The 55,744-nt window shown below is 64.6% G+C and carries 56 protein-coding genes and 1 tRNA gene (1 of these 57 cut by a window edge); 22 read left to right on the forward strand and 35 right to left on the reverse strand.

Going from position 1 to position 55,744, the window contains the following annotated elements; genetic code table 11:
- Positions 1-695: FAD-binding protein (locus AC628_RS21970; protein ID WP_143201738.1), on the forward strand; the 695-nt coding region annotated here is incomplete at its 5' end.
- Positions 692-1,546, forward strand: coding sequence for a carboxylating nicotinate-nucleotide diphosphorylase (gene nadC, locus AC628_RS21975; RefSeq protein ID WP_074128833.1), 855 nt, complete (start codon positions 692-694; stop codon positions 1,544-1,546). The genes AC628_RS21970 and nadC, both read left to right, overlap by 4 nt.
- 21 nt (positions 1,547-1,567) lie before the next feature.
- Here the strand turns inward: nadC and AC628_RS21980 are convergent, their stop codons facing one another.
- Positions 1,568-2,653, reverse strand: coding sequence for a COX15/CtaA family protein (locus tag AC628_RS21980; protein ID WP_074128834.1), 1,086 nt, complete (start codon positions 2,651-2,653; stop codon positions 1,568-1,570).
- Positions 2,654-2,851: 198 nt separating this feature from the next.
- On the opposite strand from AC628_RS21980, the gene AC628_RS21985 reads away from it, so the two are divergent.
- Positions 2,852-3,061, forward strand: a complete 210-nt coding sequence (locus AC628_RS21985) for a DUF2842 domain-containing protein (RefSeq protein ID WP_074128835.1) — start codon at positions 2,852-2,854, stop codon at positions 3,059-3,061.
- An 82-nt stretch (positions 3,062-3,143) separates the two neighbouring features.
- Here AC628_RS21985 and AC628_RS21990 read toward each other — a convergent pair whose 3' ends face one another.
- Complete coding sequence (locus AC628_RS21990) at positions 3,144-4,208, reverse strand: polysaccharide deacetylase family protein (RefSeq protein ID WP_074128836.1); 1,065 nt, start codon at positions 4,206-4,208, stop codon at positions 3,144-3,146.
- 153 nt (positions 4,209-4,361) lie between these two features.
- On the opposite strand from AC628_RS21990, the gene AC628_RS21995 reads away from it, so the two are divergent.
- Positions 4,362-5,555, forward strand: a complete 1,194-nt coding sequence (locus AC628_RS21995; RefSeq protein WP_074128837.1) for a GNAT family N-acetyltransferase — start codon at positions 4,362-4,364, stop codon at positions 5,553-5,555.
- Positions 5,556-5,573: 18 nt separating this feature from the next.
- Here AC628_RS21995 and AC628_RS22000 read toward each other — a convergent pair whose 3' ends face one another.
- Positions 5,574-6,512 carry a LysR family transcriptional regulator gene (locus AC628_RS22000; protein WP_074128838.1) on the reverse strand — a complete coding sequence of 313 codons (939 nt, stop codon included), beginning with the start codon at positions 6,510-6,512 and terminating at the stop codon, positions 5,574-5,576.
- A 334-nt stretch (positions 6,513-6,846) separates the two neighbouring features.
- On the opposite strand from AC628_RS22000, the gene AC628_RS22005 reads away from it, so the two are divergent.
- On the forward strand, positions 6,847-8,184 hold the full coding sequence (locus tag AC628_RS22005) for an MFS transporter (RefSeq protein WP_074128839.1): 1,338 nt from the start codon (positions 6,847-6,849) through the stop codon (positions 8,182-8,184).
- A gap of 45 nt (positions 8,185-8,229) precedes the next feature.
- Here the strand turns inward: AC628_RS22005 and AC628_RS22010 are convergent, their stop codons facing one another.
- Positions 8,230-9,189, reverse strand: a complete 960-nt coding sequence (locus AC628_RS22010) for a LysR family transcriptional regulator (protein ID WP_074128840.1) — start codon at positions 9,187-9,189, stop codon at positions 8,230-8,232.
- Positions 9,190-9,328: 139 nt separating this feature from the next.
- On the opposite strand from AC628_RS22010, the gene AC628_RS22015 reads away from it, so the two are divergent.
- Positions 9,329-10,309, forward strand: coding sequence for a Bug family tripartite tricarboxylate transporter substrate binding protein (locus AC628_RS22015; protein ID WP_074128943.1), 981 nt, complete (start codon positions 9,329-9,331; stop codon positions 10,307-10,309).
- A gap of 9 nt (positions 10,310-10,318) precedes the next feature.
- Here AC628_RS22015 and AC628_RS22020 read toward each other — a convergent pair whose 3' ends face one another.
- A complete protein-coding gene (locus AC628_RS22020) occupies positions 10,319-12,646 on the reverse strand; it encodes a GumC family protein (protein WP_074128944.1) in 2,328 nt (775 codons plus the stop codon).
- A gap of 175 nt (positions 12,647-12,821) precedes the next feature.
- Here AC628_RS22020 and AC628_RS22025 point away from each other — a divergent pair, with 175 nt between their 5' ends.
- The 4 genes from AC628_RS22025 to AC628_RS22040 all read left to right on the forward strand — a co-directional run bounded on the left by AC628_RS22025 (position 12,822) and on the right by AC628_RS22040 (position 17,650).
- The gene (locus AC628_RS22025) at positions 12,822-13,448 is read left to right on the forward strand and encodes a polysaccharide biosynthesis/export family protein (RefSeq protein ID WP_074128841.1); all 627 of its coding nucleotides are present in this window, start codon (positions 12,822-12,824) and stop codon (positions 13,446-13,448) included.
- Between the two features lie 3 nt (positions 13,449-13,451).
- Complete coding sequence (locus tag AC628_RS22030) at positions 13,452-14,591, forward strand: glycosyltransferase family 4 protein (RefSeq protein ID WP_074128842.1); 1,140 nt, start codon at positions 13,452-13,454, stop codon at positions 14,589-14,591.
- 115 nt (positions 14,592-14,706) lie between these two features.
- Positions 14,707-16,248, forward strand: coding sequence for an undecaprenyl-phosphate glucose phosphotransferase (locus tag AC628_RS22035; RefSeq protein WP_074128843.1), 1,542 nt, complete (start codon positions 14,707-14,709; stop codon positions 16,246-16,248).
- A 133-nt stretch (positions 16,249-16,381) separates the two neighbouring features.
- Entirely contained in the window at positions 16,382-17,650 is a 1,269-nt protein-coding gene (locus AC628_RS22040) for an O-antigen ligase family protein (protein ID WP_074128844.1), read from the forward strand.
- On the opposite strand, the gene AC628_RS22045 is transcribed toward AC628_RS22040, so the two are convergent.
- Complete coding sequence (locus AC628_RS22045; RefSeq protein WP_210190243.1) at positions 17,622-18,116, reverse strand: MarR family winged helix-turn-helix transcriptional regulator; 495 nt, start codon at positions 18,114-18,116, stop codon at positions 17,622-17,624. The two genes, AC628_RS22040 and AC628_RS22045, sit on opposite strands and share 29 nt — an antisense overlap.
- 123 nt (positions 18,117-18,239) lie before the next feature.
- Here AC628_RS22045 and AC628_RS22050 point away from each other — a divergent pair, with 123 nt between their 5' ends.
- On the forward strand, positions 18,240-19,439 hold the full coding sequence (locus AC628_RS22050) for an FAD-dependent oxidoreductase (protein WP_074128946.1): 1,200 nt from the start codon (positions 18,240-18,242) through the stop codon (positions 19,437-19,439).
- A gap of 130 nt (positions 19,440-19,569) precedes the next feature.
- Here AC628_RS22050 and AC628_RS22055 read toward each other — a convergent pair whose 3' ends face one another.
- The 3 genes from AC628_RS22055 to AC628_RS22065 all read right to left on the reverse strand — a co-directional run bounded on the left by AC628_RS22055 (position 19,570) and on the right by AC628_RS22065 (position 22,503).
- Positions 19,570-20,745, reverse strand: a complete 1,176-nt coding sequence (locus AC628_RS22055) for a saccharopine dehydrogenase family protein (RefSeq protein ID WP_074128845.1) — start codon at positions 20,743-20,745, stop codon at positions 19,570-19,572.
- A 93-nt stretch (positions 20,746-20,838) separates the two neighbouring features.
- The gene (locus AC628_RS22060) at positions 20,839-21,621 is read right to left on the reverse strand and encodes a DUF169 domain-containing protein (protein WP_074128846.1); all 783 of its coding nucleotides are present in this window, start codon (positions 21,619-21,621) and stop codon (positions 20,839-20,841) included.
- Between the two features lie 87 nt (positions 21,622-21,708).
- Entirely contained in the window at positions 21,709-22,503 is a 795-nt protein-coding gene (locus tag AC628_RS22065) for a YdcF family protein (RefSeq protein WP_083633082.1), read from the reverse strand.
- Between the two features lie 66 nt (positions 22,504-22,569).
- Between AC628_RS22065 and AC628_RS22070 the strand changes: the two genes are divergently transcribed.
- From AC628_RS22070 to AC628_RS22085, 4 genes are all read left to right on the forward strand, one after another.
- The gene (locus tag AC628_RS22070; RefSeq protein ID WP_074128847.1) at positions 22,570-23,511 is read left to right on the forward strand and encodes an acetamidase/formamidase family protein; all 942 of its coding nucleotides are present in this window, start codon (positions 22,570-22,572) and stop codon (positions 23,509-23,511) included.
- An 88-nt stretch (positions 23,512-23,599) separates the two neighbouring features.
- Complete coding sequence (locus tag AC628_RS22075; RefSeq protein ID WP_245321270.1) at positions 23,600-25,426, forward strand: AMP-binding protein; 1,827 nt, start codon at positions 23,600-23,602, stop codon at positions 25,424-25,426.
- A gap of 164 nt (positions 25,427-25,590) precedes the next feature.
- Complete coding sequence (locus tag AC628_RS22080) at positions 25,591-25,791, forward strand: hypothetical protein (protein WP_016844973.1); 201 nt, start codon at positions 25,591-25,593, stop codon at positions 25,789-25,791.
- 103 nt (positions 25,792-25,894) lie between these two features.
- Entirely contained in the window at positions 25,895-26,362 is a 468-nt protein-coding gene (locus tag AC628_RS22085; RefSeq protein ID WP_074128849.1) for a GcrA family cell cycle regulator, read from the forward strand.
- A 149-nt stretch (positions 26,363-26,511) separates the two neighbouring features.
- Here the strand turns inward: AC628_RS22085 and AC628_RS22090 are convergent, their stop codons facing one another.
- The 3 genes from AC628_RS22090 to AC628_RS22100 all read right to left on the reverse strand — a co-directional run bounded on the left by AC628_RS22090 (position 26,512) and on the right by AC628_RS22100 (position 29,984).
- Positions 26,512-27,474 (reverse strand): SDR family oxidoreductase, encoded by a 963-nt coding sequence (locus tag AC628_RS22090; protein WP_074128850.1) that lies wholly within the window; start codon positions 27,472-27,474, stop codon positions 26,512-26,514.
- A gap of 351 nt (positions 27,475-27,825) precedes the next feature.
- Positions 27,826-28,005, reverse strand: a complete 180-nt coding sequence (locus tag AC628_RS45430) for a hypothetical protein (protein WP_074128948.1) — start codon at positions 28,003-28,005, stop codon at positions 27,826-27,828.
- A gap of 443 nt (positions 28,006-28,448) precedes the next feature.
- On the reverse strand, positions 28,449-29,984 hold the full coding sequence (locus tag AC628_RS22100; protein WP_074128851.1) for a porin: 1,536 nt from the start codon (positions 29,982-29,984) through the stop codon (positions 28,449-28,451).
- A 452-nt stretch (positions 29,985-30,436) separates the two neighbouring features.
- On the opposite strand from AC628_RS22100, the gene AC628_RS22105 reads away from it, so the two are divergent.
- On the forward strand, positions 30,437-30,949 hold the full coding sequence (locus AC628_RS22105; RefSeq protein ID WP_074128852.1) for a MarR family winged helix-turn-helix transcriptional regulator: 513 nt from the start codon (positions 30,437-30,439) through the stop codon (positions 30,947-30,949).
- Positions 30,950-31,018: 69 nt separating this feature from the next.
- On the opposite strand, the gene AC628_RS22110 is transcribed toward AC628_RS22105, so the two are convergent.
- From AC628_RS22110 to AC628_RS22145, 7 genes are all read right to left on the reverse strand, one after another.
- Positions 31,019-31,096, reverse strand: a tRNA-Pro gene (locus tag AC628_RS22110).
- A 99-nt stretch (positions 31,097-31,195) separates the two neighbouring features.
- Positions 31,196-31,789, reverse strand: coding sequence for a MerR family transcriptional regulator (locus AC628_RS22115; RefSeq protein WP_074128853.1), 594 nt, complete (start codon positions 31,787-31,789; stop codon positions 31,196-31,198).
- Between the two features lie 128 nt (positions 31,790-31,917).
- The gene (locus AC628_RS22120; RefSeq protein ID WP_035631661.1) at positions 31,918-32,253 is read right to left on the reverse strand and encodes an integration host factor subunit alpha; all 336 of its coding nucleotides are present in this window, start codon (positions 32,251-32,253) and stop codon (positions 31,918-31,920) included.
- A gap of 130 nt (positions 32,254-32,383) precedes the next feature.
- Positions 32,384-33,361, reverse strand: a complete 978-nt coding sequence (locus AC628_RS22125) for a beta-ketoacyl-ACP synthase III (RefSeq protein WP_074128854.1) — start codon at positions 33,359-33,361, stop codon at positions 32,384-32,386.
- Positions 33,358-34,419 (reverse strand): phosphate acyltransferase PlsX, encoded by a 1,062-nt coding sequence (gene plsX / locus AC628_RS22130; protein ID WP_074128855.1) that lies wholly within the window; start codon positions 34,417-34,419, stop codon positions 33,358-33,360. The genes AC628_RS22125 and plsX overlap by 4 nt, the downstream gene beginning before the upstream one ends.
- Before the next feature lie 309 nt (positions 34,420-34,728).
- A complete protein-coding gene (locus AC628_RS22140) occupies positions 34,729-35,316 on the reverse strand; it encodes a YceD family protein (protein ID WP_074128857.1) in 588 nt (195 codons plus the stop codon).
- A complete protein-coding gene (locus AC628_RS22145; RefSeq protein ID WP_074128858.1) occupies positions 35,313-35,864 on the reverse strand; it encodes a ubiquinol-cytochrome C chaperone family protein in 552 nt (183 codons plus the stop codon). Before AC628_RS22145 ends, AC628_RS22140 begins: the two co-directional genes overlap by 4 nt.
- A 137-nt stretch (positions 35,865-36,001) precedes the next feature.
- On the opposite strand from AC628_RS22145, the gene AC628_RS22150 reads away from it, so the two are divergent.
- On the forward strand, positions 36,002-36,481 hold the full coding sequence (locus tag AC628_RS22150; protein ID WP_074128859.1) for an outer membrane protein assembly factor BamE: 480 nt from the start codon (positions 36,002-36,004) through the stop codon (positions 36,479-36,481).
- Between the two features lie 94 nt (positions 36,482-36,575).
- On the forward strand, positions 36,576-37,583 hold the full coding sequence (locus AC628_RS22155; RefSeq protein WP_074128860.1) for a Bug family tripartite tricarboxylate transporter substrate binding protein: 1,008 nt from the start codon (positions 36,576-36,578) through the stop codon (positions 37,581-37,583).
- A gap of 173 nt (positions 37,584-37,756) precedes the next feature.
- Here AC628_RS22155 and AC628_RS44135 read toward each other — a convergent pair whose 3' ends face one another.
- The 5 genes from AC628_RS44135 to ribH all read right to left on the reverse strand — a co-directional run bounded on the left by AC628_RS44135 (position 37,757) and on the right by ribH (position 42,656).
- A complete protein-coding gene (locus AC628_RS44135) occupies positions 37,757-37,912 on the reverse strand; it encodes a hypothetical protein (RefSeq protein ID WP_167351864.1) in 156 nt (51 codons plus the stop codon).
- Between the two features lie 260 nt (positions 37,913-38,172).
- On the reverse strand, positions 38,173-40,293 hold the full coding sequence (locus AC628_RS22160; protein ID WP_074128861.1) for a sodium-translocating pyrophosphatase: 2,121 nt from the start codon (positions 40,291-40,293) through the stop codon (positions 38,173-38,175).
- 223 nt (positions 40,294-40,516) lie between these two features.
- A complete protein-coding gene (thiL, locus tag AC628_RS22165) occupies positions 40,517-41,518 on the reverse strand; it encodes a thiamine-phosphate kinase (RefSeq protein ID WP_074128862.1) in 1,002 nt (333 codons plus the stop codon).
- 149 nt (positions 41,519-41,667) lie between these two features.
- Complete coding sequence (gene nusB, locus AC628_RS22170; RefSeq protein ID WP_074128863.1) at positions 41,668-42,162, reverse strand: transcription antitermination factor NusB; 495 nt, start codon at positions 42,160-42,162, stop codon at positions 41,668-41,670.
- Positions 42,163-42,164: 2 nt separating this feature from the next.
- Positions 42,165-42,656 carry a 6,7-dimethyl-8-ribityllumazine synthase gene (gene ribH / locus AC628_RS22175; protein ID WP_074128864.1) on the reverse strand — a complete coding sequence of 164 codons (492 nt, stop codon included), beginning with the start codon at positions 42,654-42,656 and terminating at the stop codon, positions 42,165-42,167.
- Between the two features lie 30 nt (positions 42,657-42,686).
- Between ribH and AC628_RS43070 the strand changes: the two genes are divergently transcribed.
- The gene (locus tag AC628_RS43070) at positions 42,687-42,902 is read left to right on the forward strand and encodes a hypothetical protein (RefSeq protein WP_143201743.1); all 216 of its coding nucleotides are present in this window, start codon (positions 42,687-42,689) and stop codon (positions 42,900-42,902) included.
- Here AC628_RS43070 and AC628_RS22180 read toward each other — a convergent pair.
- The 6 genes from AC628_RS22180 to AC628_RS22205 form a co-directional block, all read right to left on the reverse strand.
- The gene (locus AC628_RS22180) at positions 42,872-43,480 is read right to left on the reverse strand and encodes a riboflavin synthase (protein ID WP_074128865.1); all 609 of its coding nucleotides are present in this window, start codon (positions 43,478-43,480) and stop codon (positions 42,872-42,874) included. The genes AC628_RS43070 and AC628_RS22180 overlap by 31 nt on opposite strands.
- Positions 43,480-44,628: a bifunctional diaminohydroxyphosphoribosylaminopyrimidine deaminase/5-amino-6-(5-phosphoribosylamino)uracil reductase RibD gene (gene ribD, locus AC628_RS22185; protein ID WP_074128866.1), complete on the reverse strand. Its 1,149-nt coding sequence runs from the start codon at positions 44,626-44,628 to the stop codon at positions 43,480-43,482. Before ribD ends, AC628_RS22180 begins: the two co-directional genes overlap by 1 nt.
- The gene (gene nrdR / locus AC628_RS22190) at positions 44,625-45,107 is read right to left on the reverse strand and encodes a transcriptional regulator NrdR (protein ID WP_016844999.1); all 483 of its coding nucleotides are present in this window, start codon (positions 45,105-45,107) and stop codon (positions 44,625-44,627) included. Before nrdR ends, ribD begins: the two co-directional genes overlap by 4 nt.
- 19 nt (positions 45,108-45,126) lie before the next feature.
- The gene (gene glyA / locus AC628_RS22195) at positions 45,127-46,425 is read right to left on the reverse strand and encodes a serine hydroxymethyltransferase (RefSeq protein ID WP_074128867.1); all 1,299 of its coding nucleotides are present in this window, start codon (positions 46,423-46,425) and stop codon (positions 45,127-45,129) included.
- Positions 46,426-46,624: 199 nt separating this feature from the next.
- Positions 46,625-47,626, reverse strand: a complete 1,002-nt coding sequence (locus tag AC628_RS22200; RefSeq protein ID WP_074128868.1) for an NADP-dependent oxidoreductase — start codon at positions 47,624-47,626, stop codon at positions 46,625-46,627.
- Positions 47,627-47,684: 58 nt separating this feature from the next.
- Positions 47,685-48,500, reverse strand: a complete 816-nt coding sequence (locus tag AC628_RS22205; protein ID WP_074128869.1) for an oxidoreductase — start codon at positions 48,498-48,500, stop codon at positions 47,685-47,687.
- Positions 48,501-48,589: 89 nt separating this feature from the next.
- Between AC628_RS22205 and AC628_RS22210 the strand changes: the two genes are divergently transcribed.
- Both AC628_RS22210 and AC628_RS22215 read left to right on the forward strand, forming a co-directional pair.
- Positions 48,590-49,021 carry a winged helix-turn-helix transcriptional regulator gene (locus tag AC628_RS22210; RefSeq protein ID WP_074128870.1) on the forward strand — a complete coding sequence of 144 codons (432 nt, stop codon included), beginning with the start codon at positions 48,590-48,592 and terminating at the stop codon, positions 49,019-49,021.
- 319 nt (positions 49,022-49,340) lie between these two features.
- Positions 49,341-51,620 carry a TonB-dependent siderophore receptor gene (locus AC628_RS22215; RefSeq protein ID WP_074128871.1) on the forward strand — a complete coding sequence of 760 codons (2,280 nt, stop codon included), beginning with the start codon at positions 49,341-49,343 and terminating at the stop codon, positions 51,618-51,620.
- A gap of 219 nt (positions 51,621-51,839) precedes the next feature.
- Here AC628_RS22215 and AC628_RS22220 read toward each other — a convergent pair whose 3' ends face one another.
- From AC628_RS22220 to AC628_RS22240, 5 genes are all read right to left on the reverse strand, one after another.
- Complete coding sequence (locus AC628_RS22220; RefSeq protein ID WP_074128872.1) at positions 51,840-52,136, reverse strand: hypothetical protein; 297 nt, start codon at positions 52,134-52,136, stop codon at positions 51,840-51,842.
- 487 nt (positions 52,137-52,623) lie between these two features.
- Positions 52,624-52,845: a hypothetical protein gene (locus tag AC628_RS22225; RefSeq protein ID WP_021078384.1), complete on the reverse strand. Its 222-nt coding sequence runs from the start codon at positions 52,843-52,845 to the stop codon at positions 52,624-52,626.
- 20 nt (positions 52,846-52,865) lie between these two features.
- The gene (locus AC628_RS22230; protein WP_050422594.1) at positions 52,866-53,096 is read right to left on the reverse strand and encodes a hypothetical protein; all 231 of its coding nucleotides are present in this window, start codon (positions 53,094-53,096) and stop codon (positions 52,866-52,868) included.
- A gap of 202 nt (positions 53,097-53,298) precedes the next feature.
- A complete protein-coding gene (gene ldtR / locus AC628_RS22235; RefSeq protein WP_028333857.1) occupies positions 53,299-53,817 on the reverse strand; it encodes a transcriptional regulator LdtR in 519 nt (172 codons plus the stop codon).
- A 663-nt stretch (positions 53,818-54,480) separates the two neighbouring features.
- On the reverse strand, positions 54,481-54,942 hold the full coding sequence (locus AC628_RS22240) for a DUF6163 family protein (RefSeq protein WP_050422596.1): 462 nt from the start codon (positions 54,940-54,942) through the stop codon (positions 54,481-54,483).
- 196 nt (positions 54,943-55,138) lie between these two features.
- On the opposite strand from AC628_RS22240, the gene hemB reads away from it, so the two are divergent.
- Positions 55,139-55,744 carry the 5' portion of a porphobilinogen synthase gene (gene hemB, locus AC628_RS22245; protein ID WP_074128873.1) on the forward strand. 459 nt of this gene lie beyond the right edge of the window, so only the first 606 of its 1,065 coding nucleotides appear in the window; it begins with the start codon at positions 55,139-55,141; the stop codon falls past the right edge of the window.

The following is a 55,744-nucleotide window of genomic DNA, read 5'->3' on the forward strand; positions in this document are numbered from 1 at the left end:
GGCGCCACCGCGCCGCCGGGCACCGCACCTTCCTCGACGCGCGCCAGCATCCGGGCGCGGATTTCGCCGAGCGCTATCCGGTGATCTCTGCGTTCTGCAAGATGGCCGGCATCGATCCCGCCCATGATCCGATCCCGATCCGGCCGGCAGTCCACTACCACATGGGCGGTATCGCGGTTGACGGCTTTGGCCGCAGCACGGTGCAGGGCCTGTGGGCCTGCGGCGAGGCCGCGCGCACCGGCCTACACGGCGCCAACCGGCTCGCCAGCAACTCGCTGATGGAAGCGATCGTCTGCGCGCGCTGGGTCGCCGAGAGCATCGAGGGCGTCAGCGCAGGCCCGCGGACTATGCTGCGCGACGACGCGATGCCGCCAGCCTCCGATCCGTCCGTCGTGCGCCCGATCCTCACGCAGGGGCTCGGCGTGCTGCGCGACCGCGACGGCATCGCACGCGCGATCCGCAGCCTCTATCCGCTCGCGCGCAACCACGGCGCAGCGTCCGACCCGGCGCTGGTCGGATTGATGATCGCGGTCGCGGCAATCAGGCGCGAGGAAAGCCGCGGCGGCCATTTCCGCACGGATTTCCCGCACACCACCCTGTCGGCGGCGCCGTCTTCCCTCACCCGTGCCGAGGCGCTCGCCGCCGCGCGCGACATCGTCGAAACCAGCATCCCAGCCAGGAGTGCCCGCTCATGACCACCCTCAATCCCCTGTTGCCGCTGCTATATGAGCCGATCGTGCAGACCGCCTTGCGCGAGGATATCGGCCGCGCTGGAGACATTACGGCGGATGCGATCGTCCCGGCCAGCCAGCAGGCGCGGCTGGTGATGCGGGCGCGGCAGCCCGGCGTGATCGCCGGACTCGACGTCGCGCGGACGGCCTTCCAGACGGTGTCGCCTTCCGTCACGTTGCGCGCCGAACGGCCCGACGGCAGCGTGGTCGAGCCCGACCAGGTCATCGCGATCATCGACGGCCCCGCCCGCAGCCTGCTCACCGCGGAACGCACTGCGCTGAATTTCCTCTGCCATCTGAGCGGCGTCGCCACCGCGACCGCCACGCTGGTCAAAGCCGTCGCCGGCACGCGCGCGCAGATCGTCTGCACCCGCAAGACCACGCCGGGACTGCGGGCGCTGGAGAAATATGCGGTGCGCGCCGGCGGCGGCGGCAATCACCGCTTCGGGCTCGATGACGCCGTGCTGATCAAGGACAACCACATCGCGCTCGCCGGCGGCATCCGCACCGCGATCGAGCGCGCCAAGGCCAATGCCGGTCATCTCGTCAAGATCGAGGTCGAGGTCGACACGCTGTCGCAGCTCGAAGAGGCGCTGGCGCTCGGCGCCGACGCGGTGCTGCTCGACAACATGACGACTGAGCAGCTCACCCAGGCGGTGGGCATGGCGCGCGGCAAGGCGATCACCGAGGCCTCCGGCCGCATCACGGCTGCGACCGCCGCGGCGATTGCCGCCACCGGCGTCGACCTGATCTCGGCCGGCTGGATCACCCACAGCTCGGCCGCGCTCGATATCGGGCTCGACTACCTGTCCTGATCGATCAAAGGGGTTGATGAATCAACCGGACTGGCCGACCACAACGAGGGTCGGCTGCTCCTGCTCAGTCCGCCGCGCCGCGAAGCGCTCGGCCTGCAGCACCGCGAGCGTCAGCACGACGATCGCCACCGCCTGGTGCGTCAGCGCCAGATCGATCGGCACCTGATGCAGCAGCGTCAGGATGCCGAGCGTCGCCTGCAGCGTGATCGCCGCGACCAGCCACCAGGCGCCGGCAATCACGCCGCCGCCGGCGCGCGAGCGCACGGCATCGATCGCATGCGCGATCGCGAGCGCAAACAGCAGGTACGCGGTCATGCGATGCTCGAACTGCACCGTCAGCGTGTTATCGAACAGGTTGCGCCACCACGGCGTCTCGAACCAGAGCCGGTCACCCGACGGGATCAAGCCGCCGTCGATCTCGGGCCAGGTGTTGTAGACCCTGCCCGCGCGCAGACCCGCGACCAGCGCGCCGAAATAGAGCTGCACGAAGGTGAGCACGAGCAGCACCGCGCTGGTGACCTTCAGCCTGAGCGGCGCGATCACCATTGGGCGGTCCGTCAGCCGCCGCAGCGTCCAGACGATCGCCGCGAAGATCAGGAGCGCCAGCACCAGATGCGTCGCCAGCCGATACTGCGACACCTCGACACGCGCCGAGAGGCCGGACGCCACCATCCACCAACCGACGCCGCCCTGCAGCGCGCCGAGGCCGAAAATCACCCACAGCCGCCGGCCGAGCTCACCGCTCACCGCGCCGCGCCACAGGAAATACAGGAACGGCAGCAGATAGGCGGCGCCGATCACCCGGCCGAGCAGCCGGTGGCTCCACTCCCACCAGAAGATCGTCTTGAACTCGGCGAGCGTCATCCCGGCGTTGAGCTCGCGATATTGCGGAATCCTCTGGTAGCCCTCGAAGGCCTGGGTCCACTGTGCCTCGGTCAGCGGCGGCAGCGCGCCGGTCACCGGCTTCCATTCGACGATCGACAGGCCGGACTCGGTGAGCCGTGTGGCTCCGCCGACCAGCACCATCAGCGCGATCAGACCGGCGACCGCGATCAGCCATACCCTGACGGCGCGGAGCTGCGATGTCTTTGCGGAAATACCGGCCATTTCGCCCTGACTTGATTGGATTTTCGAGCCCCTTATAGTCCGGCGCGCCCGCGGCGCAAGCGCCGCCTGGAGCCTCGTTTCGATCGATTCGAAACGAAGCTCCGGAATCTTGTTTTGACGCGTTTTCTTTACGCGAAGCGGTGTCCATCACAGGCTTCACTGGAAAACGCTCTGGATCACGAGTTACACATACAAGTCATGGCCATACGCACCCGCAAACTGCTCGGAACCATCTTCCTGCTCATCCTGGTCGTGGTGTGGTCGCTGCTCGGCATGACGGTCGCCCAGACGCCGTGGCTTGCCAATTCCGGCCTGCTGCAGGCGATCTTCTACGTCGTCGCCGGCCTCGGCTGGGTGCTGCCGGCGATGCCGATCGTCGCCTGGATGTCGCGGCCCGACCGCGTCTAGAGCATCATCCGGAAAAGTGCGAAGCGGTTTTCCGAAAGATTTTGCTCCGACAGAAAAACCTAAAGCGCGATCTCATCGCGCTTTAGGTCCCGCCTTGGTCGCGCGCATGGCGCGTCGGCCGGACCGGCGCGAACATCACGCCCGACAGCAGCACCCGCATGATCCGCAGCGAGCGCACCCGGCCGTCCCACGCGATCCGCGGCAGCGCATAGAGGTTGGTGCGTCCCTGTGCCTCGACAATGCCGGAGATGGTCGTCACCGCGCTGGCAAAACCAGCCTCCTCCGCCATCACGACATGCCGACGCGCGAACGCGTCGCGGTCGCCGAAGGGATAGGCGAAATGCCTGACTGGCCGCCGCAGCGCGCTCTCGGCCACCGCCTTTCCCATCGCCATCTCGCGCTGCGCGTCGGCATCCCTGAGGCTCGACAGGACGGAATAGTTCACCGTGGCGCTGCCGAACGTCACGTTCGGATCCGCGGCAAGCTTCGCCAGATCCTGCCAATCGAGCGACGCGCTGCGTGACAATTGCGCAGCGTCGGCCGAATAGCGCCGCGCGAGATCGTTCACCGCATAGGACAGATCAGGCGGCGACAGCTTGCGCAGCCAGCCGGACAGGAAATCGAACAGCTCATATTTGTCCGACAGGGCCGAGACCACGAAATGCCGTTCCCGGCCGTCGATGACAAGGCTGATGCGGCCCTCGCGCGCGATGATGTCCTCGAGCACCAGCCACCACGCCGCGCCCACGCCGTCCGGAAAAGCGGTCGGCAGATAGAGCGTGAACGGGACGCGATGCCTGGCGAGCACGGGATAGGCATGCGTGACGATGTCCTTGCTGGCACCGTCGAAGCTCAGGCAGGCAAAGCGGCGCCGCTCCGGCATGGTCACCGCGCGGCGGCAAGCCTCGTCGATCCCGACGATGTCGTACTTCCAGCGCTTCAGCCCGCGGATCGTGCGATCAAGGAAGGCCGGCGTGATCTCCTGGGATTTCAGCGGTTGGAACCGGCCACGCTGGGTGGGACGGACGCGCGCGAAGCGCAGGATCACTCCGGCGCCGCCGGCCTCGCGTTCCCGCAACCTGAAGGCACCACTGAAATAGGCGAGTTCGGCCCGAGCCCGCCGCAAAATCCGATTGTCCGGCGCCAAGATCCCGCTACCCGTCCTTGCCCGTCCGGCGGTTCGCACACGCCGCCAAGCACATCCCGAGGCATTGTTATTACTCTTTGTTGACATTTCCCTGCGAAGGTCGGCCGCAGCCGAGACCTGTAAATTAATACCTTAAAAAATTTGGGCTCCGAGATGACCATGGCGGCGGCAATTGAAGGCCAGACGGCGGGCGCGCGAGCATGGCCGAACGCAATCCGCGTCGCCGGCGTCGACATCTTTCACGACCTTACTGCGGCCGAGGCGACCTGGCGCAGTCTCGAGACCCCGCAACACAGCTACACGCCCTATCAGCGCTTCGACTTCCTTGCCTCCTGGCAACGCCAGGTCGGCGAGCGCGAAGGCCTGCGGCCCTTCATCGTCGTGGCCCATGACAGCGAACGCCGTCCGTTGCTGCTGTTGCCGCTCGCCGTCGAGCAGCGCCTGGGCGCCAATTGCGCAAGCTTCATGGGCGGCAAGCATGCGACCTTCAACATGGCGCTGTACGACCGCGACTTCGCCGCCAACGCGACTGAAGCCGACATCACGGTCCTGATCGGCTCGATCGCCGAGCGGTCCCGCGTCGACGCGCTCATGCTGTGTCAGCAGCCGCTGCGCTGGCAGGACCAGCCCAATCCGATGGTGTTGCTGCCGCATCAGGCTTCGGTGAACGACTGCCCGCTGCTGGTCATCGAGCCCGGTGCGGCACCCGCGTCGCTGGTCAGCAATTCGTTCCGCCGCCGCCTCAAGGGCAAGGAGCGCAAGCTGCAGGCGCTGCCGGGCTACCGCTATCATGTCGCTGACAACAGCGCCGACGTCTGCCGCCTGCTCGACTGGTTCTTCCGCGTCAAGCCGCAGCGCATGGCCGAGCAGAAGCTGCCCAACGTGTTCGCCGAGCCGGGCGTCGAGCAGTTCATCCGCACCGCCTGCCTCGCGCCGCGCGCCGACGGCAAGGGCTATGCAATCGACATCCACGCGCTGGAGTGCGACGATGAAGTGATCGCGATCTTCGCCGGCGTGTCCGACGGTCACCGCTTCTCGATGATGTTCAACACCTACACGATGTCGGCCAATTCCAAGTTCAGCCCCGGCCTGATCCTGATGCGCGACATCATCGATCGCCATGCCGGCCTGAACTATCGCGCCTTCGACCTCGGCATCGGCTCGGACGAATACAAGCGGCTGTTCTGCAAGGACGACGAAGCGATCGTCGACAGCTTCATTCCGCTCAGCCTGCGCGGCAAGCCGGCGGCCACCGCGCTGTCGGCCATCAGCCGCGCCAAGCGCGCCGTGAAGCAAAATCCCGCGCTGCTCGAGATCGCGCAGAACCTGCGGAGCATGTTCCGCTGAGCACGACCGCGGGCGACGCTACGCGGACGAGCCATCCGGCGCCGCGCGGCCGCTCGCGACGCCAAGCCGCATCATCGCATCGAACACCAGCGTCGCGGCGGGCGATAACGCCCGCTTGCGCAGCTTGATCAGCCCGTAGCTCTCGAGCATCAGTTGGTCGCGGATGCGAAGCATCTTGAAGCGCTGCGGATCGAGCAGATCGAAGATCAAGAGCGGCACCGGCACGATCGCATCGATGCCCGCCGCAATTCCGATCGACGCGAAGAACGACTCGGTGTTGATGATGCGCTGGGGCGGCGCGATGCCCCGGCTGTAGAACAGCCGCTCCAGCCCCTGGCGCATGAAGGATTCCCGCGGCTGGACGATCCATTGCAGGTCGACCGTGTCTTCGAGATTGACGCTGTCGAGGCCGGCCAGCGGATGCTCGGCGCGAACCAGCAAGCCGGCCTGCTCGGCGCCGATCTCGTGATAGTCGAACTGTCCGGGATCGACGCCGGCCGGAATTCGCGCCACGACGAAGTCGAGCTCAAGCGCCAGAAGCCGCGCAACGAGCGGTGGACTGGTGCTGACGTCGAGCGAAATGTTCACCCGGTGCAGTTTCTCGCCAAGGTACTGCATGACGTCGACGACGAGGTCGATGCTGGGCTTGGCGACCGTCCCGACCGACACTGTGCCGAGCTCGCCGGACCGGTAGCCGGCGAACTCATTGGTGACCCGGTCAAGGTCCGCGAGCACGCTCCGGCCGCCACGGATCAGAATCGAGCCATAGGCGGTCGGCTCGACGCCGCGCGCCGTCCGCTCGAACAGCGGAACCCGCGCCACCGCCTCGATCTCGGCCAGCATCTTCGATGCCGCCGACTGGGTAATATTCAGCCGCTCGGCCGCCAGTTGCAGCTTGCGCTCGCTGTCGAGCGCCACCAGCAGGCGCAACTGGCGCAATTTCAGGTTATTGATCACGGCCCGCTACCATCCTGCCCGGCCAGAGCCTGTTCCGTTCCGACTACTCGGAACGGGGCTCTAGATACTGTTTTGACGCGTTTTTCTTAAGCGAACCGGTTTCCACTTCGCTGAAAAACGCTCTGGGTTCCCGCGCTTATACCGCGGTGCATCATGACAGTTTCGCCGTGGCTCCATTCCCAAATGCCATTAGTCACGCGGCCGTTGATTACACAACAATGAATGCAAGGATTGCAAGGCAACTTGCAAGGGCAAGGCAACGGACCGCTGCGGGTGCACCAGATGCTACCCCGGGCAGCGCAGTCAGCGTTTGCCGAATCGAAAACAGAAAGGGATGGGAACGATGAGCGACGATGTCGAGAAGCGCGCGGTTGGAAAGATGATGCGACGGCTGATTCCGTTCCTCATCCTGTGTTACTTCGTGGCCTATCTCGATCGCGTCAATGTCGGCTTCGCCAAGCTGCACATGAACACGGCGCTCGGCCTCAGCGAAGCAGCCTACGGGCTCGGCGCCGGCCTGTTCTTCGTCGGCTACTTCTTCTTCGAAGTCCCCTCCAACATCCTGCTGGAGCGGTTCGGCGCGCGGCGCTGGATCGCCCGCATCATGATCAGCTGGGGCATCGTCTCGGCGGCATTCGCGTTCATCCCGCAGATGTCGGCGGCGAGCGGCCTCTCGAGCGAGTGGATTTTCTACTTCCTGCGCCTCTTGCTCGGCGCCTGCGAGGCCGGCTTCTTCCCCGGCATCATCTTCTATCTGACGCTCTGGTTCCCGACGATCTATCGGGCCCGCGTCATCAGCCTGTTCATGCTGGCGATCCCGATCTCGAGCATCATCGGGGCACCGATCTCGGGCCTGTTGCTCAACCTGTCGGGCGCAGGCTTGACCGGGTGGCAATGGCTGTTCATCTGCGAAGCGCTGCCGTCGGTCCTGGTCGGCTTCGCTGTGCTGGCCATGCTGCCCGACTTCCCGCGTCAGGCGAGCTGGTTGCAGCCCGACGAGATCAAATGGGTGCAGACCACCCTCGAGATCGAGCGGCAGAAGAAGGAAGCCGTGGAGCACATCTCGGTCATGCAGTCGCTCACCGATTCGCGCGTCCTCGCCTGCGCCCTGGTCTATTTCTGCCTCAACGCGGCCAGCTACGGCGTCGCGTTCTTCCTGCCCACCATCATCAAGGCGTTTGGCGTCACCGACACCCAGACCGGCCTGATCGCCGCCCTGCCCTTCGTGTTCGGCGCGGTCGGCATGGTGCTGCTCGGCCGCCATTCCGACAAGACCGGCGAGCGGCGCTACCACGTAGCCGGCGCGCTGGTGCTCGCAGCCGTCGGCATCGGCCTCGCCGGGCTGGTCTCCAGTCCGGTGCTGATCGTCGGCCTGCTCTGCCTCGCGCAGATCGGGGTTTCGGCGGTGCCGCCGATGTTCTGGCCGATGCCGGCCAGCATCCTGAACGGCGCCTCGGCCGCAGCAGGCATCGCCGCGATCAACTCGCTCGGCAATCTCTCGGGCTTCGCCGGCCCGTTCGCGATGGGCTATTTGAAGGACCTGACCGGCGGCTTCACGGCAGGCCTGCTGCTGCTCGCGGTCGTCGGCTTGATCGGCGCGCTGGTCACGATCCGGCTGCGGATCGATCCGGTGCTGGAGCGCGCCGCGCGCGATCCGGTGCTGGCGCACTGAAGGTCACGCAGCTGCGCAGCAGGCAATGCGCTCGGCTACCCGTCATTATTTTCGGGCGCCGGGCCAGCCTGCAGTCGCTTTGGCCACCTCGCGGATGCAGGCGATGAATATCTCCGCAGTTGGCCCCAATGTACGTCCCTTCAAGGTGACGATCGCAGCCGAGACCGCGGCCGTTGGCGGCAGCTGAACCGGAAGGACCTTCAACCCGAGATCAGCGCCGGCGCACCACGCGACGGAGCCCGGCAGCAGGCTGACGAAGCGGCCGGTCGCGGCCATCCGGCAGCACAAGTGAAGCGACAGCGTCGTAATCGGCGCTGTTGGGGCCTGAATTCCGCCGCCGCTGAACATTTCCGCCACCGCGGAGCCCGGAAAGGTGTCCGGCGGAGGCAACACCCAGCGCTCTCGCGCAAGGTCAATCAGCTCGAGCCTGGATGCGCGCGCCCACTTGCTTCGCTTTCCTGCGACCACGACGCGCGGATCATTCAACAGAGGCTCGACCGCCAGATCCGGCTCGTTAAACGGTGTCGGCGTCCATCCGAGCAACAGATCGATGTTGCGCTCGCGCAGTTCGCGGTAACGGAGGTCGCTGAGAACGGTCTGCGCGACATTGATGCGGATTCCGGGATGCTGCTGCGTGAAACGATCGATCGCCACCGGAAGCAGGCCCGCTGCAATGCTTTCCGAACTGCCGATGTGCAACTCACCGACGGTCGGATCGGCAAGAAACTCGAGTTCGTGCAAGCCTTGGGTAAGCTCGTCGAAAATCGACACTCCGCGCCTGACCAGAGCGTGACCGTAAGCCGTTAGTTCGATGCCGTTGCGGCCACGGTCGAAGAGCCGAAGTCCAAGCGAGTGCTCCATATCGGCGACTGCCCGGGACACGGCGGGCTGTGACATTGCGAGCTCCGCTGCGGCTCTCGCCATGCTGCCGCGCTGCGCGATGACGAGCAGGATGTGCAGATCGCGCAGCTTGATCCGGCGTCGGGCACGCTCGATGTCCTGCATCTGCCAGCCTTACCAAAACGGTTATGGACGCCTCAGAGACTAGCATTGGACGTTCATTCCCGCCTCACGCATCCTCCGCGTGCGATGACGCAGATCGTCGCGCCCCACATGGCGCGCCATGTCGAGTAAGGAGGCACTCATGTTGACCCGTCGCGATGTACTGACCGCATCAGCTACCGGCATCGCGCTGGTGGCCGCGACTCCGGCCCGGCCGGTCGCCGCACAGCCGCGACTGAAGACCGCCCATATCCTGACCGGATACACACCCGGATTGCCAGACGCCGTGGCAAGGCTCGTTGCCGGACAGATGAAGGACTATGCCGACTCCATCATCGTTGAGACCCGGCCCGGCGCAAGCGGCCGCATCGCAGTCGAGGCGCTGAGGGGTGCTGAGGCCGACGGATCGGTCATGCTGCTCGCGCCGCTCGGGTTCATCGCGCTGTTTCCGCATATCTACAAGACGCTTGCCTATGCGCCGCAAGACTTCACGCCGGTATCGACCGTCGGCTCGTTTCCTACCTTGCTGGCGGTGGGGCCGAAAGTACCGAAGGGCGTCCGGAGCCTCGCCGACTTCATCGGCTGGTGCCGGGCCAACCCAACACAGGCGACCTACGGCACGCCGGGTGTCGGCACCACATTGCATTTCATTGGCGCAACGCTCGGACGGACCGCGGGCTTTGACTACGTTCACGTGCCCTATCAGGGCAGAGGCGCGGTCCAGGATCTCCTGAAGGGAGAGATCGCGTCGGCAGTGATGCCGCTCGACAGCCTGCTGGGCCAGGTCCAGGCCGGACAGCTTCGCGCTCTGGCGACCACCGGCCCGACCCGCCTTGGCGCCCTGCCGGACGTACCGACCGTGGCGCAGGCTGGCTACCCCTCGCTTCAGGACCTGACCTGGTTCGGCATCTTCCTGCCGGCGAAGACGCCTCCGGCCATCGTCGCACAACTCAATAATGCGATTCAGACGTCACTACGCACCGACGAGGTCAAGTCCGGCATGGCCAAATTGTCGGTCGATGTCGACGCAATCGCGATGAGCGACTTTGCACGACTGCTCGCCTCGGAATCCGAGCGCTGGAAGGGGATCGTGCAGGCGACCGGATTTACCCCGACAGGTTGATGGTGACCGTCAGGCCGCCACCACCCGCGGGCCCCTCGCGACCGTTTCCGACGGCGCGCAGGGCTTGCTCAGCATCGTCACTTCGGAGAAGCCGACGGCCCTCAGCTGATCGACCATCTGATGGCGGGCATCCCGCGCCATTCCGGCGTCTGGCACGACGACGGCCTGCGCCTTTGCGGTCAGCAGCTCGGCCGGCAGGTCGACGGCCGAGCCGGCGTCGAGCAGCACGTGATCGTAGACCCGGAGCAGCGCATCGATCGCAAGCGCCAGCCGCGGCGATTGCAGATGGCTGCGATCGAAGCCCGGGCGTCCGGCGCTGACGATCTGCACGCGCGACTGCCGATCCTTGGTGATGATCTGCGCGAACGTCGCCTCACCCTGCATCAGCTCGGCCAGCCCGGGCGCGGTAGGATCGACGGTCGCCGCCGTCAGCACCGGCGAGGATGCGACGAGATCGACCACCACGACCTTGGCCTGGCGTGCCATCAGACGGGCCAGCGTCAGCGCGGTCCACGTGACGCTCTCGCCAGTGGCCGGGCCGAGCACTGTGACCTTGTGGGCGGCGGGACCGGCCGCGACGAGACGCCCCGCCAGCGCATCGATCTCGTCGACCGTTTGGGCGGGCGCAGGCTGCGGCTCGCTGATGACGGGCTCGTAGGCCATTGCGGGCTCCGGCGACAATTCAGGCTCCGGCGACAGGCTGGGAGCGAGCGGCGATGCGAGTTCGGGTTCAGGCGACAGCCTCGGCGCCGGCTCGTCCATAGCTCCGGTCTCCATGACCGGTTCGCGGCGCCTGATCACCGCGGCGGCCGGCGCGAAGGCGCGGCCCACCGCGCCCGGCGCAGAGATGCGTAGCAATTCGCCGGTGATGATGATGCCGGACGACAGCAACAGCGTCGCCAGCGTCGCGATCAGCACGATCGGCAGCTTCTTCGGATAGGCTGGCGTATTGGAGACCGTGGCGCGCGAGATGATGCGGCCGTCGGTCGGCGCCGCCTCGATGTTCTCGCGGGCGGTCGCCTCGCGATATTTGGCGAGATAGGCTTCCAGCAGATCGCGCTGCGCCTTGGCTTCACGCTCCAGCCCGCGCAACTGCACGTCCTGGCTGTTGCTCGACGAGGCCTGCTTCTTCGACTGGTCGAGGCTCGCCTGCAGTGCCTGGACGCGGCCATCGGCGACGCGGGCGTCGTTGTCCAGCGAGCGCGAGACCTTGCCGGCTTCCTCGCGCAATTGCCGGTCGAGATCGGAGATCTGCGCCTTCAATTCCTTGATGCGCGGGTGGTTGTCGAGCAAGGTCGAGGACTGCTCGGCGAGCTGGGCGCGCAGCGTGCCGCGCTGCTCGGCGAGCCTGCGGATCAGCTCCGAATTGAGCACTTCCGAAGCCTCGATCGGCTTGCCACCCTGAAGCATCTCGCGGATCAGGCGCGCCTTGGTCTCGGCATCCGCCTTCAGCGCGCGGGCGTTGTTGAGCTGCGTGTTCAGCTCGCCCATCTGCTGGTTGGACAGCGGGATGTTGTTGGTGCCGACGAACAGGCTCGACTTGGAGCGGAATTCCTCGACCCGCGAATCCGCATCTGCGACCTTGCCGCGCAGTTTGTCGATTTCGCCGAGCAGCCAGGTGCTCGCGGATTTGGCCTGGTCCTGCCGCGCCCCTTGTTGCAACACGAGATAGCCGTCTGCAATCGAGTTGGTGACGCGCGCCGCAAGCTCGGGATCCTCCGACTGGAATTCGATCACCATGACGCGCGACTTGTCGACCGCATAGGCCTGGAAGCGCTCGTAATAGGAATCGAGCACCCGCTCTTCCGGCGTCAGGCTGAACGGGTCACGGCCGATGCCGAACAGCGCCAGCAGCGACTTCAGCGGGGAGAAGCCGCGCAGCACCGGATCGAACTCCGGACGCTCGGCGAGCTTGTTCTTCTTGATGATGTCGCGCGCGAGATCGCGCGACAGCAACAGTTGCACCTGGCTCGTCACGGCCTCGGCATCGAGCGAGGTGCGCTCCAGATCGCGCTCGCCGTTCGGGCGCAGGAAGGCATTCTCGCGATTGTCGATCAGGATTCGCGCTTCCGACTTGTAGCGCGGCGTCACGACGTTGACGGCAGCGAGCGACAGCGCAAACACCAGCACGGTCGGCACGACGATCCAGCTTCGTTTGCGCGCCAGCGCGCGCCCGAGCACATGGAGATCGAGATCGGTTGCCGGCGCCGGTTCGTCAGGAGCAGACATCGGCAAAGCCGGCTTCGCAACGGCCCCGTCGGCGACGGGCGCAGACTTCGGCAGCGCCCGCTGCACGGCGGCCTTTTCCTCGCCTCTACGCCAGAATGCAAAACGCATAACGAACTCCCGCGGACGCCGCGATTCCATCTCAATGCGGGCGATTACAGTCCATTAAGGTTGCTGCTGGGTTAATCGGCGCGGTTGACGGATGCGGCTGCCACCACCACTCCGTCATGCTTTGTTAACCATGAGTGCCGTTAATCGGGGCCGGTAATTTCGTGGGATTCCTCGCATGCGCGATTTGCGCGCTCCCCTTGCTTGTCTGATTGCTGCGCTCGCGCTGTCGGGCTGCATGGGACGGACTTCGCCGGTTGCCGGCGACCCGGCCCTCGATCCGATGGCATATGGGCAGCCCTCCTTTGCCGGGCCGGTCGCCTATGCCGAGCCTGCGCCGGGGCGCGAGGCCTATAATCTCGGCCCCGGCGACAAGCTCCGCGTCGTGGTCTATGGCCAGGAAGGCCTGACCAACTCCTATGCGATCGATGCCGCCGGCGCGATCACGATGCCGCTGATCGGCTCGGTGCCGGCACGCGGCCGCACCCCTGCCGGGCTTGCCGCCGAGATCACCGCACGGCTGCGCAACGGCTTCATCCGCGAGCCGTCGGTGGCGGTCGAGATCGAATCCTACCGGCCGTTCTTCATCCTCGGTGAAGTCCAGGCCCCCGGCCAATATCCCTATGTGCCCAACATGACGGTCGAGAGTGCGGTGGCGATCGCCGGCGGCTTCGCGCCGCGCGCGAGGCGCGACGAGGTCACCCTCACCCATACCGATGCATCGGGCGCCGGCCGCTTCGCAGCTCCCCTCGGCACGCCGATCGGCCCCGGTGACACCGTGTTCGTCGGCGAACGCTGGTTCTGATCGATGGCGCAGGATCACAATCAGGACCAGCCGCTCCGCATCCTGCATGTCGTTCGTGCTCCGGTCGGCGGCATCATTCGTCACATCCTCGACGTCGCCAACGGCCAGATCGAGCGCGGCCACCATGTCGGCATCGTCGCCGACAGCCTGACCGGCGGCACCCGTGCCGACGCCGTGCTGGCCGAGATCGAGCCGCGCCTCAAGCTCGGCGTCCACCGGGTCGCGATACGCCGCGAGCCGCGCTTCGCCGACTTCATGGTCTGGGCGCATATCGCCGGTCTGATCCGAAAGCTGAAACCCGATGTCGTGCACGGCCATGGCGCCAAGGCCGGCGCCTATGTCCGGCTGCGGCGGCGCTCGAACAAGGTGATCCGGGTCTACACGCCGCATGGCGGCTCGCTGCACTACCCGCTCGACACCTGGAAGGGCCGCTTCTACAGCCAGCTCGAGCGCACGCTGATGAACAGCACCGATCTGTTCCTGTTCGAGAGCACATTCGCCCGCGACACCTATCAGCGCACCGTCGGCAAGCCCGCAGGCCTCGTCCGCTGTGTCTTCAACGGCGTCACGTCCGAGGAATTCGAACCGGTTGCCAAGGCCGATGACGCCACTGACGTCGCCTATGTCGGCGAATTCCGCCGCATCAAGGGCGCCGACCTTCTGATCGACGCGGTCGCCAAGTTGCGCGCCGAGGGCAAGCCGGTGACGCTGACGCTTGGCGGCGACGGCGAGGAGTTCGAGCGGCTCAAGGAGCAGGTGAAGCGGCTGTCGCTCGGCGACGCCGTTCGCTTCATCGGCCACGTCAAGGCGCGGTACGGTTTCTCGAAAGGCAGCCTGCTGGTGGTTCCCTCGCGCGGCGATTCGATGCCCTATGTGGTGATCGAGGCCGGCGCTGCGGGAATTCCGATGATCGCTGCCAATGTCGGCGGCATCCCGGAGATCTTCGACACCCACACCGACGCCCTGTTCGCGCCGAGCGATGCCGCTGCGATGGCCGATGCGATCAAGGTCGCGCTCGACAATCCCGCCGCGACCGCGACGCGCGCGCAAAAACTGCGCGAGCGGATTTCCGAACATTTCTCGCAGAGCGCCATGGTCGAGGGCGTGCTGGCCGGCTATCGCGATGCATTTGCCAAACGTTAACCACTTCTTGCACACGTAACCGTTTCTTCCGATTTGTCCCCTTAAGTCACGTCCCGGGGAATTTCGCTGCTGCGCGCGGATGCCCATCTGCAGGCGCAGGAATGGACGTGGACTCGTGGAACCGTTTAACGCACGCTCGATGCTGGATGCCGCTGCGTCTGCGACGGCTGCTCAGCCGCAGGAACGCCGCCGCCGCCTGTCGCCGGCCGCGCTCGCCGTCACCAATCAAAAAGTTCGCGGCGCCTACTCGCCGGTCGTGATCGCCGGCGTGGTTCGCCTCGCCGATTTCGTGCTGCTCAGCCTGGTCGGCGTCGGGCTCTATCTGGCCTATGTCATGCCGCTTGCCGGCGGCGGTATCCATTGGGGATACATCGCATCGATCCTCGGCATGTCGGCGGCGGCCGTGGTCTGCTTCCAGGCCGCCGACATCTACCAGGTGCAGATCTTCCGCGGCCAGCTCCGCCAGATGACGCGGATGATCTCGTCATGGGCCTTCGTGTTCCTGCTGTTCATCGGCATCTCCTTCCTGGTCAAGCTCGGCGGCGAGGTGTCGCGGGTCTGGCTGTCGTCGTTCTTCTGCGTCGGCCTCGCGGTCCTGATCGCCGAACGGCTCGCGCTGCGCTCGATGGTGCGGGCCTGGGCGCATGACAGCCGGCTCGACCGCCGCACCATCATCGTCGGCGCCGACCAGAATGGTGAGAAGCTGATAGAGGCGTTGAACGCCGACGACGACACGGACATCCACGTGCTCGGCGTGTTCGATGATCGCAACGATGCCCGCGCCATGGAAACCTGCGCCGGCTCGCCGAAGCTCGGCAAGGTCGACGACATCGTCGAGTTCGCCCGCCGCACCCGCGTCGACCTCGTGCTGTTCGCGCTGCCGATCTCGGCCGAGACCCGCATCCTGGAAATGCTCAAGAAGCTCTGGGTGCTGCCGGTCGATATCCGCCTATCGGCCCATACCAACAAGCTGCGTTTTCGGCCCCGCTCCTATTCATATGTCGGCAAGGTGCCGACACTTGACGTGTTCGAGGCGCCGATCACGGACTGGGATCTGGTGCTGAAATGGCTGTTCGACCGCGTGGTCGGTGGCCTCGCTTTGCTTGCGGCGCTCCCGGTGCTGGGACTGGTGGCGCTCGCGGTGAAGCTCGACAGCCCCGGCCCGGTGCTGTTCCGCCAGAAGCGCTTCGGCTTCAACAATGAGCGGATCGACGTCTACAAGTTCCGCTCGCTCTACCATCACCAGGCCGATCCGACCGCCTCCAAGGTCGTGACCAAGAACGATCCGCGCGTCACCCGCGTCGGCCGCTTCATCCGCAAGACCTCGCTCGACGAATTGCCGCAGCTGTTCAACGTCGTACTGAAGGGCAATCTCTCGCTGGTCGGCCCGCGCCCGCACGCCGTGCAGAGCAAGCTGGAGAACCGCCTGTTCGACGAGGCCGTCGACGGCTACTTCGCCCGCCACCGCGTCAAGCCCGGCATCACCGGCTGGGCACAGATTAACGGCTGGCGCGGCGAGGTCGACACCGACGAGAAGATCCAGAAACGCGTCGAATACGACCTCTATTACATCGAAAACTGGTCGGTGCTGTTCGACCTCTACATCCTGCTCAAGACCCCGTTCTCGCTGATCACGAAGAACGAGAACGCGTACTGAGAGTCGAGACCAACCGCCGTCATTGCGAGCGCAGCGACTTGCCCGCCGTAGCTCGAAGAGCGAAGGCGGGAGCAATCCCACCGCTCGTCGCATTGAAGGACTGAGTGTTTGTACCGAGTTGCGTGAGTATCCGATGGCCTATGCGGCGACAGCCGGGACGTCCCAATCGCTGACATCGGCGCCGCCAGGCGTGCTGGCGCTGCAGCGGGCGCTGGTATGGCTTGCCGCCGCGTCGATCGCCATCGTGTTCATCGAGCCGAGTCCGTATGAACTGGTCACGCTGACCGCCTGCGTGCTGTTCTTTGCCACGGGCCTGCGCATGCAGCTCGTGTTCATGCCGCTGCTGTTCGCGCTGATCGTGCTCAATGTCGGCTACAGCATCGGCGCGGTGCCGTTCCTCGACAAGCCGGAGGTGGTGAACTGGGTCCTCACCTCCTGGTACATGGCCGTCACCGTCATCTTCTTCGCGATGGTGATGTCGGAGGACACCGACGTGCGGCTCGACATGCTGCGCCGGGGGCTGATCGTCGGCGCGATGATCGCTTCGCTGGCGGGCATCGCCGGCTACTTCCATCTGGTGCCCGGCGGCTACGACCTGCTGACGCTGTATGATCGCGCCCGCGGCACCTTTAAGGATCCGAACGTGCTCGGCGCGTTCCTGATCCTGCCCGCGCTGTTCACGCTGCAAAGCGTGGTCTCCGATCGCTTCGGCAAGGCGTTCCGCAACGCCATCGCCTTCGGCATCATCTCGCTGGCGATCCTGCTGTCATTCTCCCGCGCCGCCTGGGGCGGCCTCGTGATCACCGCGGCGTTCATGCTGGCGCTGATGGTGTTCACCAGCCGCTCGCAGGCGCAGCGCTCGCGCATCATCGTGATGACCTTGATCGCCGCGATCCTGGCCGTTGCGCTGATCGCGGTGCTGCTGTCGATCGGCACGGTCGCCGACATGTTCAAGCAGCGCGCGAGCTTCGACCAGAGCTATGATGAAGGCCGCTTCGGCCGGTTCGGCCGCCACATCCTCGGCGCCCAGATGGCACTGGAACTGCCGTTCGGCATCGGGCCGCTCCAGTTCCACACCTACTTCCCCGAGGACACCCACAACTCGTTCCTCAACGCCTTCATGTCAGGCGGCTGGATCTCGGGCATCTGCTATCCGGCGCTGGTGTTCGTCAGCGCGATCATCGGCTTCCGCTACATCTACATGCGGGTGCCGTGGCAGCGCGACTATCTGGCGATCTTCTCGGCCTTCCTCGGCATCGCCGGCGAGAGCTTCATCATCGATACCGACCATTGGCGGCATTTCTGGATGATGCTGGGCACGATGTGGGGCATGTATGCGGCGGCCGAGCGCTACCGCGCGACATCGCTCGAGGTCAGCGACGAGACTTCGGCGGCATCTTGAGCTTGGCGCGCTGCTCGGGCGGCGTGTCGATCACGCTCTTCAGCGCGGCGGTCGCCTCCAGCACCCCCTTGTAGCCGTCATTGGCGAAGCGCAGCAGCAGCCGCAACTCGTCTTCGGTGTAGCTGCTCCAGACCTTGAGCATCGCCTCCTGCATCGGCACGTAGAACTTGCCGATCTCGGCGGCCTTTTCCTCGATCACCGAGATGAAGACCTTGCGGCGGTCGCTCTCGTCCCGCTCGCGGCGCACGTAACCCGCCTTCTCCATCCGATCCACGACGCCCGTGATGGCGCCCGTGGTCAGCCCGGTCACCTCGGCGAGGCGGCCGGCGGTCACCCGCCCCTCCAGCAGCAGGATGTCCATGCATTCCATGTCGGAATTGGCGATTCCGGCAACTTCCGCAACGGCTTGGCCGTACATCACGCCCTGCGCGGATGACCGGCGCATCGCCTCCTCGAGTTCCTGCATCAGCGCTTCGCGCGACTTCGCACTTGACAAAGCTGCTCCTATATCTTACTCGCCTAATATCTTACAAAATAAGATAATTAGCAACTAACGTTTCGTAGCCCACACGGACGCATGGAGCAAGGCATGACCTCACGTCCCCGTAAAGCTCTGATCATTGGCGCCGGCATCGCAGGTCCAGTGACCGCGATGTTCCTGGCCCGCGCCGGCATCGAGGCCGAGCTCTATGAAGCCTGGCCCTATTCCACCGGGATCGGCGGCGGCCTGCAGATCGCGCCCAACGGCATGCATGTGCTGGCGGAGCTCGGCCTCGCCGACGAACTGATCCGCAACGGCTCGATCGCCGAATCGTTCGACTTCTATTCGCAGAACGGCAAGAAGCTCGGCTCGCTCAACCAGAACATGCAGCAGCGCTTCGGCCAGCCCGCGGTGAACATGTGCCGCGCGACCCTCAACGAGACGCTTATCGACAAGGCGTGGGGCTCCAACGTCTCGGTGTTCTTCGAGAAGAAGCTGGTGAAGATCGAGGACCGCGGCGACCAGCCGGTCATCGCCTATTTCAACGACGGCACCACCGCCGAAGGCGATTTCGTGATCGGCGCCGACGGCGTGCACTCGGCGGTGCGGCGGCACGTCATCCCCGACGGCCCGACGCCGTTCGACACCGGGCTGATCGGTTTCGGCGGATTCGTGCCACGCGCCATGTTCGAGCGCCTCTCGATCGGCCAGAAGGTGGAGACCACGTTCGGGCAAAGCGGCTTCTTCGGCTACGGCCTGTGCAGCCCCGATCCGGACACCGGCGGGATGTGGTGGAGCACGCAGCCATCGCACGGCATGACCGCGGCGGCGTATCGCCTGCAAAGCCAGGACGCGATCAGGCAGCATCTGCGCGAATTCCACGCCGGCTGGCACGCGCCGATCCCCGATATCATCGAGGCTGCCGAGAACATCGTGGTCACCGACACGCTCGACGTTGCCACGCTGCCGACCTGGTCGCGCAAGCGGACGCTGCTGATCGGCGATGCCGCGCACGCCACCAGCCCGCATGCCGGCCAGGGCGCATCGCTCGCGCTGGAAGACGCGCTGCGGCTCGGCATCCTGATGCGCGACGGCCAGGAGCTCGGCCTGACATTCCAGGCCTTCGAGCACGAGCGGCGCCCGCGCGCCGAGAAGATCGTGGCGATCGCGCGCCGCAACGGCAACAGCAAGCGCGAGTTCAGCGCGACCGGCGCCTGGCTGCGCGATCACATGCTGAAGCTGCTGCTGCCAGTGTCGTCCAAGGGCATGGATTTCATGTACGCGTATAATCCGCGGGCGGCGGCATAGCCCCGGCTGTCATCAGCCGCGAATGCGGGTGATCCAGTACGCCGCGGCCTATCCGCCGAAATACAGCCGTCTCTGGAATACTGGATCGCCCGGTCGAGCCGGGCGATGACATCGAGCAAATTGCGAGAAGTTACTTCTCGACCTCGAAGGTCAGCCCGGCGTGGTCGACCAGGCGCTTGATCAGCTTACCTTGCATCGCAGCTCCCGGCGTCCAGAACCCGGGGGCGACGTCGGGCGTGTCGCGCAACAGGCAGATCGCGCATTCCGAGATCATCTTCGAGGTCGAGCCATAGCCGGGATCGCGATCGCCCTTGATGCCGGCGCGGACCATGCGGCCGTCGGGCGCGACCGCGAGATAGAGCAGATCGTAGCGGCCGTTCTCGCGCTCTTCCTTGGACGGCCCCTCGCCCGGCTTCGGTGCGCTGGGACCGGTCTTCTCGGAATTCAGCGCCATCACCTTCTTTGCATTGGCCTCGCCCTTCTCGCCCGGGCCGGTCAGGACCATCTCGTCGTAGACGAAGTCCTTCCCGTAGGGAAAGCCCATCAGCATGTTGGAGCGGTGGACATTGCGCGTGTTGATCAGCGCCATCATGAACGGCGCGGTCCAGGAGTGCAGATCCTCCTCGTAAGCCGGCTTGCTGCCGCGCGGCTGCTTCGCCCCCTCGAAGCCCGGCGTCAGCGCGAAGGGATTGTTGAGGATCGCGACCAGGCTCAAGTCCTTGGCGACGGCATCGAAGGTCGCCTTGGCGCTCGCGGCCGTGCCGCCGGACAGCGTGCCGCGCATGTCGCGCACGCGGCCCTTGACGCGCTGCGCCGGCGCACCGAACACGCGCTTGGCTTCCTCCTGCACGAAGAACGCGCCGAGCTCGAACGGCACCGAGTCGAAGCCGCAGGAGAACACGATGCGCGCGCCGCTGGCGTTTGCCGCGGCTTCATACTTGTCGATCATCTGCCGCATCCAGACCGGCTCGCCGCAAAGATCGAAATAATCGGTGCCGCTTTCCACGCAGGCCGCGATCAGCTCATTGCCATAGAGCTGATACGGACCGACCGTCGAAATGACCGACTTGGTCTGCGCCAGCATCGCCTTCAGCGACGCGGCATCGCTGGCATCGGCAACGATCAAGGGCGTGTCGGCGGGCGCGCCGATCGCATCGCGAACCGAGGCGAGCTTGTCCTTGCTGCGCCCGGCCATCGCCCATTTCAGGCTGCCGTCGCGATAATGCGCCGCGAGATACTCGGCGACGAGCTGGCCGGTGAAGCCGGTCGCACCGTAGACGACGATGTCGAGTTTCGACGAGGACATGGATCAGGCTCCCTGCGCAGCAAAGTTGGGCGCCCTTTTGTCATCGCGGGCGCGGCGACGCAATCCGCTATTTCTTGCCGCTATTTCTTGGCCCTAATTCTTGTAAGACACCCCCATGCCGGCGCGTACGTCGGCCTGGATCCCATAGGGTGCGATCGGATAGCGCAGGCCGTTCTTGGCGAGTTGCTTCATGCCCGCGATCGCCTTCACCAGATAGGCCGGTGGCAGCGCCATCAGCATCTCCTCGTCGGGCACGCCGCCGTAGCGGCGCTCGGCGAAGCACGGCAACGACAGGCTCGGCTCGCCGGTCTTCAGCGCCCGCCCCCACGAATCCGCGCACGCGGTCTCGCCGACCACGCCCCATTCGAACTTCTTGTAGCCGGTGTACTGCAGCCCGTTGATCAGGATGATCATCTGCCCCGGCGTCGCATAGACCAGGCAGATGTCCGGCGGATTGAGACGGCCGCTGGTCAGCGGGCTCACCGCCATCGCCTGGTACTGGCCATACGGCACCACGTCGAGCGCCTCCTGGCGCTTGCGCGCGTCTTCGGCGGTGCCGTGCCAGACGCCGACATAGTTCTCGCCGGCGAGCCACTTCTCGTCCTGCGGCGCGAGCCCGATCACCGCGCGGCATTGCGCGCCGACCAGATCGTCGCCGGTGATGCCGACGGTCCAGCCGAGCCGCGAGGCCATGCTGACGATCTGGTCCGTGGTGTGCACCGCCGACGGACGGCGGATCTTCGGGATCGCCTCCATCTCCTCGACGCGGGCGAACATCTTGATGCCGATGACCGTGGTCTTCAGCCGCAGCAGATTGTTCAGATCCGCGACGATTGCGCCGAGGTCGAGCTGTTCCGGCGGTGTCTGCTGTTGCATGGCGTGAACTCCCATGATCGGCAGCTTGGCGCTGCCTGTTGGTGGGATGTTAGCTGGATTGGTCGACGGAAGCGACCGGCTCGTCGCTCAACGCGGGCCCGGTCCCGGCAGCAAATCGTCGGTTTTGCCGGCCAGATGATAGGCCAGCAGCCCGATCCACTCCCGTGTGCCGAGATCGGTGCGCGACAAGCCCTCGATCGAAAGCGTCGCAAAACTGAAGACATTGCCGACGCGCCAGTCGACCGGATAGGCCTCGACGTTGAATCCCGCCTTGCGGAACAGCCCGACCGAGCGCGGCATGTGATAGGCCGAGGTGACGAGCAGCCAGCGCTCGCCCGGCTTGGGATCGACCAGCGCCTTGGAGAGCTCGGCGTTCTCCACCGTGTTGCGCGAGCGGCGCTCGATGATCAACCGCGACCTGGCAATGCCGAGGCTCTCGAACATCTCGGCGGCATAGTCGGCCTCGCGCGCATCATTCGAGATCAGGTTCGCGCTGCCGCCGGTGAACACGAGGCGCGCGTTCGGATACCTGCGCGCCAGCGCCGCCGCCGCGATGACGCGATCGGCCGCACTGCGCACGACAGGCGTCGCATGCGCGACCGACAGATCGGCATCGATCGAGCCGCCAAGCACGATGATGCCGTCGGGCGCGCCGCGCGAGGCGTCCCATGGCGGGAAGCGCTGCTCCAGCGTTGAGATCAGGACATTGCCGAGCGGCGAGAAGCCGCAGATCGCAAGCAGCAGCAGCGCGACAACCATCAACCTGCGGCCGAGACGCGCAAACCGCGTCAGCAGCAGCACGGCGCCGATCACGCCGATCCCGATCAGGAAATTGATCGGCAGCAGCATGATGCCGAGCGTCTTGGAGAGCACAAAAAACAAGGGAAGCCTCTGCGAAGTTCTGCTACAGCGTCATACGCTGCTGGGAAACTAATCAAAAGCCGTCACATGACCCATCATCATCTGAAGTCCAGTCCCGAAACCTGCCATTGCGGCTTCTTTGACGCCAAGCTGAAGCCGGTCCTCACGATCGCGAGCGGCGACGAGATCACGATCGAAACCGTCAACGGCACGCCGGAGGTCGTACCCGACCGCGAGAAATTCCACGTGCCGCCGGAATTGGCCGACATCCATGCCAGGAACGCGCGGCCGGTGCCTGGACATATCCTGACAGGCCCGGTCGCCGTCGAAGGCGCGCAACCAGGCGATGTGTTGCAGATCGATATTCTCGACGTGCAGCTCCGGCAGGATTGGGGCTTCAACGTCATCAAGCCGTTGTCCGGCACCCTGCCCGACGATTTCGACGAGGTGCGGCTGCTCAACATCCCACTCGATCGCGAGCGCATGGTGGGCCGCCTGCCCTGGGGCCTCGACCTGCCGCTCAGGCCGTTCTTTGGCGTGATGGGCGTCGCGCCCCCGCCGGCCTGGGGTCTCATCACCTCGCTGATCCCGCGCGCGATGGGCGGCAATCTCGACAACAAGGAGCTCGGTCCCGGTGCGACGCTGTATCTGCCGGTGTTCGTACCGGGCGCGCTGTTCTCCTGCGGCGACGGCCATGGCGTGCAGGGCGACGGCGAGGTCTGCGTCACCGCGATCGAGACCGCGCTCACCGGCCGCTTCCGCCTGACCGTGCGCAACGACCTCAAGTTCACCTATCCGCGGGCCGAGACCGCGGACCATTACATCACCATGGCGATGGATCCCGATCTCGACCAATGCGCGATGCGGGCGCTGCGCGACATGATCGTGCTGCTCGGCGAGAAGCGGAATCTCTCCCGCGAGGACGCCTACACGCTGTGCAGCCTGGCCGCCGACCTGCGGGTCACCCAGACGGTCAACGGCTCCAAGGGCATTCACTGCATGATCGCCAAATCGGTCGTTCACGGCTGACAACCAGTCGATAAGCCGCACTTGTGTTCGGCAAGCGCGGCTCGATACAATCTCCGTCCCAACGAAACAAAAATGGACGGGGATGGATATGCTGAAGGACAGGCTTTCGCCGGCCGACGAGGCTGCGCGCGACAAGGAGATGCAGGAGACGCTCGCCGCCTGCCCGCGCATCCTCGATCTCATCGCCCGCGGCCCGCAGGGGGCGCCGGACGCCGAAGCTGCGATCTATCTGCGCTCGCCGCTCGATCCCAACCCGGTCGTGATTTCGAACGATCAGCTGATGGGCTGCATCAAGGCGGCCGAATCCTATTTCCGCGGCCAAGGCATCGGCAAGGATGATGCGGTGGCGATCCTGCTGCCCGCCTGTCCGGCCAGCATCGTCGCGATCTTTGGCGCCGCCGCCTGCGGGGTCGCCGAGCCGCTCAACCTGCTGTTCACGCGGGAGGCGATCACAGCCCAGCTCAATGCCATCAATGCGAAGCTGCTGATCGCGCCGCCGCCGGGAATGCCGGGCGGGCTCTATGAGCGGGTCGAGGGGCTGCAGCGCGAGGTGCCCTCGCTCAAGCGCATCGTGATCGCGCCGCTCGACGGCAGCATTTCCTTCGACGGCGAGGTGCTGCGGCCTGATCCGGCCTGGCGCGACGACTACGGCAAGTCGAGCGACATGAGCGAGGCCGACCGTGTCGCGGTGATGCTGCCGACCGGGGGCACCACCGGTCATCCCAAGGTGGCGCGGCTCACCAACCGCGCGATGGTCGCCTCCACCTTGTCCTCGCGGATGGCACTCGACTTCCACCGCGGCGAACGTGCGATGATCACGATGCCGCTGTTCCATGTCGGCGGCCTGTTCTGCACGACGGCCAATTGCCTGGCGGCCGGCACGACGATCTTCATCCCCGGCCCCGCCGGCGCGCGCGATCCGGCGCTGATCACGCATTTCTGGAAGATCATCGAGAAATACCGCGTCAACATCTCCGGCAACGTGCCGACCACGCTCGGCGCGCTGGCCGACATCCCGGTCGCGGACAGCGACATCTCGACCCTGCGCGTCACCGCCACCGGCGCCTCGATCTGCCCGCCGGAAATCGAACGGCGCTATCTTGCGACCTGGGGCGGTCCCTGCATCCAGCAGCTCTACGGCATGACCGAGCTTGCCGGCGCCATCACCCATGACGTCCACGGCGTGAAGCCGCGCGCCGAAAGCGTCGGCACCCGCAATCCACTGGTCGAGCTCGCGATCCTCGAGGGCGGCAAGCTGCACACCGGGCCGTGGCCCTCGCCGGTCGGCGAGCTCCTGACCAGGGGCCCGCAGGTGTTCGCCGGTTACGTCGACAAGAAGCAGACCGAAGAGGCGTTCCGCGACGGCTGGCTGCGCACCGGCGACATCTGCCGCATCGATGCCGACGGCTTCGTCTACATCATGGGCCGCGCCAAGGACGTCATCATCCGCGGCGGCCACAACATCGACCCGCGCGCGATCGAAGACGCCGCGCTGGCGTTTCCAGGCGTCGCACTGGCCGCGGCGGTCGGACGCCCCGACAGTTATGCCGGCGAAGTGCCGATGCTGTTCGTCTCGGCGCAGCCCGGCGCGCATATCGATCCGCAGGCGCTCGCCGCTTTCGTGCAGGACAACATCCTGGAGCCGCCGGCGCGCCCGCGCGTGGTGTCGGTGATTGCGGAGATGCCGGTCACGCCGGTCGGCAAGATCTTCAAGCCGAAGCTGCGCGAGATCGCCGCCGGCGAGGCTGCGCGCGAGCTGCTGGCGCGGGAAGGATTGTCCGGCGAGGTCCGTGTGGAGGCCATCACCGACCCGTCCCGGGGCCTGTACCTGAGCGTGACCGCGCCCGCGGACCAGGCCGAAACGGCTGAGCGGCTTCTCAAGACGTTCCCGGTCAAGGTCGAGTTGCGCGCCTAACCCGTTAATATACTTAAATAATCTTATCCCGACGCCGCGCCGGAATCGATCTCCGGCGCGGCTGTTCGCATTTTGTGGCCGGTGGCTTGACGAACTGCCACATCCCTAAATAGACTCTAAATAGATACTTTTCAGTACAGGCGTTCAGGGTTAAGCGTTTCTTCATGGCTACGGAAAAGGCCGAAACCGACCGCGTCCCGGTCACACTGGCGCTCTCGACCATTGGTTACCTCGAGAAGCTGGTGAGACAGGGCACCCACGGCACGAGCGTCCCGGGCGTTGCACGGACATTGATCGAGGAAGGCATTCGACTCGCCATCAAGGACGGGTTGCTTGCAATCCGCGATAACGGCCGCACGCCCTGAGAGCATGATCCTCGCGACAAACGCGGAGCGTTTGCGCGGAGCTCAAGAGACAAGGGGCGTATGTGCCGGCGCGGCGGTTCAACACAGAACGTGGAACCGTCAGATGATTGTCAACCAAGAGACCTGGACGCCGGAGCGCGTCGACCAACTCAAGATCTACTTTGAAGCCGGCCTCTCCTGCCGCGACATCGCCGTCAATATCGGCGTCAGCCGCAATGCGGTGATCGGCAAGCTGTCGCGGCTGAACCTCACCCGCACGACGCCGGACGAACGCAGGGCGCGGCGGAAGAAAGCCACCGCGCACGCCGCGCAACGGGCGACCGCGAAGCAGCAGCTCCGGCTGCTCCAGGCGGTCTACGAGCCGGAGCCCGACGATGCGCCTGTTGTCAGCGTCAACAGCTGCTCGCTGTTCGAATTGAGCGAGCAGCGCTGCCGCTGGCCGATCAGCAGCCCGGGCGCCGATGATTTCTGCTTCTGCGGCAACACGCCGCTCGGCGGCATGCCCTATTGCTCAGGGCATTACCGCCTCGCCTATCAGGCTGGGTCGCGCCAGCGCGCGATGCGCGGGTAGTTGATAGCAACTCGGAAGCGCCGATCCCGTCATCCTGAGGAGGCCGCAACGCGGCCGTCTCGAAGGATCGACGGCCACTAACCCTGCCGTGCATGCTTCGAGACGCGCGTTCCGCGCTCCTCAGTATGACGGATTTCACGAGGTGCCGATCAGCCGACCTTCCAGCCGGTCGCCGCCACGAGGTCCTGATAAAACTCCGGCGTGTAGGCCTGCTCCGGCGTCTTGCGCACACGCTCGTCGAGCATATGCGCATCGTCGCCGACCAGGATGCGCCAGCGATCCGCCTTGACGCCGTCGAGGATGATCTTGGCGGCGGCAGCTGCCGAGGTCGGCGCCTCGTCGTGGAAAATGCGGGCACGATCGAGCGCGAGCTGCTGGATGTCGGCATCCGACATCTTGGCCACGTCGATGCCCTGCCCTTGCAGACGCTGGCGAGCCTGCTTGAGCTCGTCGGGATTGAGCTGGTCGGAGCCGTTCTGCACCTTACGCGAGTTCGACACGATCGAGGTGCCGATGTGACCGGGCATCACGACCGAGCATTTGACGTGCGGCGCGTTGAGGCGGAGATCGTTGATCATCGCCTCGGTGAATCCCTTCACCGCGAATTTCGCCGCGCTGTAGGCGGTGTGCGACACGCCGAGGCCGACTGAGGCCCAGAAGCCGTTGACGCTCGACGTGTTGACGATGTGCGCCTCGTCGGCCTTCACCAGCAACGGCAGGAAGGTGCGGACGCCGAGATAGACGCCGCCCCAGCAGATGTTGAAGGTGCGCTCCCATTGCTCGCGGGTGTTGGTGAACAGGCTGCCGCCGCCGCCGATGCCGGCATTGTTGAACAGCAAGTGGATCTTGTCGGTCGCCTGCTGCTCGATCAGCTCATCGCGGAAGCGCTTGTAGTGATCCTCGATCGAGACGTCGGCAATGTGGGTGGTGATGCGCAGGCCCTGCGGCAGCTTCTCGACCTCGCAGAGCCGCTTGGTCTCGGCCATCGCCTCGGCCGAGACGTCGCACATCGCGACATTGCATCCCTCGGCAACGAGCTGCCGTGCGAGCTCACGCCCCATGCCCGTGCCGCCACCCGTGATGACGGCAATCTTTCCGGCGAAATCCTTCATGTGAGATCCGTTCCTTCCCTGCTTTTTTCTTGCTTTCGGCTGGAGCGCGGATCGCAGTCCCGGCCGTTTGACTGCGGCACTGTACATCACCGAATTGTCGCCCAGCAACGGCGCCCGGCGCTCACGCGCAGTTGAGCCGCGTGTGGCGGATCGAGACAGAGGATGACGTAACGAAATCATTCCGCGTTACGAACAATCTGACATCGACAACCGGAGACGATGATCGTGCACATCGTGAACAGATTGGTCGCGACCACGCTGATGGCGATCGCGTAGCAGTCGCCTGAAGACCTGGTCGCGCAGCGCGTGGCGTCACGAATGATCGGGCTCAACTCCCGGGATTGATCTGCGCTATTCGGCGGTTTCGATCCGCACCGGCGCGCGCCGGCGCAGGACGGCGGTGCCAGCGCTCATGATGAGCTTGAGCAGACCGCGCCCCGAGAAGTCGATGACCACCTCATGGTGCCGCAATCCCTTGCCGCCCTTCACCAGCCCGAGATCCCGGATCAGGCAGTAATGGCCACTGCTCATCCGAGCCAGACGGCTGTTCTTGAAGCGTCCCATGAACGACGAGAATGCACTGCGGATCGATTCCGTCAAATCTTGACGGCGTCGAATCGACGCGGCGGGGCGAGCCTGCTTGCGAGCGGCAATCTGCGGTGCCGCGCGCATCGCGATCTCCGGCGCCGGTTCGTGGCCATGAATCAAAAACCTCCGGCAGGGCATTGCCGGAGGTTTGGGAGGCTTAGCATTCAGCCAAGAGCCATCATTCAATGTGTTGGCCGTGGTGTATATAGTTTAGTAGATCAGCTAAGTAAATAAGTTTGCCGCTGATGAATCGCATGGCTCGTCTTCGTTCTTCGCGTAGACCGAAATGTCGCAGCCAATCTTCCGCTACCACCTCTTCCGGTCGGAAGAAAAAACCCCGGCAGTTACCTGCCGGGGTTCTGGGATCGTGATCAGATCAACCGGTATTACCAGTTGCGCTGAGCGCGGAAGAGCATCTGGACAGTGTCCTGATCCTTCAGCTCGTAGGTCGCGGTCGGCTTGCCGATACCAGCCGACGAGGTGGTGATCGTGCCGGCATACTTCTGATCGAGATGGACGTAGGTCACGTCGGCCGAGAAGGTCAGGTTCTTGACCGGGGTCCAACGGGTGATCAGGCCGATCTGTCCGATGTTGTAGTCGGGGTTGCAGTTGGTCACGCCAGCGCCGCCACCGAAGGCCGTGCGGAACGTGCCACCGACGCCGCCAACGCCGCAGATGAGCGACTTCGCCGTGTCGTTGTACATGACCGCAGCGTAGGCACCGTACAAGCTGGTGTTCCAGTAGGGGTCCCAGTTGTGAGTGTACGCGCCGCGGAAGCCCCAGGTCTTGATCGACTGCTGCTGGCCGCCAGGGCCGAACACCGTATCGGGCGCCGTGCCGAAGCCGACGCTTTGATAGGCGCCCGCCAGGTTCGTGCTGCCGAAGATGGCGATCGAGCCGAGGCCGCTGGCCAGTTCCTGGATGTTGTAACGGGTCGCACCGTCAGTGTAGACGCCCTGGATGTTGATGGTGTCGCCGGGTCCGGTCGGGATATTCTTGATCGACAGGGCCAGTGCACCCGCCCAACCCCACTTGTCGTCGGGATGACCGGTCAACTCGGTGCCGCCGTAGTACGCAGCATGGTTGTCATGCGCGGCGACCGACGCCTGGAAGAGACCCCAAGCCTGGTCGACCTTGAGCGCGGCGACGAAGTCCGGCGCGATCGTGCCGGCGTAGTCGCTGGAGCCGTAAGCGCCGCCGACGCCGAGGTTGTTCACGCCAGCCTGCATGTAGGCAACCTGGTCCTGCGCCGACAGAGCCAGCGAGACGCCGTTGCCGAACTGCGCGGTGTAGGTGAACTGGTTGATGCCGTTGGTGGTGCTCACGCCGCCGACGAGAGCGTCGTAGTTGTTGCCCGGATAACCGTTCCAGGGAGCAGCGAACTGCGAGACCGCCTTACCCATGGTGAAGCCGGCGAACTGGATGAAGGCGTAGTAGACGCCGACCGAGCCGGCAGCGACGTTGCCCGAACCAGCGTTGTTCGGAGCGGCAGAGCTGCCGATCGCCGAGTAGACGGACGAGCCGTTGCCCTGGCCGGTGTAGGTATCCGAGGTCCAGGTGAACACCGCATCGAAATATGTGCGGACCACGCCGTACTCGGTCGCGGTGCGCGTATCGATGTTGAAGTCTTCACGCGAACGCCAGGTATAGCCGTTGGTGAAGCGGTTGTTGGCGCCGCTGGCACCGTTGGTGTTCGGGCCGTAGACGCTGTTGCCGTTGACCACAACGTCAGCGCGCACATAGCCGCCCAGCTTGATGCAGGTGTCGGTGCCGGGGATGTAGTAGAAGCCCGGACCATAGAGCGAGCAAACCTTCACGTATTCGACCGCTTTGGCCTTAACGGGAAGATCGGCCGCCTGTGCCCCGCCGACCGCGACCAGCGCGGCGGCCGAGCCCAGAATAAGGCTCTTCGCCAATGTCATATTAAACCTCCAAGTTGCTCATATGCGTAGAGTCGGGGTCGCGAGCGCCCCGTGATCCTCCCGCATTGTCCAAGACCGTTTTCCCCAAACCCCGCACCCGCAGATCAATCTCTGGAGTGCGGCGGACTTGAACGATCACCGCAACGGGACGATCGAGATTCCCCTACCGCCGGGTTCAATATGCATTGGCGAGTTCGCCAAACAAAATAGTTTATAAAGTCAGGAATGCGAATGCGGCCACACTGTGTCCCGCCAGCAACGCTCGATGTAACCACCTCACACACATGGGCAAATTTGTCGCACCCAAATAGCCCCATCGTCACATACGCATCATAATTGCTTTACGTTCACTTGCCTTCCCGAGCGACTTACTAGAAAAAACGTCCCGTCGACGCGGGAAACAAGAAATAAATCAGCACAAAGCTGAGTCGGCACCTAGGGAAGGGGAAGCTGTGTCAGCGACCAGGAAGGACCAGGCGCGTTTGCGCGCCATCGAGCATCTCGACATCATCAAGCGCTTTACGCTCGAGATCTCGTCCATCAATTCGCATCTCGAACGGGTCCGCCAGCTCTGGGGCAAGGCGCTCGGCGTCAGCGGTCCGCAATGGATGATCCTCATCGCGATCTCGGATCTCGACAAGGATGACGGTGTGCCGATCAACGTGGTGTCGAAGCTGCTGCATGTCGATCCGTCGTTCGTGACCACGCAGTCCAAGCTGCTCGAGCAGAAGGAGCTGCTGCGTCGCTCGCCCTCCCCGGCCGACGCGCGCGTGGTCCGCCTGTCGCTGACCGACAAGACCCGAAAGCATCTGGCGGGCCTCGCCGAGCAGCACAAGGCGTTCAAGAAAACCGTGTTCGAGGAATTCAGCGAGCACGAGCTGGCCGAGTTCACCGCCAAGCTCGCGATGCTCAACAACCGCCTGGAAAAGGCGTGCCTGATCGCGGCGATGGATTTCGAGACGTGAGGCGGCGGGGCCGCATCGGGCCGAAATCAACGCCGCCAAATGTTTTGAAAACCCGAATGCTTTGAAAAATGGTCGGAGCGAGAGGATTTGAACCTCCGACCCCTAGTCTCCCAGACTAGTGCGCTAACCGGGCTGCGCCACGCTCCGATGTCGTTCCATTAGCTGCGATCCAGCGTTCGCGCAAGGCGGAGCAGGCGCTTAAAGGCTGCAATCCGGGGCCCCGGTTCCCATCCCGGTTTCCTTGGCTCAGCCGTCCTTCATCGCCGCATCGATTAGCTGCCGGCAGGCGACCAGCTCCTGCAACACGCGTTCGAGCCGCTCCCGATCCGCTGACGGAACGGTGGGGCGCACCGGCGGCGCAGCCGCCGCCTTGCCCGGGTGGGCATGCGCCTTGTAGGTCGACAGGATCGGATCCACGTCGGGATCGACGAATCGGTAGTCGATTCCTCCCTCGTCGCCGTCGCCCTCCTCGCCGTCGAAATCGAGGCCGTCAGTGCTCTCGAGGTCGTCGGGCTCGGCCATGCTGTTGCCGACCGCCTCCTCGACCGCGCCGAACGAGACCGCGGCGGTCTGGTCGGCGATGCCCTGCACCGACTTGATGCCGTGCTCCTTCAGGATCCGCTGCACGCCGCGGATGGTGTAGCCCTCGCCGTAGAGCAGCCGGCGGATGCCCTTCAGCAGGTCGACGTCGTCGGGGCGATAATAGCGGCGGCCGCCGCTGCGCTTCATCGGCTTGATCTGCGCGAAGCGCGTTTCCCAGAACCTCAGCACATGCTGGGGAATATCGAGCTCATCTGCGACTTCACTGATGGTACGGAACGCATCCGGCGCCTTGTCCAAATGCCCGCTCCTCTGGCTTCAATGCCTGGAGCCTCCTCCGTTCCGGTTGAATCGGAACGGGACTCCAGACTCTGGTTCTGGCGCGTCTTCTTCACGCGAACCGGGTATCCACTTCGCTTGAAAACGCCCTAGTCGGCCTTGCTGCCGTCGCCATTGGTGACGACGTGGCCGTTGATCCGCTGCTTCAGGATCGCCGACGGCTTGAACACCATCACACGCCGCGGCGAGATCGGCACCTCGGTGCCGGTCTTTGGATTGCGGCCGATACGCTGGCCCTTCTTGCGCACCATGAAGGAGCCGAACGAGGACAGCTTCACCGTCTCGCCCTTTTCCAGGCAATCGGTGATCTCCTTCAGCACCAACTCGACAAACGCCGACGATTCCGTGCGCGACAGACCTACCTTTTGGTAGACCGCCTCGCACAAATCGACGCGCGTCACTGTTTTTCCGGTTCCCGTCGTCATCGCCTGCCCCGCACTCTCGGCGAACAATTTCTTGACTGAAATTAAAAGCTTAGCGCGCAATGGTCAACAGCGACCAGCATGCACGCTGGAAAAGAACCTTACGAAATATCCGTCCTTTTAAGCGAAGCGCTCACCAGCGCACGAGCGCCGAGCCCCAGGTGAAGCCGCCGCCCATCGCCTCGAACAGCACCAGATCGCCCTTCTTGACGCGTCCGTCCTTCACGGCGACCGACAGCGCGAGCGGGATCGAGGCCGCCGAGGTGTTGCCGTGCTTGTCGACCGTCAAGACCACCTTCTGCGGCGCAATATGCAGCTTATGGGCCGACGCGTCGATGATTCGCTTGTTGGCCTGGTGCGGGATGAACCAGGTGATGTCGTCGGCGGTGAACCCGGTGGCATTGAACGCATCGACGATCACGTCGGTGATCATGCCGACGGCGTGCTTGAACACCTCGCGGCCCTCCATCCGGAGGTAGCCGACCGTCTTGGTCGAGCCGGGACCGCCATCGACGAACAGCTTCGACTTGTGGCGCCCGTCGGAGCGCAGATGCGTCGTCAGCACACCGCGATCGTCGGTCGTGCCGGACTGCTGCTGCGCCTCCAGCACGACCGCGCCAGCGCCATCGCCGAACAGCACGCAGGTGCCGCGGTCGTTCCAGTCGAGGATGCGCGAGAAGGTTTCGGCGCCGATCACAAGCGCCCGCTTGTGATGGCCGGCGCGCAGGAAATTGTCGGCGGTGGTCAGCGCAAAGACGAAGCCGGAGCACACCGCCTGCAGATCGAAAGCGACGCCATGGTCGATGCCGAGCGCATGCTGGACCGCGACCGCGGTCGCCGGGAACGTGTTGTCGGGCGTCGAGGTCGCCAGCACGATCAGGTCGATCGACTGGGCGTCGATCCCGGCATCGGCGAGCGCTGCGCGCGCCGCGTTGATCGCAAGATGCGAGGTGAACTCGTCGTCGGCGGCGATGTGCCGCTCGCTGATGCCGGTGCGCTGCACGATCCAGTCATCCGACGTGTCGATTCGCTGAGCCAGTTCGGCATTGGTCAAAACCCGCTCCGGCAAATATGAGCCGCAGCCGAGCACTACCGAACGTATCGCAGTCACGAGACAGCCTCCTGCGCGGTCTGCGCCTGCACCAGGGCGCTGCCGTCGCGGTTGAGCATCTGATTGATCTTGGTGAGGAGATCGTAGTGGGCCATCTCATAGCCAACATCCACCGCATAGGCAAAGCCTTCCGCGTTGATGCCGCCATGGCTCTTGACCACCACGCCGTTCAGGCCGAGCAGCAGGCCGCCATTCGACTTGTTCGGATCGAGCTTGTCGCGCAGCTTCTGGAACGCGCCGCGGGCAAACAGGTAGCCGATCCGCGCCAGCCAGCTCGACGACATCGCCTCGCGCAGCAGCGTGAACATCTGGCGCGCGGTTCCCTCGGCGGCCTTGAGCGCGATATTGCCGCTGAACCCTTCCGACACGATGACGTCGGCGAGCCCCTTGCCGATCGCGTCGCCCTCGACGAAACCGATATAGTTGAACTGGTTCGAGTTCATCGCGCGCAGCATCTCGGCCGCCTCGCGAATTTCGCCGTGGCCCTTGATCTCCTCGGAACCGATATTGAGCAGGCCGACGGTCGGCCGTTCGAGGTTGAACAGCACGCTAGCCATGGCGCTGCCCATCACCGCCAGCGTCGCCAGATGGCGGGCGTCGCCGCCGATCGAGGCACCGAGATCGAGCACGACCGAATCGCCGCGCAAGGTCGGCCACACCGCGGCGAGCGCCGGGCGGTCGACGCCGGGCAGTGTCCGCAGATTGATCCCACCCATCGCCATCAGCGCGCCGGTATTGCCGGCGGAGACCGCGACATCGGCCTCGCCATGCTTCACCGCGTCGATCGCCAGCCACATCGAGGACGCACGGCGGGTCCGCCGCAGCGCCTGGCTCGGCTTCTCGTCATTCTTCACGGCGACGTCGGTATGGATCACCTTCGATACCGCCTTCAGCCCAGGATGTTTCGCGAGCTCCGGCTCGATCTGGGCCTGGTCCCCGACCAGCAGGAATTCGCTGTCGGGATGACGGCTCAACGAGATCGCGGCGCCGGGAATGACGACGGAAGCGCCGACGTCGCCCCCCATGGCGTCAAGCGCGATTCGAACCTTATGAGGCATGAACGTCCCGGAAGCCTGCTCTCCCGCAGCCCTTCAGACGAAGACCGCGAGCTTGAAGTCACCGCCGTCAACGGCGCCCGGCGAAAACCAACTCGGGTCTCGGCCGGGCCGCGACAATAGCGTGTCCGCGGTCCGACACAACCTCTTGACCACAAACAAGGCAGTGGCCGAACCGTCACGCAACGCATTAAGATATATCAGAAATACATTGTATTTCAATGCATTGTGACACTTATTTGAAGTGATCGCGAACGCCATTCGCGCAACTCCGCAGGCAAGCCATCCCCGCAAATGTGACGCCGGCTGCCTTTAACTGCCCTTGGGCTTCTTGCCGTCCGCCTTGTCCTTCAGCGCCTTCAGGGCGGCGAAGGGATGATTTTCCGGGTCCGGCGCTTCAACCTCTTGTTCAAAGACCGCATCCACCTTGCGCGGATACGGGTCGATGCCGAGGAAAAGCGCATCGGTGGCAAGCCGGCCGATGTCGATGAAGCCGCCGACGATCGGCTCCGGCGGGTCCGGCGTCTCCTCGTCACTCTCCTCGGCGTCGTCGACCAGGTCGGCCATTTGCGGGATCTGCTCCGGCGGCGCGAACACCACGTCGATCGGCTCATCGATCTCGTTCTCGATCGGATCGAGCGTCACCACGCAGGTCTGCCCGACCCTCGCCTGAACCCGGCCGGTGACGTGATAGCTGCCGTCGCGCTTGGGCTGCAGATCGAACTCCGCCTGCGCGGACATGACTTCCCGCAACTCCGCGGCATCGGCCATCGCCTTGCGCGCCGCCTCGTCGGCTACGATCGCACGATGCAGCCCGGTCTCGGGGATCTGCGCGACGTTGACGAGCACCCGCCAAGGATCGCGATCACGCTCGGGCCGCCCTGTGCTGCCGCCGCTCATGCCGCGCTCCCCGCAACCTGTGGCGCCGGAAAGCGCCATTCACCCTGGGTCAGCGCCGCACGGTCGGCGCGTGCCAATTCGGCCAGCGCTGCCCGGGCATAGGCGGCCAGTTCGCGGGCCTTGTCGATGTTCTGACCATTGAGGATGTTCTTGCAGAACGACTCGGCCAGGGCCTGGTCGCTGTCGGTCAGCGCCAGGTCATAGGCCGCGGTGCGGCCGTAAAAGGCCTCGCCGAACGCCTGCATGCGCTTCGGCACCGTGAGGTCGCCGACGCCCATTTCCCTGAGATTGTCGTCCATGTCGATGCAGAAATGATCGAACAGGGCCTGCGACAGCTCCCCGCCGCCCTCGACGGATTTTAATCGCCGCAACACCATCCACAGGTGCATCAGAAGCAGGTCAAAACGGCCGTTAACCGTGTCCGGAACGCCCAAGTCACGGTAAAATAACGGTTCTCGCGCCTGCGTCACGATCATGCCATAGATGGTCTCAATGGTGCTGCGCGCGGGCACCCGGGGTCTTTTGAAGTGATTGAACGGCCAAAGCATAGCGGGTTCCGGCTGCCGGCCCCCCAAAGGACGCCTGTTGAGGGCTCGCCCATTGGAGCTCGGCATGATTGCAATCCATTGAGCTGCCCGGTACGTCAATGCTCCGGCCGATGCAAGGGGACGGATCAGTTCCGCCGATGAACCACACTCTTCCCAAACCGTCTCGCGCGGCTTTCGCGCGCGGGTTCTTCGCGCGCTTCCGCGCCATCGCGGTCGTTGGCCTGTTCTGCGCCGCCGCGCTCGGCGGCTGCGCCGGTGAGCAATTCCAGAAGGGCTACATCCTGCCCGACGGCGCGCTCGAGCAGATTCCGATCGGCGCGAGTCAGGATCAGGTGCTGATCGTGCTCGGCACGCCCTCGACGGTCGCAACGCTGGACGGCGAGGTGTTCTACTACATCTCGCAACGGACCTCGCGTCCAGTCGCCTTCATGAATCAGCGGGTGGTCGACCAGCGCGTCATCGCGGTCTATTTCGACAAGAACCGGCAGGTGCGCCGGCTTGCCAATTACGGCCTGAAGGACGGCAAGATCTTCGACTTCGTCAGCCGGTCCACGCCGACGTCGGGCCAGGAAATGTCCTACCTGACACCGCTGTTCAAGCTGCTGAGCTTTAACTAGCGCGTAAGGAACTGCGCCAGTTTGTCGCTTGCCCGACGGGCAAGCGCTCCCCTAGGCTTGCTCACAAACAAGAGCCTGAGCAGGGGGTAAGCGCGTGAGAGCCAAGAGTTTTTCCCGTCGTACGGTATTGTCCGGCACGGCCGCGTTGGCGGCCGCATCGATCCTGCCGCGCGCAAGCTTGGGGGCCGGCGACTGGCGGCCGACCGAGACCGTTCGGATCATCGTGCCGGCAGCAGCCGGCGGCTCGACCGACGTGATGGGACGGCTGCTTGCCGCGCATTTGCAGCCGCTCTGGGGCCAGTCGGTGGTGGTGGAGAATCGCTCCGGCGCCGGCGGCACCATCGGCACATCAGAGGTCGCGCGCAGCAAGGGCGACGGCCACACCATCCTGATCGGCAATCCCGGCCCCAACGCGATCGCCTTCAGCATCTTCCGCAATCTGACCTACAAGGCCGACCAATTGCAGGCGGTCTCCAACATGATCCGGATCCCGAACATCGTCTCGGCGCATCCGTCGACCGGCATCAAGTCGATTCCGGAACTGATCGCCTTTCTGAAGAAGAACCCCGACAAGCTCACCTATGGCTCGTCCGGCACCGGACAGAGCCCTCACCTCACCGGCGCCTGGTTCCTGCAACTCACCGGGTTGAAGATGACGCACGTGCCATTCCGCGGCGCTGGCCCTGCGCTGCAGGCCGGGCTCGCCGGCGACATCCAGATCCTGTTCGACAATCTCTATCCGTCGCTGCCGCAGGTGCTGGACGGCAAGCTCAACGGGCTCTGCGTCACCACGACCGACCGCAGCGAGTCCGCGCCCAATCTGCCTGTCATGCGCGAGGGTGCGCCGGAACTCGCAAAATTCGATGTCGCGTCCTGGTTCGGCGTATTCCTGCCGAAGACCGCGCCCGCGCCCGTGATCGACGAGCTGAACCGCCAGATCAAGGCGATGCTGGAGCGCGACGACGTCAGGAAGAACATCGCTGGCATGGGCGCGCGCGCCGACTACGGCACGCCGCAGCAATTCTCCGATTTCGTCGATGCCGAGACCAAGAAGTTCGCCGCGATCATCGAAAAGGAAGGGCTCCAGATGGAGGTCAAGTGACCGCGCAGCCGTCATTCCGGGGCGATGCGAAGCATCGAACCTCAGATGCGCAATTGCGCATCGGGGAATCTCGAGATTCCGGGTTCGGTCCTGCGGACCGCCCCGGAAGGACTTCGGTTGGACCTACCCGCTTTGCTAATACGAATCCTTTCCGGAGCACGCTCTGGCTCATTCTACGACGACTTGTTGATCTTCTTGACCTTGGCGTCGGTTGCTTCAATCGACATCGCCAGCTCCATGATTGCCTGCGACAGCAGCTCGATGGCCTCCTTCTGATCCTGCGACTTGGAGGCGCGCAGCGCATAGTTCCGGGCGGATGAGAGCGACATCGATTGATCTCCGTTTGGTTAGCGTCTGGTTCTCAGCGGATACCGTTGGCGGAATACACCGTCATTGCGAGGAGCGACAGCGACGAAGCAATCCATGTCCCCGCTTGTGAAGCGATGGATTGCTTCGCGGAGCCTGTCATCGGGCGCGCGTTCGCGCGACCCTTTGGCTCGCAATGACGGTGCGATATTTCCCGCCCCCCTTGAAACAAAAACCCCGCGGCTCGCACCGCGGGGTTTTGCAGTCGTCTATGTCGCGACGCTCAGTGCGCCAGGATCGCCAGCAGCAGCAGCGCCACGATGTTGGTGATCTTGATCATCGGGTTCACCGCCGGGCCGGCCGTGTCCTTGTAGGGATCGCCGACGGTGTCGCCGGTCACCGCGGACTTGTGGGCGTCAGAGCCCTTGCCGCCGTAGTGGCCGTCCTCGATGTACTTCTTGGCGTTGTCCCAGGCACCGCCGCCCGAGGTCATCGAGATTGCGACGAACAGGCCGGTGACGATGACGCCGAGCAGCATGGCGCCGACCGCGGAGAATGCCGCCGACTTGCCGGCCGCGCCGCCGCCCGCGATCGCATAGATCAGGAAGTAGACGACGATCGGCGACAACACCGGCAGCAGCGAGGGGATGATCATCTCCTTGATCGCCGCCCGGGTCAGCAGATCGACGGCCTTGCCGTAGTCCGGCTTGTCGGTGCCCTGCATGATGCCGGGCTTCTCGCGGAACTGACGGCGCACCTCCTCGACGATCGCACCCGCTGCGCGTCCGACCGCGGTCATGCCCATCGCACCGAACAGATACGGCAGCAGGCCCCCGAACAGCAGGCCCACCACGACGTAAGGATTGTTCAGGGAGAAGTCCGGGTTGACGCCCTTGAAGTAGGCATGGGCGTTGGCGTCGCTGATGAAGAATTTGAGGTCCTGATTATAGGCCGCAAACAGCACCAGCGCACCGAGACCGGCGGAGCCGATCGCATAGCCCTTGGTCACCGCCTTGGTGGTGTTGCCGACCGCGTCGAGCGCGTCGGTCGACTTGCGCACTTCCTTGGGCAGGCCCGCCATCTCGGCGATGCCGCCGGCGTTGTCGGTGACCGGGCCGAAGGCGTCGAGCGCGACGATCATGCCGGCCAGCGCCAGCATGGTGGCGGTCGCAATCGCGATGCCGAACAGGCCGGCCAGGCTGTAGGTGACCAGAATGCCGGCGATGATCACGATCGCGGGCATCGCGGTCGCCTCCATCGAGACCGCGAGGCCCTGGATCACGTTGGTGCCGTGACCGGTGACGGAGGCCGCCGCAATTGACTTCACCGGGCGATAGTCGGTGCCGGTGTAGTACTCGGTGATCCAGATGATCAGGCCGGTGACGACGAGGCCGACCACGCCGCATTCGAACAGCGCCATGCCGGTGTAGTCGACGCCATCGAGCTTGCCGAAGCCGATCAGCCAGTTGATCACGGCCGCGACGCCGACCAGCGACAGGATGCCGGTGGCGATCAGGCCCTTGTAGAGGGCACCCATGATCGACTGGCTGGCACCGAGCTTGACGAAGAAGGTGCCGATGATCGAGGTGATGATGCAGACGCCGCCGATCGCGAGCGGCAGGGTCATCATGTTCACCAGGATCGGGGTCTTGGCGAAGAAAATCGCCGCGAGCACCATGGTGGCGACCGCGGTCACCGCGTAGGTCTCGAACAGGTCCGCCGCCATGCCGGCGCAGTCGCCGACATTGTCGCCGACGTTGTCGGCGATGGTGGCCGGGTTGCGCGGATCGTCCTCGGGGATGCCGGCCTCGACCTTGCCGACGAGGTCGCCGCCGACGTCAGCACCTTTGGTGAAGATGCCGCCGCCGAGACGGGCGAAGATCGAGATCAGCGAGGCGCCGAAGCCGAGCGCCACCATGGCGTCGACAACAGTGCGGCTGCCCGCTTCCAGCCCCATGAACTTGACCAGCACCATGAAGTAGATGGTGACGCCGAGCAGCGCGAGACCGGCAACCAGCATGCCGGTGATCGCGCCTGCCTTGAAGGCGAGCTCGAGGCCGCCGGCGAGCGACGTGGTCGCCGCCTGCGCGGTGCGGACGTTGGCGCGCACCGAGACGTTCATGCCGATGAAGCCGGCCGCACCCGACAGGATGGCGCCGATCGCAAATCCGAGGGCCACCAGAAGGCCAAGGAAGTAGGCCAGCACCACGAAGATCACGATACCGACCATGCCGATCGTCGTGTATTGCCGCCGCAGATAGGCTTGTGCACCCTCGCGCACCGCGCCCGCGATTTCCTGCATGCGGGCATTGCCCGCATCCGCGTTCAAGACCGACTGCGTCGCCCAGATCGCGTAGACGATGGAAAGCGCCCCGCAGAGCACAATCAACCATAAAGCTGTCATTGAATGTTGCCTCAGATCCTTGATGTAACCCCCCGCGCCTTCTTGTGCCGCTAGGGGGCGGCAGGCGCTTATTTTGCGAGGACAACCCTCCCCAAAAACGGATTGCCTCAAATCGGGCGCGACCTTGCCAAAATCGTTACCGCTGCGCAACGCCACCTGCGGCCGAAAACGCCGATATCGGCAGCTATTTAGAAGGAAAATCGGCGCAGTCCGGCCGGGAATTCTAGAAATGGCTGTAGGACAGCCGCTTCAACTTCAGTTCCCTGCCCTGCCCGTCGAGGAAGCTTGGTGGTGACGAACCGGCAATGAGGCCGCCGATGGCGGTCACAGTGACCTTGGCCTGGCGTGCCTCTCGCAGGAAGGCGTCTGTGCGATCGCCAGGCACCGCGCACAGAAGTTCGTAGTCGTCGCCGCCAGCGACCAGGGTCTCGATCCCAACCGCCTTGCGTGCGAGCAGCCCCGCGGCCGCTGATGACAATGGGACGCTGGGCACGTCGATCACGGCCGTCACACCGCTGGCTGCACAAAGCTTGGCCAGATCGCCGGCGAGACCGTCGGACACATCCATCGCCGCGCTGGCGTGGGCGCGGACGGCACGGGCAAGTGCGTTGCGCGGCTGCGGAACACGGTAGCGGGCGGCAAGAAAATCCCGCCCGGCGGCATCGTCCGCCAGCGCCGCCGCGACCGGACCTCCTTGCAGCACATCGAGACCGAGCGCGGCATCGCCGATCGTGCCGGTGACGAACACGCGGTCGCCCGCCTGCGCGCCAGCGCGATGCACCATCTTGCCCTGCGGCAGCCGGCCGAACGCGGTGATCGAGATCATCAGCGGCCCTGGCGTGGAGACTGTATCGCCGCCGAGCAGCGGACAGCCAAAATCGACCGCGTCCTCGCCAAGCGCCCGGGCGAACGGCTTCAGCCAGCTCTCATCGACCTTGCGCACGGCCAGCGTCAGCACGAAGCCTGCAGGCGTAGCTCCCTTGGCCGCGATGTCGGACAGGTTCACCCGCAGCGCCTTGCGCGCCAGCGTGTCGGGTGGATCATCGGGGAGGAAATGCACGCCCTCGACGATGGCATCGGTGGTGACCACGATGTCCTCGCCGGCCGCCCGCAGCGCGGCGGCGTCGTCGTCGAGGCCGAACGCGCCCGGATCGGTCGCCAGCGGCTTGAAATAGCGCGCGATCAGGGAGTCTTCGCCGGAGGCCGGTTTGCTTGCTTCGGTCATCAACCCGTCATCCTGAGGTGCGAGCGGAGCGAGCCTCGAAGGATGCACGGCCCCGGCTCTGCCACCGAGCCACGCCGCCACCCTTCGAGGCCTCCGCTTCGCTGCGGCACCTCAGGATGACGGCTACAGCAAGAGTTGTCGCCTAGAACTTAGCCCCGCACAAACTCGTCGCCGCGGAACTGGCGCGCGATCTGGTCGAGCACGGCGTTGACCATGCCGGTCTCGTCCTTCTCGACAAAGGCATGCGCGACGTCGACATATTCGGACACCACCACGCGGCCCGGCACGTCCTTACGGTGCTCCAGCTCATAGGAGCCCGCCCGCAATACCGCGCGTAAAATCGCGTCGATCCGCTTCAGCGGCCAGCCCTTCGACAGCGCCTCGTCGATCAAGGGATCGAGCTTGGCCTGGTCGCGCACCACGCCGGAGACGACATCGCGGAAGAACGCCGCTTCCGCCGGCAGATATTTGTCGCCCTCGACCTCGTTGCCGAGCCAGTGGCTCTCGAACTCGGCGAAGATGTCGTTGATGCCGGCGCCGCCGATGTCCATCTGGTACAGCGCCTGCACGGCGGCGAGCCGTGCCGCGCCGCGCCGGTTGGCTTTCCGGTCAGCTTGTTTGCCGGGTTTGTTGTTGTCAGCCATGGTCAGGCCCTTGCCAGGCGGCGTTTGATCCGCAGCATCGCGATCGCCGCCCGCGCGGCGTCGCCGCCCTTGTTCAGCTCGCTGGCGCGCGCCCGCGCCCAGGCCTGCGCCTCGGTGTTGACGGTGAGGATGCCGTTGCCGAGCGGGAATTTCCGGCTCACGGCCAGATCCATCAAGCCGCGCGAGGATTCCTGCGAGACGATCTCGAAATGGATGGTATCGCCGCGCACCACGCAGCCGAGCGCGATCGCCGCGTCATAAGGCTTGCCGTTCGCCGCAGCCGCATCGATCGCAATCGCGATCGCGGCCGGAATCTCCAGCGCGCCGGGCACCGTGATCACGTCGTGGCTGGCGCCGGCGGTCTTCAGCTCCGCCAGCGCGCCTTCCAGCAGCGCATCCTGGATGTCGTCATAAAACCGGGCCTCGACGATCAGCACGCGAGCGCCTGTGATGTTGGTCTGGTCCTTCAGGGGTGCGCGCCGCGCGTCAGCCATTGCAATAACCAATCGGAACTTGGGGAGGATTTGTGCAGCGTTTTAGGCGCAGCAGGTGGTAAAGCCAAGGGCAATACTGGCCCGGATGTCACCGCGATCGACCTGATTTTTCAGGTCGGCTTCGTCAGCAATGCATGGGATATTCGGCCGGAAGTCGCCCGGACCGAATTGGCACATAAGGACGTCCGGCTCCGCCGCAATGCCCCGGATCGAGGCTATTTCATCTCCGACAGCCGCGCGGCGTAGCGGGCCATCAGATCGACCTCGATATTGACCTCGCTGCCGGCCTTCCAGCCGCTCAGGGTCGTGACGCTGAGCGTATGCGGGATGATCAGCACCGAAAACGTGACGTCGTCGACCGTGTTCACGGTCAGCGACACGCCGTCCAGTGTGACCGAGCCCTTCGCCGCGATGAAACGCGCCAGTTCGCGGGTGGTTCTGAGCTCGAAGCGCGCCATGTCGGGCAGATCGTCGCGCTTGACGATGGTGGCAATGCCGTCGGCATGCCCGGCCACGATGTGACCACCGAGCTCATCGCCGATCTTGAGCGCGCGCTCGAGGTTGAGCTTGCCGCCCTGCCCCCAATGCTTGGCCGTGGTCATGCCGAGCGTCTCGGCCGCGGCATCGACGTCGAACCAGGTCTTGCCGTCGGCGGTGCCGGAGGCGACCACGGTGAGGCAGACGCCGTTGCAGGCGATCGAGGCGCCGTCCGCGATCGTGGTCTGGTCGTAGTCGCAGGCAATCCGCATCCGGTGCAGCTGCCCCTGCGCGACTGGCTTCAGGCTGGTGATCTCGCCGACATCGGTGACAATTCCGGTAAACATTACGCACGCTCGTAGATATTGAGACTGTCTTTGCCGAGGGTTTCGCTAGCACGAAGGCGGAAGGTCGGCGACTGCGTGATTGCGTCGAGCGGCATTGCGCCCAGCGCGGGAACGCCATCGGCGCCGATCGCATCGGGCCCGCGCAACAGCCAGATTTCATCGACGAGGCCGGCTGCCACGAAAGAATTTGCCACGCGAGACCCGCCCTCGACCAAGAGCCGCGTGACTCCCTTCTCCGCCAGCGCATGCAAGACGGCGGGCAGATCGAGCCCGTGAGGCGTGCTGGCGGCAACGCGGATCACCTGCGCACCGGCAGCGCCAAGCTTCACCGCAGCGGGTGCTTCCGCCAAGTCAGACGTCATCAACCAGAGCGGCGTCTCGCGCGCGGAATGCACCATTCGGCTGTCGCCCGAGATCCGCAGCGCACGATCCAGCACCACGCGCACCGGCGAGCGCGCCGCCATGCCGGGCAGCCGGCAGGTCAGCAGCGGATCGTCGGCCTTGACCGTGCCGATGCCGACCAGGATCGCATCGCTCTGCGCGCGCAGCAGATGCACCCGGGTCCGCGCGGCCTCACCGGTGATCGCAACCGGCTTGTGGCCGTGGGCGGCAATCTTGTCGTCGGCGGATACCGCAAGCTTGAGGACCACATGCGGGCGCTTCTCCGTGATCCGGAGGAAATGTCCGGCATGGTCGTGCGCGGCCTCCGCCTGGCACAATCCGACATCGACCGCGATGCCGGCGGCGCGCAGTTTCGCGTGCCCCTTCCCGCCGACGTCCGGATTGGGGTCCTCGATCGCCGACACCACGCGGGCGAGCCCGGCTGCGACGACGGCGTCCGCACAAGGCGGCGAGCGCCCGAAATGCGAACACGGCTCGAGCGTGACATAGAGCGTGGCGCCGCGCGCCGCGTCGCCGGCGCGCCGCAGCGCCTCGACTTCGGCATGCGGGCGGCCGCCTGCTTGCGTCCATCCCCGGCCGACAATCACGCCGTCCTTGACGATCACGGCCCCGACCGCCGGATTGGGCCAGGTGCGCCCGAGCCCGCGGCGGCCGAGCGCGAGCGCGAGCTGCATGAAGCGCAGATCGGCGGCTTTGGCCTCTTTGGATTTCTGCGCGAACTGGTCTTCGAGAATGCGAAAGATCATTTTCGCAACGTTGCGAGCCGCGGATCCTCTTCGCCGGTCAACTCGTCGAGCACCGCCTCGAAATCCTTGGCCTCGCGGAAATTGCGATAGACCGAGGCGAAGCGCACATAAGCGACGTCGTCGAGCTGGCGCAGATGCTCCATCACGATCTCGCCGATCGCCTCGGATGAAACCTCCGCCTCGCCGCCGCTTTCGAGCTCGCGCACGATGGTCGAGACCATCTTCTCCACACGCTCGGACTCCACCGGGCGCTTGCGCAGCGAGATCTGCAGCGAGCGCACCAGCTTGTCGCGATCGAACGGCACGCGGCGGCCGTTGCGCTTGATCACGGTGAGCTCGCGCAGCTGCACCCGCTCGAAGGTCGTGAAGCGGAAGTTGCAGGCCATGCACACACGCCGCCTGCGGATCACGGCGGAGTCCTCGGTCGGACGCGAGTCCTTGACCTGCGTATCGAGAGAATTGCAGCTCGGGCAGCGCATCCGACGGGACCTTTACCTCTTAGTAGATCGGGAAGCGATCGGTCAGCGCCTTGACGCGCTCCTTGATCGCGGCCTCGACCAGCGGCGCCTTGCCGTCCGGCGACTGCGCCAGCGCGTTCAGCACTTCCGCGATCATGCCGCCGACCTGCTTGAACTCGGCGACGCCGAAGCCGCGCGTGGTCGCAGCCGGGGTGCCCAAGCGAAGACCCGAGGTCACGAACGGCTTCTCGGGATCGAACGGGATGCCGTTCTTGTTGCAGGTGATGGCGGCGCGCACCAGCGCCTTCTCGGAGATGTTGCCCTTCAGCCCCTTCGGCCTGAGGTCGACCAGCATCAGATGGTTGTCGGTGCCGCCGGAGACGATGTCGAGGCCGTGGCTGCGCAGCGTCTCCGCCAGCGCCTTGGCGTTCTCGACCACGTTCTTGGCATAGACCTTGAAGTCCGGCCGCAGCGCCTCGGCGAACGCCACCGCCTTGGCCGCGATGACGTGCATCAGCGGGCCGCCCTGCAGGCCCGGGAAGATCGCCGAGTTCAGCTTCTTGGCCAGCGTCTCGTCATTGGTCAGGATCAGGCCGCCGCGCGGACCGCGCAGCGACTTGTGCGTCGTGGTGGTGGTGACGTGGGCGTGCGGCACCGGCGAGGCATGCACGCCGCCGGCGACGAGGCCAGCGAAATGCGCCATGTCGACCAGGAGATACGCGCCGACCGAGTCTGCGATCTCGCGGAAGCGCTTGAAGTCCCAGGCGCGCGAATAGGCCGAGCCGCCGGCGATGATCAGCTTCGGCTTGACCTGCTCGGCCTGCTTCTGGACTTCGTCCATGTCGATGATCTGGTCCTCGCGGCGCACGGTGTAGTGCGCGGCCTTGAACCACTTGCCGGACATGTTGACCGGCGAGCCGTGGGTGAGATGGCCGCCGGCGGCGAGGTCGAGGCCCATGAAGGTGTCGCCGGGTTGCAGCAGCGCCAGAAACGCCGCCTGGTTCATCTGACTGCCGGAGTTCGGCTGGACGTTGGCGAAGCCGGCGCCGAACAGCTTCTTGGCGCGCTCGATCGCCAGCGTCTCGGCGACGTCGACCCATTCGCAGCCCCCGTAGTAGCGCGCGCCCGGATAACCTTCCGCGTATTTGTTGGTCATCACCGAGCCCTGCGCCTCCAGCACGGCGCGGCTGACGATGTTCTCGGAGGCGATCAGCTCGATCTCATGGCGCTGCCGGCCGAGTTCGCCCTTGATCGCAGCGGCGATCTCGGGATCGGCCTCGGCAAGGGTCGCCGTGAAGAAGGAATCGGGCGCGGAAGTGGTCTTGGGGGATGAGGTCATCGGCGAAATATCTCCACCGCCGCAAGCCTTTACTTAGGATGCGGACGGTCACGAGTGGCGGTCGAAGCTGGTTTCAGAGCGTTATCACATCGCCCCAAAATGGCCAAGCGGTTGCGGTCCCCGGCGGTCAATTATGCCAGATATGGTGGGGACGGCGGGGATTGCCACTCTCGATCACGGACCGCGCCGGAACCCGCCTTCAGATCACCGCGACGACCACCTTCCCCTTGGCACGCCCCGTTTCGACATAGCTGAGCGCCTCGTTGGTCCTCTCGAACGGGAAGACCCGGTCGATCACTGGGTTTATGTCGCCAGCCTCGATCAAAGAAGTGATCTTTCCGAGTTGCCCGCCGTTCGCCGTCATGAAGAGAAACGAGTAGTTGATCCCTCGCCGTTTCGATCTTCTCCTGATCCCGAAGCTGAGCAGCCACATGACCTGTCGAAGCAGCCAGCCGGAGCCGCTCTCCCGCGCGAAGGCCGGATCGGGCGGCCCGGAAATCGAGATCAGTTTCCCGCCCGGCTTCAGCACCGCAAGGGACTTCTCCAGCGTGTCCTTTCCGAGGCTGTTGAGCACGACGTCATAGTCCTGCAGTACTTTCCCGAAGTCATCCTTCTTGTAATCAATCACGACATCTGCGCCGAGAGCTCTCACGAGCGCGATATTCGACGTGCTTGTGGTCGTCGCCACATATGCCCCGAGATGCTTGGCAAGCTGGATCGCGATGGTGCCGACGCCGCCGGAACCGGCATGAATCAGGACCTTCTGCCCCTTCCGCAAATTGGCACGCTCGACAAGCACCTGCCACGCAGTCAGGGCGACAAGCGGGATGGATGCCGCCTCTTCCATCGTCAGATTGTTAGGCTTCAGCGCGACATCCGCCTCGTCCATCGCGATATATTCAGCAAATGTCCCGATGCGGTCCTGCGCCGGACGCGCATAGACCTCGTCTCCGGGCTTGAATCGCTGGACCTTGGCGCCGATACGGACCACGACGCCCGCAACATCGTTGCCCAACACCAGAGGAAGGCGGTACGGGAGGATCATCTTGAACTCTCCGTCCCTGATCTTGCAGTCCAGCAAGTTCACGCCGGCGGCGTGAACCTTCACCATGACGTCGTTGTCGCGCAACTGCGGTTCGGGACTTTCGCCGAGCCGCAGCGCGGCACCCTTCGCATAGCGATCGATCAGGAATGATTTCATCGGATGAGCTTTCGTTTCTGTGATGGAACGGCAGCACGCGCAATGCGGCGAGCAAGGCTTAGTCGGCCAGTCTGCTGAACTTCCGAAGGCTCTTGTCGACGAAGGATTCGGGCAGGAAGCGTCGCATGAACCGGACCTGCCCTGCGGCCTTTCCGGCCGTGTAGCGCCGCTTCGGCGATGCCGCATTCGCGGCCCTTACGACGGCTTCGGCGACCACCTCGGGTGCATCGCCCTTCGCGACCACCTCGCGCATCAGCCTCTCCGCGCTCGCGCGAACCGTATCGTAGACGGCAAGGGGCCGGTCCGGTCGTATGATGTTCTCTTCAAAGGGCGTGCGGGTCACGCCGGGCTCGACAAGCACGATCCGGATTCCCTGCGTCCGCACCTCATGGTCGAGGGACTCCGAATAGCCTTCGACGGCGTGCTTGCTCGATGCGTATAGTGCGTTGTAAGGCGCGGGGATCAAGCCGAGTATGGAACTGAGGTTGACGATCCGCCCCCCGCGCTGCCGTCTCATTACCGGCAAGACCGCATTTGTCATTCGGATGATGCCGAACACGTTCACGTCGAATACGGCCTTCGCCTGTGACGTGGTTGATTCCTCGGCGCCGCCCAGCAGTCCGATCCCGGCATTGTTGACGAGAAGGTCGATCCGCCCTGCCCGGCTTAGAACTTCGTCGACAACGGCCTGCACGGATACATCGTTGATCACATCGCACATAAGCATCGTGATCCCGTCGGCGGGATCGGGCATCGACTTCCGGCTGGTGCCGAAGACGCGGTAACCATCGCGCTGCAGCGCTCGTGCCGTCACCAGGCCGATGCCGGAAGAAGCACCCGTGACCAGGGCAACGCCGCGTACCGTCTTGCTCATCGGCTTCCGCTTTCATTTTGTCATGGAATAATGATCAGCAAGCTGTTACTATCAAATCAGTACCAAGTCACTACTAAAATGATACCAACATGAAGAATCTTTCAGACCAGCCATGCCTGATCGCCCGTAGCCTGGCACTCGTCGGGGACGCATGGAGCATGCTGATCATGCGTGACGCCCATGCGGGGCTGACCCGCTTCGATGATTTCCGCAAGAGTCTCGGTATCGCACCGACGATGCTGACGGGCCGGCTTTCAGCCCTGACCGACGAGGGGCTGCTGGAGAAACGACGTTATTCCGAACGTCCGCCACGGGACGAATATGTGCTGACGGAAGCGGGCCGCGACTTTTTGCCGGTGCTGTTTGCAATCGGCGCGTGGGGGCGCAAGCATCGAGGCGGGGGCAAGGTAACCCGGTTCTTCGACGCGGAGACCGGAACAGAAATCGATCCCGTCACCATCGACCGCGCGACGGGTGCAGCGGTCGGAACACGTCCCATTCGCGTTAGCGAACCTGAATGAGCCTCCGCGGCCGGGCGCCTTCAACCTCAACGCTACCGATCATCGAGTCCAGCGAGTCACCGCTCGTCCGATCATGAACCACTCGATCAGGATGCTTCGGATCACGAGACGATTTTTAATCGTTCGATTTTTGAATCGTTCAACACTGGATCGATTCAAACGTCTCACGCGAGGCGTGCAATTGCGCGACGTACTCCGTTGTCTCGCAGTCACACCCGCGAGCTTAGCGCACAGCTTCGATAGCTTCTAACCGCGCGCGGGCTGTTTACGAAAATCACCGTGATAACGACGCCGGAGAAATTCTCTTCGGGGGCGTTGAATGACGGACGGATGGATTCGGCCGCAGCGGTTTGCGGCTTCGGCGTTGGTGGTGCTTTCGGTTGCTGCTGCGGACGCGGCGTTCGCGCAGACGCAATTGCCGTCGGTGACGGTCGATGCGCCGTCGCACCGGCAAGCGGCGCGATCGCAGCAGCCCTCGCAACGGACCACGCGCCCGCGCAGCGCCACGCGCCGCGCAACCGTCGCCCCGGTGGGAGCACAGCCGCAAGCAGCGCAGCAAGCTGCAGGCTCAGGCGCCGGACACGAGCGCGCCAACGGTCCGGTCACCGGCTATCTGGCGCTGCAGAGCGCTGTTGGTACCAAGACCAGCACGCCGATCATCCAGACGCCGCAATCGGTGACGGTCATCAGCTCCGAGCAGATCCGCGACCAGAAGATCGTCAGCAAGTTCGACGAGGTGCTGCGCTACACGCCCGGCGTCATCGGCGGCACCTACGGCGCCGATTTCCGCAACGACTGGTTCATGATCCGCGGCTTCCCCGCGCAGAACGAGTCGCTGTTCCTCGACGGCCTGCAACTGTTCTACACCTCCTATGCGAGCTGGAAGCTGCAGCCCTTCAATCTCGAGCGCGTCGAGGTGCTGCGCGGCCCATCCGGCATCCTGTACGGCGGCTCGGCGCCGGGCGGCCTCGTCAACGCCGTCAGCAAGCTGCCGCAGGCCGAGCCCATTCGCTACATCGAAACTGGCGTCAACAATTTCGGCAACGCCTATACCCAGTTCGACATCGGCGGCGCGACGGCACAGCTAGGCGGCGGCCAGGTGCAGTATCGCCTCGTCGGCCAAGCCCAGGGCGGCGGCACCCAGACCGACTATGTCTACGACAACAATTTCTTCTTCGCCCCGTCGGTGACCTGGCGGCCCGATGCCGACACCAGCCTCACCGTGTTCGGCATGGCCTCGCACAGCAACACCCGCGCGCTGAACTTCCTGCCCTATGTCGGCACCGTCACCAACGCACCGTTCGGGCGGATTCCGACCAGCCTGTTCGCCGGCGATCCCGGCGTCGACCAGTTCCGCCGCGACCAGCAGATGGTCGGCTACCAGTTCCAGAAGAGCGTGACCGACAGCGTCGACTTCCGCCAGAACGCGCGCATGGCCCACGCCGACGTCTACTATGCCGGCCTTTACGGGCTCGGCTACGCGACGACGCCGGCGGCCGCCGACATCACCCGCGGCAATTTCTACACCCGCGGCATCGCCACCCAGCTCAACCTCGACAATCAGCTCGAATACCGTTTCGCCACCGGCGCGCTGCAACACACCGCGCTGGTTGGCGTCGATCTGAAATATTATGGGATCGACGACCGCCAGGGCTTTGGCGCGGGCACCAACCTCAACGTGCTCAATCCGGTCTATGGCAACAATCTGCCGTTCAGCGGCGCGCTGTATCAGAACGCCTATCTGATCCAGGGCATGGCCGGGCTTTATCTGCAGGACCAGGTCAAGCTCGACCGCCTGACCGTCGTGCTGTCAGGGCGCCAGGATTGGGTCGATCTCACCAGCAACAACCGGATCGGCGCCTCGCAGGGCCGCGACGACAGCAAGTTCTCCGGCCGTGTCGGCGTGATCTACAATTTCGACAGCGGCGTTGCGCCCTACGTCTCCTACATGACCGGCTACAATCCGGTGGTCGGCACCAACGCCGCCGGCGAGTTGCTGCTGCCGGAAACCTCCGAGCAGACCGAGGTCGGCGTCAAGTACGAGCCGGCCGGGCTCAACGCGCGGTTCGGCGTCGCGTATTTCGATCTCAAGCGCAAGAACGCGCTGACGACAGATCCGAACAACACCCTGTTCCAGACCCAGAACGGCGAAGTCACCTCGCGCGGCGTCGAACTCGAGGCGGTTGCGAACATCACGCGGGATTTCAAGCTGGTGGCGAGCTACACCAATTACGAGCTGTTCGTCAGCAAGGACCTCAATCCCGCGCTGATCGGCACCGTGCCGACCAACACGCCCCGAGAGCTCGCGTCGGTCTGGACCGACTACACCTTCCGCGAGGGTCCGCTCACGGGCTTCGGCTTCGGCGGCGGCGTGCGCTATGTCGGCTCGTCCTTCGCCGACACCGCGAACACCGCGCGCGTTCCGGGGGTCGTGCTCGGCGACCTCGCCTTGCACTATGAATGGGACAACAACTGGCGCGCGGCGCTGAATGTCGTGAACGTGACGGACAAGATCTACGTCGCGAGCTGCGCCACGATCAGCTCCTGTTATTACGGCGACCGCCGGCGCATCACGGCAAGCCTCGCCTACAAATGGTGAGCGCGCCGCGAAACATTTCGTTCACAAAACTATCATCGAGAGGCGGCGTCCGGCCGCCTCTCTTTTTCACCGCCGTCAGGGTGGTGTCAGCATGTCGCGCTAGGTTCGATCAGCGGCAACGCTTTTGCCGCGCCCAGGCTGGCCCGCTCCGAAACGCGAGCCCCGGAGCGGGCCTTTTACATGCAGGGGTTTCCCGCGACCGCCGAGCGCGGATCGGCGTCAGAATGCATTCCTGAACTGCGCGACATAGTCGGGGCTTCCATAGACCCACATCGGCTCGTCGCATTGGTGCGATCCCAGATCGTTCGTGCAGGCCGCACTCCATGGCGGCGCCGCGATCTGGCGGCCGACGATCCCGGATCCCTGCCATCGACTGCCGATGATCGGTTGCGTGCCGGCACGCGCGAGATGGCTGCTCTTGTCGGTTCGCACATGACCCATGGCTTGGGGCATCAGAACTTGGCTCGTGAGCGACGGCACCAGCAGGAGCGCCGCCAGAAGGTATGTGGTCTTCATCGTTCAGCCGCCTTGATTGAGCCTCGCGCGGGCGAGGCATGTACGTTGCTGAACGGAAGACCGGGACTGCGATCCGGATATTTCCGGATCACGCGAATGTTTGGCAGTGTCGTGCCGCGGCCTAATCCTGGTAGGCTTGAACCGGCCGAGGTGAAACGAGAAGCAAAACTCGGACAAAAGATGTTGCGAGAATGCGGATGTGTGACTCACAGCCCGTACAACACACTCGGTGTCGTCCCTGCCTAGTGCGCAATTGCACACGGGAGCAGGGACGACGCGCGGAAAGAGTTGTGTATGCTCTCCGGTGTCATCGCCCGGCTCGACCGGGCGATCCAGTACGCCGCGGCCTCTCGGCTCAAGCACTGCTGTCTCTGGAATACTGGATCACCCGCCTGCGCGGGTGATGACACCGAGTAGCTGTTTGACAGTTGAATCAGAAGCCCTACCCGTCTCATTGCGCGCGAAGCAGGCGCGGAGCGACGTTCTACTACAGCCCGGTATACCCGGCCTTCACATGGTCGGTGCTGCCGTCGAGCTGGCGCAGATAGGTCAGGCCGCACACGGTGAGCCGATGCGTGTCGCGTTCGCCCGCCTCGAACAGCGTTTGCACGTACTCTGTTACCTTCGCGCGCGCCTCGTCGCTTGCAGCGGACGTGCGGTTGAGTAGCAGATCATACGTCTGCATGATCCGATCGATAGCGGCTTCCATTGAAGTCTCCGGGTTGACGCTCAGACGACCACCAGCGTCTCGGCCTCGAACTTCGCGATCGCCTTGTTGGCGAGGCGAAGCCGGTTCAGTTCACCGCGCTGGAACAGCTTCACGATGATGCCGAGCAGGCGCTCATTGGTGGCGAAAGTGTCAGGAATAGCGCCGGATTTGCGCAGATAGTTCGAGGCGATCGCGTAGGCGTCACCGACGACCTCGACATTCAGCACCTCGATCTCGCGCTCAACCAGCATGTCCTGCTTCTCCGTTGGGAGACAGGATAAAGCGCGGGCAACGCCATGGTTCCTCGGCGGGACCCATTTATTTTCGCAGGTGCAGCATGAAAAAGCGCATCGGCCGGGCATGACCGATGCGTTGGTTGAAGCAAGGTTGGACTGGAGGAGGCTGCCGGTCTTCTAGGCGGCCGGCTTGGCCATCAGGCGAAGAGAGGAAGGCTCAGAGGCGATACAGGATCTGGTCGGTCCAGAAGCGCTCGAGGCGATGCAGCGACTTGTTGAGGCTCGCGAACTCCTCGTTCGAGATGCCGCCGACCTGCTCCACCGTCTTGACGTGCTTCTGATAGAGCGCATCGACGATACGGCGCACTTCCTGGCCCTGCGGGGTCAGACGGATGCGGACCGAGCGGCGATCGACGCGCGAGCGCTGATGATCGAGGAAGCCGAGCTCGACGAGCTTCTTCAGATTGTAGGAGACGTTGGAGCCGAGATAGTAGCCGCGGGTGCGCAGCTCGCCGGCGGTCAGTTCCTTGTCGCCGATATTGTACAGCAGAAGCGCCTGCACCGAGTTGATGTCGGCGCGGCCGCGACGATCGAATTCGTCCTTGATGACGTCGAGGAGCCGGCGATGCAGCCGCTCCACCAAAGTCAGGGCTTCGAGATAGAGCGGCTGCACCGGAGCTTGACCGGTAGCGCGATCAGCGGCATCCGCCGCCGTTGTCGCAACGGCTTTCATCATGACACTTCCCCTGTTTGTCGTTTTTATCGACTTTATTCGACGAAACTTGTGTCCCGCCTGATAGGTCCAACGTAAGGGGGCCGTTTGAATATCCGCTTAAATAAGAGAATAAAGAGATCATGAATTTAAGACAGTGAATCGTGGATTAAGCCCATGGATCAAAGGCTTTTCGCAACTTTTCATTGACGGTGGCAGACCCTTTGTTCACGCTTCGTCTGCCTGCCCTGTCACATTCGGAAACAGCACCGTCTGAATTCGAAACGACGGCGTAACGAGTGTGAGGGAACCCTTTACGGTGACCGATCGGTTACCGGAAAATTCTTTGAAAATTTTATCGGATGCATCGCGGCGGGACACGCGCGATGCGCGCGAGCGGCTCTCATTCGTTACCGCGGCCAGACCGGTTCCGCCGTCGGCCCGCGCAAAGCCGGCCGGCACACGCACCAAGATCCGGTGAAATGGATCCCGACGGCAGGTCCCGTGGAGATGCTCCGAAAACGGGGCGCCTCGAAAGGGATGCGATCTGTCGGCATCCACCTAGCAGAACCAGCGAAGCTGTCTTCTCGTTGCGCGCACGACTGCCAGATATCGACAGCCGCCGTCAGCTATTCATCGCGCTGTCGCGGCCGGGCAACAGTGCATCAGGCCGTCCCTGCACGCGGCCTATGGCGGGCGTTCGCGCGCCGACATCCAGGCCAGCGCGAGATAGGCGGCAAGCATCACGGCCTCGAGCCCGACCACGGTGAGGCTGCCGCCATAGATGCCCGGAAACATCAGCTCGATGACCGCCATCGACACCACGGTGGTCAGCCACACCACGGCGCCCCAGGGCGTCGCGAGCCAGAGCCCGACCGCGGCGACGAGTTCGATGACGGCGAAATAGATCGTGGCGGTCTGCCAGGCCATCGACTGGTTCTCGAAGGCCTCCTCCTCGCCGCCGACGAAGCCGGTCACCTGAGCCCAGTGATAGAGGCCCTTGGCGACCGAGACGACGGCCATGATGCGCAGGAAGATGACGAGGCGCCGCGTCCACGCATTGTCGTCCGGCTCGATCCGGTCGGACGAGATCGCGCTGACCGAGATGGCGTTGTCCCGCGCCTGATCGCGTGCAGAGGTGTCAGACATCCGAATCGCCGCATGGCGGCTGCAAAATGGGGTTCATGGCGCAGTCTTGGCCCGCCGGGGACGCAAAATCAATTGCCGTTGCGGCAAATCAAGGGCGCTTGGGATGCAAAGGCGGCGCAATGACGGCGCCCCTGTGAGGTGCTAGAAGCGGACCTATATCAGGTCCAAACCAGCCGTCCGTCGAGGAGAACAAGACATGGCGATCAAATTCGGGCGCCCGATCGAATTGCGCGACACACCGCGGCGCCAGACTGATGCCCTCGCCTCCCCCTCGCTGGACCTTGCGATCCGGATGCGCCGCAACCGCAAGTCCGAATGGGCCCGCCGGCTGGTGCGCGAGAACGTGCTGACGACCGATGACCTGATCTGGCCGATGTTCGTGGTCGACGGCCACAACACCCGCACCCCGGTGGCCTCGATGCCCGGCGTCGACCGGCTCACCGTCGACCAGATCGTCCGCGACGCCGAGCGTGCCGCAAAACTCAACATCCCCTGCATCGCGCTGTTTCCCTTCACCGAGCCGGCGTTGCGCGACGAGCAAGGCTCGGAGGCGCTCAATCCGGACAACCTGGTCTGCCAGGCGGTGCGCGCTATCAAGAAGGAGTTTCCCGATATCGGCGTGCTCTGCGACGTCGCGCTCGATCCCTTCACCAGCCACGGCCATGACGGGCTGATCGAGGATGGCAAGATCCTCAACGACGAGACCGTCGCGGTGCTGGTGAAGCAGGCACTGACCCAGGCCGAGGCCGGCTGCGACGTGATCGCGCCGTCGGACATGATGGACGGCCGCATCGGCGCGATC

Source organism: Bradyrhizobium sp. NAS96.2 (genome assembly GCF_001908235.1).
Classification (GTDB): Bacteria; Pseudomonadota; Alphaproteobacteria; order Rhizobiales; family Xanthobacteraceae; genus Bradyrhizobium.

Bases quoted from the DNA above. Each gene is read 5' to 3' on its own strand.
- nadC (WP_074128833.1), top strand. From the start codon at position 692: ATGACCACCCTCAATCCCCTGTTGCCGCTGCTATATGAGCCGATCGTG.
- AC628_RS21980 (WP_074128834.1), bottom strand. From the start codon at position 2,653: ATGGCCGGTATTTCCGCAAAGACATCGCAGCTCCGCGCCGTCAGGGTA.
- AC628_RS21985 (WP_074128835.1), top strand. From the start codon at position 2,852: ATGGCCATACGCACCCGCAAACTGCTCGGAACCATCTTCCTGCTCATC.
- AC628_RS21995 (WP_074128837.1), top strand. From the start codon at position 4,362: ATGACCATGGCGGCGGCAATTGAAGGCCAGACGGCGGGCGCGCGAGCA.
- AC628_RS22005 (WP_074128839.1), top strand. From the start codon at position 6,847: ATGGGAACGATGAGCGACGATGTCGAGAAGCGCGCGGTTGGAAAGATG.
- AC628_RS22010 (WP_074128840.1), bottom strand. From the start codon at position 9,189: ATGCAGGACATCGAGCGTGCCCGACGCCGGATCAAGCTGCGCGATCTG.
- AC628_RS22015 (WP_074128943.1), top strand. From the start codon at position 9,329: ATGTTGACCCGTCGCGATGTACTGACCGCATCAGCTACCGGCATCGCG.
- AC628_RS22020 (WP_074128944.1), bottom strand. From the start codon at position 12,646: ATGCGTTTTGCATTCTGGCGTAGAGGCGAGGAAAAGGCCGCCGTGCAG.
- AC628_RS22025 (WP_074128841.1), top strand. From the start codon at position 12,822: ATGCGCGATTTGCGCGCTCCCCTTGCTTGTCTGATTGCTGCGCTCGCG.
- AC628_RS22030 (WP_074128842.1), top strand. From the start codon at position 13,452: ATGGCGCAGGATCACAATCAGGACCAGCCGCTCCGCATCCTGCATGTC.
- AC628_RS22040 (WP_074128844.1), top strand. From the start codon at position 16,382: ATGGCCTATGCGGCGACAGCCGGGACGTCCCAATCGCTGACATCGGCG.
- AC628_RS22045 (WP_210190243.1), bottom strand. From the start codon at position 18,116: ATGCAGGAACTCGAGGAGGCGATGCGCCGGTCATCCGCGCAGGGCGTG.
- AC628_RS22050 (WP_074128946.1), top strand. From the start codon at position 18,240: ATGACCTCACGTCCCCGTAAAGCTCTGATCATTGGCGCCGGCATCGCA.
- AC628_RS22055 (WP_074128845.1), bottom strand. From the start codon at position 20,745: ATGTCCTCGTCGAAACTCGACATCGTCGTCTACGGTGCGACCGGCTTC.
- AC628_RS22060 (WP_074128846.1), bottom strand. From the start codon at position 21,621: ATGCAACAGCAGACACCGCCGGAACAGCTCGACCTCGGCGCAATCGTC.
- AC628_RS22070 (WP_074128847.1), top strand. From the start codon at position 22,570: ATGACCCATCATCATCTGAAGTCCAGTCCCGAAACCTGCCATTGCGGC.
- AC628_RS22075 (WP_245321270.1), top strand. From the start codon at position 23,600: ATGCTGAAGGACAGGCTTTCGCCGGCCGACGAGGCTGCGCGCGACAAG.
- AC628_RS22080 (WP_016844973.1), top strand. From the start codon at position 25,591: ATGGCTACGGAAAAGGCCGAAACCGACCGCGTCCCGGTCACACTGGCG.
- AC628_RS22085 (WP_074128849.1), top strand. From the start codon at position 25,895: ATGATTGTCAACCAAGAGACCTGGACGCCGGAGCGCGTCGACCAACTC.
- AC628_RS22090 (WP_074128850.1), bottom strand. From the start codon at position 27,474: ATGAAGGATTTCGCCGGAAAGATTGCCGTCATCACGGGTGGCGGCACG.
- AC628_RS45430 (WP_074128948.1), bottom strand. From the start codon at position 28,005: ATGAGCAGTGGCCATTACTGCCTGATCCGGGATCTCGGGCTGGTGAAG.
- AC628_RS22100 (WP_074128851.1), bottom strand. From the start codon at position 29,984: ATGACATTGGCGAAGAGCCTTATTCTGGGCTCGGCCGCCGCGCTGGTC.
- AC628_RS22120 (WP_035631661.1), bottom strand. From the start codon at position 32,253: ATGACGACGGGAACCGGAAAAACAGTGACGCGCGTCGATTTGTGCGAG.
- plsX (WP_074128855.1), bottom strand. From the start codon at position 34,419: ATGCCTCATAAGGTTCGAATCGCGCTTGACGCCATGGGGGGCGACGTC.
- AC628_RS22140 (WP_074128857.1), bottom strand. From the start codon at position 35,316: ATGAGCGGCGGCAGCACAGGGCGGCCCGAGCGTGATCGCGATCCTTGG.
- AC628_RS22145 (WP_074128858.1), bottom strand. From the start codon at position 35,864: ATGCTTTGGCCGTTCAATCACTTCAAAAGACCCCGGGTGCCCGCGCGC.
- AC628_RS22150 (WP_074128859.1), top strand. From the start codon at position 36,002: ATGAACCACACTCTTCCCAAACCGTCTCGCGCGGCTTTCGCGCGCGGG.
- AC628_RS44135 (WP_167351864.1), bottom strand. From the start codon at position 37,912: ATGTCGCTCTCATCCGCCCGGAACTATGCGCTGCGCGCCTCCAAGTCG.
- AC628_RS22160 (WP_074128861.1), bottom strand. From the start codon at position 40,293: ATGACAGCTTTATGGTTGATTGTGCTCTGCGGGGCGCTTTCCATCGTC.
- thiL (WP_074128862.1), bottom strand. From the start codon at position 41,518: ATGACCGAAGCAAGCAAACCGGCCTCCGGCGAAGACTCCCTGATCGCG.
- nusB (WP_074128863.1), bottom strand. From the start codon at position 42,162: ATGGCTGACAACAACAAACCCGGCAAACAAGCTGACCGGAAAGCCAAC.
- ribH (WP_074128864.1), bottom strand. From the start codon at position 42,656: ATGGCTGACGCGCGGCGCGCACCCCTGAAGGACCAGACCAACATCACA.
- AC628_RS22180 (WP_074128865.1), bottom strand. From the start codon at position 43,480: ATGTTTACCGGAATTGTCACCGATGTCGGCGAGATCACCAGCCTGAAG.
- ribD (WP_074128866.1), bottom strand. From the start codon at position 44,628: ATGATCTTTCGCATTCTCGAAGACCAGTTCGCGCAGAAATCCAAAGAG.
- nrdR (WP_016844999.1), bottom strand. From the start codon at position 45,107: ATGCGCTGCCCGAGCTGCAATTCTCTCGATACGCAGGTCAAGGACTCG.
- glyA (WP_074128867.1), bottom strand. From the start codon at position 46,425: ATGACCTCATCCCCCAAGACCACTTCCGCGCCCGATTCCTTCTTCACG.
- AC628_RS22200 (WP_074128868.1), bottom strand. From the start codon at position 47,626: ATGAAATCATTCCTGATCGATCGCTATGCGAAGGGTGCCGCGCTGCGG.
- AC628_RS22205 (WP_074128869.1), bottom strand. From the start codon at position 48,500: ATGAGCAAGACGGTACGCGGCGTTGCCCTGGTCACGGGTGCTTCTTCC.
- AC628_RS22210 (WP_074128870.1), top strand. From the start codon at position 48,590: ATGAAGAATCTTTCAGACCAGCCATGCCTGATCGCCCGTAGCCTGGCA.
- AC628_RS22215 (WP_074128871.1), top strand. From the start codon at position 49,341: ATGACGGACGGATGGATTCGGCCGCAGCGGTTTGCGGCTTCGGCGTTG.
- AC628_RS22220 (WP_074128872.1), bottom strand. From the start codon at position 52,136: ATGAAGACCACATACCTTCTGGCGGCGCTCCTGCTGGTGCCGTCGCTC.
- AC628_RS22225 (WP_021078384.1), bottom strand. From the start codon at position 52,845: ATGGAAGCCGCTATCGATCGGATCATGCAGACGTATGATCTGCTACTC.
- AC628_RS22230 (WP_050422594.1), bottom strand. From the start codon at position 53,096: ATGCTGGTTGAGCGCGAGATCGAGGTGCTGAATGTCGAGGTCGTCGGT.
- ldtR (WP_028333857.1), bottom strand. From the start codon at position 53,817: ATGATGAAAGCCGTTGCGACAACGGCGGCGGATGCCGCTGATCGCGCT.
- AC628_RS22240 (WP_050422596.1), bottom strand. From the start codon at position 54,942: ATGTCTGACACCTCTGCACGCGATCAGGCGCGGGACAACGCCATCTCG.